This window comes from Streptomyces sp. NPDC056835 (genome assembly GCF_042789485.1).
GTDB lineage: Bacteria > Actinomycetota > Actinomycetes > Streptomycetales > Streptomycetaceae > Streptomyces.
Genome location: NZ_JBHUBB010000030.1, coordinates 23,522 through 79,996, shown reverse-complemented (window position 1 = coordinate 79,996; position 56,475 = coordinate 23,522). Strand labels below are relative to the sequence as shown.

Sequence of the window (56,475 nt, the reverse complement as noted above, 5' to 3'; positions counted from 1 at the left end):
GGAGCTGACCGCCGTCACCGTGACATCCGCGCCGCGGTTCCAACGGGACACCAGCAGCGTCCAGCCGGCGCCCTCGGCGAGCGTCGCGCTGCGGTCGTCGTCGCGGGCGGAGCGCAGCACGATCGCGTCCGGTGGCAGCAGGGTCACACCCGTTCTGACCCGGTCGATCGTGGAGCTGTGGGAGTACGGCTGCTCGCCCGTGGCGAAGCGGCCGAGGAACAGCGCGTCGACCACATCCGAGGGCGAGTCGCTGTCGTCGACGTTGAGCCGGATCGGCAGGGCGTCCTGAGGCTTGGCAGACATGTCGCCCATGATCCGGCACAGGAGCGGCCGATGCACGGTGTTTTGCCCTGTGGCGGCTGCTTGTGGCCGAAGGTTCCGGGGCCGGTCCCCACGGGCCCCGGCCCCGCCCCTACCCGTACCTGTGGCTGTATCCGTCACCTGAGGCCGGCCGCGAGCCCGCGGCTCACCTCCCGCGCGATCGGCCCCGCCCGCCGGGCGCGGCGCACCACGGCGTACCCCTTGGTCAGCACCCGGTCCCCGGCGAACGAGCGGCCGACCGACCTCCCCTCCACCAGCCGCCCGAACTCCTCGATGCCCGTGGCGCGGCGCACCGTCACCCGCGTCAGGGCGTACGGGCCCTGGCCGCGGCGGGCGAGCGCGTTTCCCACGGCGAGCGACTGCGTGAACCCCGCCGCGCGGACCGTACGCCGTACGCGCCGGCTGGAGTAGCCGTACGGATAGGCGAAGGAGTCGGGCGGGGCGCCCAGCTCCGTCGCGATGATCTCCCGGCAGCGCCGGGTCTCGAACCCGAGCCGCCGGTCATCGAGCTGGTCCAGCTGCGGATGGGTGTGGCTGTGGCCGCCGATCTCCGTACCGGCGGCGGCCAGTTCGCGCACCTGGTCCCAGTCGAGCATGGTGTCCGGGGCGCCGCCCTCGTCGTACGGCCCGCGCAGCCACCCCGTCGAGACGAACAGCGTGGCGGGGAAGGCGTACCGGGCGAGAGCGGGGAGCGCGTGCCGGTGCACGCCCTCGTACCCGTCGTCGAAGGTGATCAGTACGGGCCGCTCCGGCAGCGGCGCGCCCGTGCGCCAGGCACCGGCGAGCCGCGCCGTGGTGACGGGCGTGAACCCGCGCGTGTGGAGCAACTCCATCTGTTCCGCGAACGCCTCGGGCGAGACGGACAGCGCGTACGTGGCGGCCGGGGGCCGGTGCCCGACGGCGTGGTACATGAGGATCGGTACGGCGGTGCCCGTCTCGCCCCCGCTCACGCGACCGCCCCCCGGGGGCCGGTGCGCGGCACCGCGGCCCTCTCCACCGGACCCGGCTCCACCCGACCCGGCTCCACTCGTCCCGGTTCCACCCGACCCGGCTCCACTCGTCCCGGCTTGACCGGACCGGTCTCGATCGGGCCGGAGGAGAAGGTGACGCCCCCGCCCCGGCTGCGGAACAGGCCCACCAGATAGCCGGCGGTCGTCATCGTCACTCCCGCGACGATCGCGCCGGCGCGGCCGAGACCGCCGGGCCGCCCCCGTAACGCGTCGCGCACGCCGCGCACGACACCCGCCGGAAGCACGCGGGTGGTGTAGCGGCGCTCGGACGCGAGCCCCTTCTCCACCCCCACGCTTCTGGCGACCAGCGCCTTCGACAGCCCCTCGGCGTAGGTACGCGTACGGAAGTAGCCGAGCCGGGTGCGGACCGCCGGCACCTTGTGGTGAATGACCGACCGGTCGTCGATCAGGATCACCGCGCCCGGTACGGCCGTGGTGAGCCGGATGCACAGCTCCGTCTCCTCACAGCCCAGCGGACGTTTGTCGCCGTCGCGTCCGATTCCCGTCGCGAACCCCCCGGCGGAATCGAACGCGGTACGCCGGAAGGAGGCGTTCCCGCCGAGCACATTGCGTACCCGCGCCGTGCCGTGCGGCAGTCCGCGGTACGTACAGCCGACCACCCAGTCGAACTCCTCGGGGAACCACCGCGGCCTGCTCCCCGAGGCCCAGACCGGTATCGTCCGCCCGCCGACCGCCAGCACGCGCGGATTGTCGTACGCCTCGTCGAAGAAGCGCAGCCAGTCCCGCTCGGCGACGGCGTCGTCGTCGAGGAACGCGACCAGTTCACCGCGGGCGGCGGCGATGCCGGTGTTGCGGCCCGCGGAGAGGCCGCGCGGGCCCGCGTTGGCGAGCACCCGTACTTCCCCGCGCGCCGCGTGCTCCCGGTACTCCCGGCCGAGCCGCGCCAGGAGAGCCGTGTTGTGGTCGACCACGAGAAGCGTTTCCAGGGCAGGCAGTGACTGATGCCGTACCGAGTCGACGGCCGCGAGGATGTCGTCCCAGCGGTCCTCGGTATAGACGCAGATCACCACGGAGAACGGGCGCCAATGGCGAGGGCGGGGGCGATCGCGGTGGTGGGGACGATCGCGGTGATGGGGGCGGGTCATAACACCTCACCCCGGGGCATCGTGGGTGCCACGGGGACGACAGGGACGGCCGGGATGGTGAACCGGAGCCCGGCCGGACGGCGGCGGACCGCCCGGACGGACCGGACCGACCGGGGGACGCGTCTCTCGCGCAGTATCACCCGCAGCACCCGCAGTCCGTCGCGAACGGCTCTCAGATTGCTGACGCCATGGATCCGGTCGTACTCATGGCTCGGTATCTCCTGCACCCTCAGCCCGGCCTTCACCACCCGGATGTTCATCAGGGTCTCGACCTCGAACCCGGTGCAGTCCAGCGTTATCTCGTCCAGGCAGTGGCGCCAGAAGGCGTTGTAGCCGTAGCAGAGATCGGTGTACCGGGCGCCGAACTTGGCGTTGACGACGGCGCACAGCACCCTGTTGCCGAGCTTGCGGATCGGCGTCATGTCGTCCGTACCACCGCCGTTGGCGAACCGTGAGCCCTTCGCGAAGTCGGCGCCTGAGACCAGGGCCGACACATAGGAGACGATCTCCTGCCCGTCGGCGGAGCCGTCCGCGTCGACCATCACGATGATGTCGCCGGTGCAGGCGGCGAAGCCGCTGATCAGGGCGTCGCCCTTGCCCTTGCCGCGCTGTTCCACGACCTTCACGTCCGGCCGGAGCGCACGGGCGACCCGGACGGTGTCATCGGTCGAATCGCCGTCGACGAGCACGACTTCATGGATCCAGTCGGGCAGGGACCTGAAGACGTACGGAAGGTTCTCCGCCTCGTTCATCGCGGGTATCACGATGCTCACGGGCGGGGCGATCGCCAGATGAGAGGAGACCGGCCGATAAGGCCGCTCGCTCACCTTGCCCACCGAACTGACGGAACTGACGGAACTGACGGAACTGACGGAACTGACCGAACTCACGATGACTAACGGGTCTTCGCCCGACGATTCCGGGCGCAGAAAAGCGCTCACTTGTCTCTTTCCCTCTCGTCCGGTGGACCGCCCGCCCCCGGGCGGTCCGGCTGTGTTTCCGGTTCGAAAGGGGGGTTCTCACCCCGCCATGACGGCATGGATCGTAGAACTCCCGCTGGACGGGTGAGCGTTGGAACGTGTCGCGCGGCATGCGACTTGGCACCGCACGCGGTCACCGAGTGCGGCCACCCCCCTACCGCGACCCGCCCCGGAACCCAACGCGGCGCTTGAGCCCTCCCCTTGAGCCACGCGTGCGATGGGCCGATGCGGGTGGATGTAAGACGGTATTGATGGTTGGGACCTTATGGCAAGACCTCGAACCTCGGCACGGTTTTCGCTTCTTTGGCCGTACATCGCCGGTCGCATCCGTAACCTCCCTGATCGGATCTATTCGAACAGGGGCGAATCATGTGCTTCTGACGCTCCGGCTGGGAAGCCTCTCGGAATGTTCTTGGCATGGACACTTCCAGGGAAGTGAACTGCCTGGTAACAAAGTTGAGGCAGCAATCCTGCTAGGAGAGGTCTTATGAAACTGTCCCGCATCACAGCGTTCTCGTCCTCGCTCCTTCTTGGCGCCGTGCTCGCTCTCACCGGAGCCGCCACGGCCCAGGCCGCGGACTCGGCGGCAGCCGTCGACTATGTGGCGCTCGGCGACTCGTACTCGTCGGGCGTCGGATCCGGCAGCTACGACAGCGCGAGCGGCAGCTGCAAACGCACCCCCAAGGCGTTCCCCGCGCTCTGGGCGGCCGCGAACGCACCCGCCTCGTTCGCGTTCACCGCTTGTTCCGGTGCCCGTACGGGTGATGTGACCGCCAATCAGCTGGGCCCGCTCAACTCGGGAACGGATCTCGTCAGCATCAGCATCGGCGGGAACGACGCCGGCTTCGCCGATGTGATGACCACCTGCGTGCTCCAGTCGGAGGCGACCTGCCTCAGCCGGGTCGCACAGGCGCGCGCCTTCGTCGACAGCACCCTGCCCGGAAACCTCAACTCGGTGTACACGGCGATCAGATCCAAGGCGCCGTCGGCCCGGGTGGTCGTCCTCGGCTATCCGCGCTTCTACCAGCTCAACGGCACCTGTGCCACGGGGCTGAGCGAGGCGGAGCGGGCCGCGATCAACGGCGCCTCCGACTATCTCAACGCGGCGACCGCCAAGCGGGCGGCCGACTACGGCTTCACCTTCGCCGATGTCGCCGGGGCCTTCACCGGGCATGAGATCTGCTCCGGCTCGGCGTGGCTGCACAGCGTGAACTGGCTCAACATCGGCGAGTCGTACCACCCCACCGCCGCTGGTCAGTCGGGCGGCTATCTGCCGGTGTTCCGCTCGGCGGCGTGACGGGCGCGACAGGCGTGACGGTGTGACGGGCGTGACGGTGTGACGGGCGCGTCGGTCGGTGGCGACCTGATGCCATGACGACCTGATGCCGTGACGATGGCGGGGCCGGTGACCGGGGCCTGGTGAGACCCGGATCCGGCCCCGCCGCACGTATCGGTCCCGGATGCGGCGAAGTGTCCAACTCGCCCTGAAATAAGATGGATCGAGCGGTGGCTGTCGCTACTCGTACGGGTGTGGTCAATCGCAAAGGCGGTATACACGGGTGTCCGGGTGGGGCGATAGGGTTAACCTGCCCGGGCCGGGTGCCCTCGTACGGGTGGGGAGTGAAATGGAACAGATAACGGTGCACAGCAGGGCGCGAGTCCCTGCGATCACGTGCGGGAGCAGCGCGTCCAGTTCGCGCCTCGACCGCCATCTCTCGGTGCTCGGCGGTCCCGCCGTGCCCCAGCGGGAGGCGGCCGAGGCGACGCTGCTGATGCGCGAGCTGACATCGCGTGATGCCTCGGAGACACATGGAAGCAAGGGCGCGCGCGTCTCGCTCTTCGCTCCGCTGCGGCGGCTGCGCCGCTCGCTGTTCGGCAGCCGCCGCTGATCCTCGCGGCTCCACGGCGTCGACGCGCCGCACCGTGAGCGCGTGACCGCCTCACGGAGTTACCGCGTTCCCGACGTGTCCGAGCCTGCCCGAGCATTCCCGAACGTGCTCGGGTGATCACGCCGCCCGGCGCAGCGCTGCACTCCACTCGTCCGTCATCCCCAACGGCCCGCAGCGGTGCGCCGGAGCGTTCGCCCGGCGCGTGACCTCTCCTCAAGCGGCGGCCCCGGCCGGTGAATTCACTCCCCGACACCGGTCCGGGCCGGCCGCCCAGGCACCCTTCTCCCTCTGCTCCCCCCGCTCCCTCAGCGGCGCGTCCGGCGACTCGCCGCCCTTACGCGTCGCTTCCGGCGTACCGCCGGACCGCGAGCGGTACGAACAGGGCGAGCAGCAGCAGCGACCACAGCAGCGATCCGGCCACCGGATGCGCCACCGGCCAGGCGGCGTCCGCGGCCGGCGCGGCATTGCCGCAGAGATCGCGGACGGCCGCGGCGAGCGCGCTGATCGGGTTCCACTCCGCGATCACGCGCAGCCAGCCGGGCAGCCCCTCGGCCGGGATGTACGCGTTGGAGAGCAGTGGCAGGATGAATGTCGCCGCGCCGAGCTGACCGGCCGCTTCCTCATTTCGGATGAGCAGCCCGAGATACGTACCGACCCAGTTGGCCGCGAACCGGAAGAGCAGCAGCAGCCCGAGGGCGCCGAGCGCGCCGGGTACACCGCCGTCGATCCGCCACCCCACCGCGAGCCCCACCAGCAGCAGCGGCACCATCCCCACGGCCGTGGTCAGCAGATCCGCCGCGGTCTGCCCCAGCGGTACGGCGACCCTGCTCATCGGCAGCGTCAGAAACCGGTCCATGACCCCGCGCTGCACGTCCTGCGACGCCTGGAACATCCCGGTCATGATGCCGCCCGCGGCCGTCGCGGCGAGCAGCCCCGGCACGAGATACGCGCGGTACTGCTCACCCGGCATCGCCAGCGCGCTGCCGAAGACATAGCCGAAGAACAGCAGCATGTTGATGGGCATGGCCTGGGTGAGGATCACCACGCCCGGCGCGTGCCTGATCCGCTGGAGGTGCCGTCCGAGGACGGCACCGCTGTCGTACGCGATCGCGTTCACGCGGCGTGCTCCTTGTCGTATCGCCCGTCGTGCCTATGCGGGGCGCCGGGGTCCGTACGGTCGGTCAGTCGCAGGAAGACCTCGTCGAGGGTCGGCGGACGCAGACTCGCGTCGGCCACCGGCACCCCCGCCGTGTCCAGCTCCCGCACCAGCCGGGGCAGGGTCAGCGAAGGGTCCTTCGCCACGGCCCCCGCGGTACGGCGTTCCCGGTCGAGCGCGGGTTCGGCGCCGGTCAGTTGGTCGAGTACGGCCGCCGCCGCGAGGATCGCCATCTCCGCCGCGGCCCGCGTGGGCTGCTCGGCGAGGACGACCTCCGCGTACGAGCCGATGCGTGCCTTGAGTTCGGCCGGGGTGCCGCGGTGGGCGGCCCGGCCCCGGTCGATCAGCACGATGTCGTCGGCCAGCCGGTCGGCCTCCTCCAGATACTGCGTGGTCAGCAGGATCGTGGAGCCCCGCTCGGCGAGTTCGCGTACGGCCCGCCAGATCTGGTCGCGGCTGTGCGGGTCCAGTCCGGTGGTCGGCTCGTCGAGGAACAGCACCTGGGGCCGGGTCAGCAGGCTGGCGGCCAGATCGAGCCGCCGCCGCATTCCGCCGGAGTAGGTCCGTGCGGCCCGGTCCGCCGCGTCCGTCAGCTCGAAGCGTTCCAGGAGCTCATCGGCGCGGGCCCGGCCCGCCGGGCCCCTGATCCGGAGCAGCTTGGCGAAGAGCCGAAGGTTCTCCCGGCCCGTCAGCTCGCCGTCGACGGAGGCGTACTGACCGGCGACCCCGATCGACCGGCGTACCGCGCGCGGATCGGCGAGGACGTCATGCCCGGCGACCAGGGCGGTGCCCGCGTCGGGGGTGGTGAGGGTGGTCAGGATCCGTACGGCGGTGGTCTTGCCCGCGCCGTTCGGCCCGAGCACCCCGCAGACCGTGCCCTCCGCGACGGCCAGGTCCAGGCCGCGAAGGGCGTGCACATCGGCGCCGTAGCGCTTCTCCAGACCTTCACTAAGTACAGCGTACGTAGTTGTCATGGGTCCACCGTAGCGCACTACGTACGTTGTACGTAACTAAGATGGTGGACGAGGTGATGATCGATGGCGGGGCGGCCTGCTGAACCCGAAGTGATCTGGGCACGTCCGGAGCGGTCAGGACGCGGTCCCAAACCGGCGTTCCGCCGCGCCGATATCGCGGCGGCGGCCTGCCGTATCGCCGACGAGGGCGGCCTCGACGCCGTGACCATGCGCCATGTCGCCGCCGAACTGGGCTGCGGCACGATGTCGCTGTACAACTACGTGCCGCGCAAGGAGGATCTGTACGAGCTGATGGTCGACCGGGTCTCCGGCGAGTACGACCTGCCCGAGAAGCCGAGCGGGGACTGGCGGGCCGATCTGACCAGCCTCGCGCACCGGGCCCGCGCGATCATGCACGTACATCCGTGGATGGCGCGGCTGATGTCGGCCGTCTACGGATTCAGCCCGAACACGATGCGGTACCTCGAATACAGCCTGAGCTGTCTGGACGCCATCGACGCGCCCTACGGCGAGAAGATGGAGCTGGTGGCGATGGTCAACGGCGTCGTGACCACGTATGTCGCCAATGAGCTCCAGACGGCGGAGCGCACCAAGTCCCTGCCCTGGTCGGCGGAGCAGGAGCACACCGTACGTATGGCCTACCTGGGGCGGGAGATCGCGTCCGGCCGCTATCCACGGCTGGCGGCGGCGTTCGCGGAGGATTCGGGGCCGATCGACATGGAGGCCGTCTTCGACCGGGCGCTCGCACGGGTCCTGGACGCCTTCGACACCCGGCGGCCGGGGCCCTCCTGAAGCCGGCCGCACTCGGTCAGATCAGCGCGAACTGGCCTTCCGGTCCCTCCTCGTGATGGTCCAGTACGGAGGCAGGCCGCCGGGCCGCCGCCGGGACCGGCAGAACGCCCGCGGCGCGCAGCTCCGCCGTACTGATCCCCGGACCGTCGCCGGGCAACTCCGCCTGGAGCGGCCGGAGTTCCGCCAGCAGCGCCAGGACCGTGATCAGCTCAAGCAGCTCCGAGGTCCACTCCCGCGGCCACTCCGACGGGCGGATCGCCGCCAGTGTGCCCGGCTCGGGGCGGGCCGTACGGCGCTCGAACCACAGCTCCAGCGTCCGCACGCCGCCCACCGTGAACTCCCAGGCACCGGCCGGTACGGGGGAGATACGGCCCGAGCCGAGCCGAAGCACCTCGTCCCCCGGGTCGTAGTCGATCGCCTCCGGCCGGGCCGGAACGGCGGCCCGTACATAGGGACGGCGGCCACCGGGCAGCCGGGGCCGCTCACCGCCGTGCGCCCCGCGCAGCTGGATCCGGATCATCCGCCGCCCCAGCTCGACGCCGGAGGCCCAGACGGCGGGGTCGGCGGTCAGCGGCACCGCGCAGCCGGCCGGGGTGCCCACGGCGACCGCCACGGCCCAGGCGAGCAGTTCCCCGGCGGTGACCTCATGGCCGTACCGCGCGGCCAGCAGGGCGGTCAGCCCGGGGGTCAGATTGGGCTCCACGCCGCCGGGGCGGCGGTAGAGCGGCCGGATCCCGCCCGGCCGCCCGGCCGGGGAACGGCCGTCCGGGAGCACCGCGCCGACCAGTAGCGCGGGCCCGGCGGCCCCCGGTACGAAGCCCTGCTCCACGGCGAAGATCTGATGGTCGTCGGCGACCCGCCACAGCTCGGGGCGGGCCGCGTCGATCAGCCGGTGGTCCGGGATCAGCCACTGCTCGTCGAACGGCCCGTGCAGCACCCGTACCGGCTCGGGGCAGCGCCCCGACTCCCGCGCGAACCGCCCGGTGCCGGTGGCCCGGCCCGGCAGAGCGGCGACCGCGCTGTACGGCGTACGCGCCCGGGTTGGCCCGAACAGCGCCTCGCGCTCGGCGCCCTCGGCCCGTACGAGCCGGTCCCAGCGGGCGGTGAGGGAGGGCCGGTCGGGCGCGAGGATCCACTCCCTGCCGAACCGCAGCGGGGGCGTCGACCACGGCATGAGATCGCTGAGCAGCGGACTCTCGCCCGCCGCCCCGGACCGCGTCGCCATCATGCGGACCGTCCCTCCCGTCGGTCTCTGCGCCCTCGGCGGCATGCTATCGGCCACCGCGCACGGGCCGCCGGGGCGGTTTGTCCTCCGAAGACAGTTCCTGACCCGGGCAGACAGTCCCTAACCCATGAGGTCCGCCTCCACCGTGACCGAGAAGGAGAACCGGTCCCCCCGGTAGTGGATCCGCGCCACATCCGCGACCCGGCCGCTCTCGTCGTACGTCACCCCCGTGTAGTGCAGGATCGGGCTCAGCAGCGGCACCCGCAGCAACTCGGCCGTGACCGGGTCCGCGAGCCGGGCCTCCACCGTGTCCGTGATCCGGCTGATCCGGATCCCGACGATGTCGCGCAGCACCTTCGTCATCGGCCAGCGCTCCAGATCGGTCACCTCGATGCCGGCCGCGACATCCGGACGGACCGCGTTCTCCGCCCAGTTGACGGGCTCGCCGCTCTCGCCGTCGCAGCGCAGCCGGCGGTAGGTGACCACCTCGTCCGCCCCGGGGAAGTACTCCGCGAGTTCGCCGGGCACCGGGGCCGGGCCATGGCCGAGGAGCGTGGTCAGCTCACCGGACTGCTGGGCCACGATCGCGTCGATCGAGCCGAGCAGCCGGCGCGGGGCGCCGCGCCGGGCGCCCGGTTCGATGAAGGTGCCGCGCCGCCGGTGCCGGCTGATCAGGCCCTCCGTCTCCAGCTCCTTGAGCGCCTGACGCATCGTCAGCACACTGACGCCGTAGTGCGAGGCAAGCCGCTCCTCGGTCGGCAGCCGAAGCGGATCGTGCGGCCGGCGCCCCAGTATCGAGGCGCGCAGCGACTGGGAGACCTGATACCAGAGCGGAAGCTTGCGGTTCAGGATCAGAGAGTCCGGGGCGAAGGAGGTCACCGGCGACTCCCCGGCTGTGGCGACTCCAAAACCGACTCCAAAACGGTGGCACCTCCACGACTGTGTGTCCGACTGTGTGTCCGACTGAGTGTCCGAAACTCCGGGTCATGGCCTGAAGTGGCGCTCCAGACCCTGCCATACGTTGTCGTAGCCGCGCTGAAGATGGCCGGCACCCGCCGCCTGCGCGGTCGCCGTCACCGGCCAGCGGGTCTCGAACATGAAGGCCAGGCCGTCGTCGATCTTCTGCGGCTTGAGCTCGGCGGCGCTCGCCCGGTCGAAGGTCTCCCGGTCGGGGCCGTGCGCGGACATCATGTTGTGCAGCGAGCCGCCGCCGGGGACGAAGCCTCCCTTGCCCGCCGTCTTGGCGTCGTACGCGCCCTCGATCAGGCCCATGTACTCGCTCATCACATTGCGGTGGAAGTACGGCGGCCGGAACGTGTCCTCGCCGACCAGCCAGCGCGGCGCGAAGACGACGAAGTCGACTCCGGCGAGGCCCGGGGTCTCGGACGGGGAGGTCAGCACCGTGAAGATCGACGGATCGGGGTGGTCGTAGCTGATGGTCCCGATGACATTGAAGCGGCGCAGATCGTAGACGTACGGCACATGATTGCCGTGCCAGGCCACGACATCGAGCGGGGAGTGGTCATAGGTGGCGGCCCAGAGATTGCCGCAGAACTTGTTGACCACCTGGGTCGGCCGCTCGATGTCCTCGTACGCGGCGACCGGCGCGCGGAAGTCACGCGCGTTGGCCAGACCGTTGGCGCCGATCGGCCCGAGGTCGGGCAGGACGAACGGCCGGCCGTGGTTCTCGCACACATAGCCGCGTGCCGTCTCGTCCAGCGGCTCGACCCGGAAGCGCGTCCCGCGCGGGATCAGCGCCACCTCGCCCGGCTGGGCCGCGAGCAGGCCCAGCTCCGTACGGATCAGCAGACCGCCCTGTTCGGGAACGATCAGCAGCTCGCCGTCCGCGTCGCTGAACACCCGGTCCGTCATGGGGGAGTTGGCGTAGTAGAGATGAATCGACATCCCTGTGCGCTGCGCCGCGTCTCCATTGCCGCCCAGCGTCCACAGACCGGCCAGGAAATCCGTGCCGGGGGCGGGCTCGGGCAGCGGGTCCCAGCGCAGCCGGTTGGGGTCGGGCACGGTCTCGGTGAACGGGGCGCCACGCACCGAGCCGTTGTCGATACGTACGAACGGCGGATGCGCGGCCGACGGCCGGATCCGGTACAGCCAGGACCGCCGGTTGTGCGCGCGGGGCTCGGTGAACGCGCTGCCGCTCAGCTGCTCCGCGTAGAGACCGAGCGGCGCGCGCTGGGGCGCGTTGCGGCCGATCGGCAGCGCCCCCGGCACGGCCTCGGAGCTGTGTTCATTGCCGAAGCCGAAGGAGTGGTCCAGATCCCCGGCCGTCTTCCGCGCCCGCTCGATGTCGTTCGTCATCGGTATCCGCTCCTCGATCAAGGAATCCCGGAAGGCTAATCCTATGGACAACCGTAGGATTAGTGGTGCGCCACGTCAACGGGGCCGAGCGGCATCATGGATCCCGTGTCACGCGACCGTACGCATACGAAGCCCGATGCCGAGCCCCGCGCCGGCGCCGAACCCGAGCCCGAGCCCGACTCCGCCCCCGACGCCGATATCGGGGCGGACCCGGAGGCCGACGAAGAATCCGAGGTCGGAGGGCTCCGCACCGTGCCTGTGCAGCAGCGCAGCACGGAGCGGCTGGCCCGGATCCTCGACGCCTGCGGGGCGCTCCTCGACGAGACCGGGTACGAGCAGCTGTCCACCCGGGCCGTCGCCGCCCGCGCGGGCGTTCCCATCGGCTCGGTCTACCGCTTCTTCGTCAACAAACGGGCCATGGCGGACGCACTCGGAAGGCGCAATCTGGACGGCTATACCGAGGGCATCGCGGACCGGCTCGCGACACTCGACCCGAACGACTGGCGGGGTGCCATCGACGCCGTACTGGACGAGTACCTCTCCATGAAGCGCACCGTGCCCGGCTTCTCGCTCGTGGACTTCGGCGCCCAACTCCCGCTGGGCACCCGGCCCCAGCCCCTCGACCGTATCCCCGTCGACCCGGCGACCGACCCCAACCACCGGGTCGCCAGACGCCTCGCCGGGCTGCTCTCCAGCCATCTCGGCCGGGCGCCCGACCCGGCTCTGCACCGCACGGTCCTGGTCGCCGTCGAGGCCGCCGACGCGCTGCTCCAGCTGGCGTTCCGTACGGATCCGGCCGGTGATCCCTGGATCGTGGGGGAGACGAGGAAGCTGCTGCGCGCCTATCTCGCCAGGACATTCGACTGACGCACGCCGACCGACGCACGCCGACCGGCGCGTGTGGTCCGGCGCGTGTGGTCCGGCCGCCCGTCAGGTCGAAGGCGTGGGCGAACTCAGTCGAAGGCGCGGACGAACTCAATGGATTCGCCGTCGAGCCGTCGCCGGCCACCCCGCTCCGCCGGCTCGCCCCTACCATCCCCGCCGTGACCTGGGCTTTTGCTCGTATTGCTCGCATGTCAACATCTTGTTAACGGCTGGAGGCCGGCTCTAACGTCATCCGGACCGCCGCCCCCGGCGGGAGTTCAAGGGTGAACGTGAGGGGCCTCCACATGCTGACCATCCTCGGCTTCGTCATGATCGCCACCTTCCTGGTGCTGATCATGATGAAGAAGATGTCGCCGATCGCGGCGCTGGTGCTCATTCCAGCACTCTTCTGTGTCCTCGTAGGGCAGGGCGGACAGCTGGGTGACTACGTCATCAAGGGCGTCGGCGACCTCGCGCCCACCGCCGCCATGCTGATGTTCGCCATCGTCTACTTCGGCGTGATGATCGACGTCGGGCTCTTCGATCCGATCGTCCGGGGCATCCTGCGCTTCTGCAAGGCCGATCCGATGCGGATCGTCGTCGGTACGGCCGTGCTCGCCGCGATCGTCTCGCTGGACGGCGACGGCTCCACCACCTTCATGATCACCGTCTCCGCGATGTATCCGCTCTACAAGCGGCTCGGGATGAGCCGGATCGTGATGACCGGTGTCGCCGCCACCGCGAACGGCGTGATGAACACCCTGCCCTGGGGCGGTCCGACGGCCCGTGCGGCGACCGCGCTCAAGGTCGACGCCGGCGATGTGTTCGTCCCGATGATCCCGGCGCTCGGCGTCGGACTGCTCGCCGTGTTCTTCCTCGCCTATGTGCTGGGCCTCCGGGAGCGCAAGCGACTGGGCGTCCTCACCCTCGACGAGGCGCTGGAGAACGGGACCACGAGCGAGACCGTACTGATCAAGGCCGGAGGCGGTACGAGCACGACGGCCGTCGGCGGCGGCTCCGGACAGGGCGGCTCCGGCAAGGGCGGCGGTACTACCGGTACGAGCCATGCCACCGGCGGCAGCGGCACCGACGCCACCGACAACGACGAGACGTCCGACGACGACGGCTTCCAGGGGCTCGACCCCCACCGCGCGACCCTGCGCCCCCGCCTCTACTGGTTCAACGCCGGGCTGACGGTCGCCCTCCTCACCGCGATGATCATGGAACTGATGCCGATCCCGGTCCTCTTCCTCCTCGGCGCGGCCCTCGCCCTCACCGTCAACTACCCCAACATGGCCGAGCAGAAGGCCCGGATCGCGGCCCACGCCGACAACGTTCTGAACGTCTCGGGTATGGTCTTCGCCGCCGCCGTCTTCACCGGCGTCCTCACCGGCACCGGTATGGTCAAGCACATGGCCGACTGGCTCGTCGGCGCCATTCCGGACGGCATGGGTCCGCACATGGCCATCGTCACCGGCGTGCTGAGCCTGCCGCTCACCTACTTCATGTCCAATGACGGTTTCTACTTCGGAGTCCTGCCCGTGCTCGCAGAGGCCGGCGCCGCCCATGGCGTCTCCCCGCTGGAGATAGCCCGCGCCTCCCTCGTCGGCCAGCCGCTGCACATGTCGAGCCCGCTCGTGCCCGCCGTCTATGTCCTCGTCGGCATGGCCAAGGTCGAGTTCGGCGACCACACCAAGTTCACGGTCAAGTGGGCCGCGCTCACCTCGCTGGTGGTGCTCGCCGCCGGGATCCTCTTCGGAATCATCTGATGGTCCGCGCTCCGGCCCCGGTCGGGGCGCCCGGTGGGAGAGGCTGGCTCCTCCGTCTGGTCATCGCCTTCGGCTTCGCGCAGGGCGCGGTGTCGATGGCGCGGCCCGCGGTCTCCTACCGGGCGCTCTCCGTGGGCGCGGACGAGCGCGCGATCGGTGTGATCACGGCGGTCTACGCGCTGCTGCCGCTCTTCGTCGCCGTACCGCTCGGCCGCAGGACCGACCACGGACGGTGCGCCCCTCTGCTGGTGGCCGGGGTGGTTCTCATCTCGGCCGGCTGCGCGCTCAGCGGTACGTCGGGCTCCCTGCCCGAACTGGCAGCCTGGAGCGGGGTGATGGGCCTCGGCCATCTCTGCTTCGTCATCGGCGCCCAGTCGATCGTCGCCCGCCGCAGCGCCCCGGACGAACAGGACCGCAACTTCGGCCACTTCACCATCGGCGCCTCCCTCGGGCAGCTGGCGGGACCGGTCGCCGCCGGGCTGCTGGTCTCCGGCCAGGGCGGCGAGATGGCCCGTACGAGCGCACTCGCGCTGCTCGTCTCGGCCGCCGCCGCGGCGGTCTCCTTCACCTCTCTGTGGCGGATAGAGGCGCGTACGGCCCGCGGCGCCACCGCCACTCGGCGCTCCGCCAGGGTCCCCGTCCACCGCATCCTGCGGACCAGGGGCGTACCGGCGGGCATCTTCATCAGCCTGGCCGTGCTCTCCGCGACCGATGTCCTCACCGCCTACCTTCCGGTCATCGGCGAGGAGCGGGGGATCACGCCCACCGTGATCGGTCTGCTGCTCAGCCTGCGCGCCGCGGCCACCATCGCCTGCCGGCTCGTGATGACCCCGATGATCCGGTGGCTCGGCCGTACGGTCCTGCTCACCGTCACCTGTCTGCTCGGCGGCCTGCTGTGCGCGGGCATCGCCCTGCCCGTACCGGTGTGGGGGCTCGCCCTGATGCTCGCGGCACTCGGGTTCTGTCTGGGCGTCGGCCAGCCGCTGTCGATGACGACCGTCGTACGGGCCGCCCCCGACGAGGCCCGCTCCACCGCCCTCGCGCTACGGCTCACCGGCAACCGGCTCGGACAGGTCGCCGCCCCGGCCACCGCCGGTCTGATCGCGGGGGTCGCGGGCACGGCCGCGCCGTTCGTGATGCTCGGCGCGCTGCTGGTGGGCGCGGCCGGACTCGGCCTGCGCAAGTCGGGCGGGACGCCCCCCGCCGTCCCACCGCCCGGTACCGGTAACAGCACCGGTACCGGCGCGGGCGCCGAGGTGGGGCGCCGCCCATCGGCACGCGACGCCGCCCCACCTGTCCGCGCGGCCTCCAAGTCCCCCAAGGTCACTGAACCTTCGCACGAGTCATTCCCTGACAGCGCGTAGTCGGCTAACTTCAGGCGTCCCAACCGCTCCACCTTTCTTCTTCCCGGGCGGAACAATTCATGACTCGCGCCATCTCTCTGCACAGCGTCAGCAAGGTGTACGGACGCTCCACCCGCGCCGTCGACCGCTTCTCGATCGATATCGCACCGGGCGAGTTCGTGGTGCTCCTCGGCCCCTCGGGGTGCGGTAAATCGACCGTGCTGCGCATGATCGCCGGTCTTGAGCACATCACCGACGGCGAACTGCTCCTGGACGGCGAGCTGTCCAACGAAGCGCCGCCGCGCGAACGCGACATGGCGATGGTGTTCCAGAACTTCGCGCTCTACCCGAACATGACCAACCGCGACAACATCGGCTTCCCCCTCATGCTGGAGAATCCGCGCGGGGACCGCGGCCAACGGGTCGAGGCCACCGCCCGGATGCTCGGTATCGAGAGCGTGCTCGACCGCTATCCGAGCCAGCTCTCCGGCGGCGAACGCCAGCGGGTCGCGATGGGCCGGGCCATCTCCCGGCGGCCCTCCACCTTTCTGATGGACGAACCGCTCTCCAATCTCGACGCGAAGATGCGCGGCCATCTGCGCGCCGAGATAGCCCAGCTCACCGCCGAACTGGGCGTCACCACCGTCTATGTGACACATGATCAGGCGGAGGCGATGTCACTCGGCGACCGGGTCGCGGTGATGCGCGGCGGAGTGCTCCAGCAGGTGAGCGCGCCGCGCGAGGTGTACGCGCTGCCGGAGAACGTGTTCGTGGCCGCGTTCATCGGCACCCCCCGGATCAATCTGCTCCAGGCCGTGGTGTTCGCGCCGCTGGACGGACGGATGTCCATCGACCTCGGCAAGCAGCGCCTCCCGCTGCCCGAACCCCTCAGCTCCGACCACCAGTTGCTCCGTATCCAGCAGGGCAGGCAGATCATCGTCGGGCTGCGCTCCGAGGCGGCCCGTATCGCCGCGCCGAGCCAGGCACGCCCCGGTGAGGTGGCGCTGAGCGGCATCGTCGAGCACATGGAGTACCAGGGCCATGAGGCGCTGGTGCATCTCGACATCGGCTCCCGGCCCGCGGTGGTGGCCGATCTCGAATCCCCCCGGCCCAAGTCGCCCACCCGGCGGCGCGGCAGGAGCGGCCCCGGGATGCTGGAGCGGCTCAAGGAGCGCACGATGGGCCGGGTCAGCGGTCCGGTCGTGGCGCTCGACGACCCGGAACCGCCCCGCCCGGCCACGTACAGCCCGGAGCGTGCCGCCATCTCGGCCAGCGATCTGGTCGTCCGTACCGGCCCCGACATGCGGCTGCGGACGGGCGCGCAGGTGCCGCTCCTCGTCGATCTCGCGCACCTCTATGTCTTCGACGACTACGGCCGCCGGATCTGCCCCGCGCCGAGGGACATGCCGGGACTCGTGGACATGTGACCCTCCCCGCGCGCTCGGCAGTACGTCGCGGCCCGCAGCCTGCGGCCCGCATCCCGCAGCCTGCATCCCGCATCCCGCATCCCGCATCCCGCATCCCCCAGCCTGCGGCCCGCGGCCCGCAGTTCCCAGCCCGCATCCCGCGGCCCGCGGTTCTCGGCCTTCAGTCGACCCGGGCCGCCGTGTCCGTCGTCGTGCTGTCCCCGGCGGCAGTGCCGCCGTCGTGCCGCGCGACCACGGCGCCGCGGCGCGGACGCGAGCGTGACACCGCCACCCCCGCCAGACACAGGGCGCCGCCCGCCAGCGTGAACAGGCCCGGGATCTCGTCCAGGAACAGCCAGGACATCAGGACGACCAGCGCCGGGACCGCGTACGTCGTCGCACCCATCCGGCCCGCCGTCGTACGGGCCAGCGCGTAGGCCCAGGTCGTGAACGCCAGCGCGGTCGGGAACACGCCCAGATAGACCATGTTGAGCGTGGCCGACAGCGGGGCGCTCGCGGCCTCGTGGAGCAGTTGTCCGGCGAACGGCAGACAGGCGACCGCGCCGACCAGACAGCCGAAGGTGGTCACCTGGAGCGCGCTCGCCTTCGCCAGCGCGGGCTTCTGCGCCACCACCCCGCCCGCGTAGGCCACCGCCGCCAGCAGACACAGCAACACGCCCAGCACCGAGGCATGGCCCTCGCCGGACATCGACAGCCCCACGGCCACCGCACCCGCGAACGACACCGCCATGCCCGCCACCAGCCGGGGCGGAAGCGTCTCGCCCAGCAGCCGGGCGCCGAGCAGGGCGATGAGGATCGGGCCTATGTTCACGACCATCGCGGCGGTGCCCGCGTCGACCTCCTGCTCGCCCCAGTTGAGCACCACCATGTAGACGCCGAACCAGAGCAGCCCCGACACCGCGATCCCGGGCCAGGCGGCGCGCGGCGGAAGACCCTCACGCCGTACGAGCCAGACCGCGCCGAGGACGAGCGCGCCCGCGAGCAGCCGGCCGAGGGCCAGCGCCCCCGGCGAGTAGGCGGCGCCGGCGCTGCGGATCGAGACGAAGGCCGAGGCCCAGAGCACGACCGTCACACCCGCCGCGGCCACGGGCAGCCAGGTCGGAGGGGCGGGGCGGACGGAGATTGTCGAGTGCGTCATACGGTGAAGGTACGCGGACAACAGTTCGGCTCTCACCGCAATATCGCGGGCTCGATGCCCAGCCTCTCGTACAGCTCCCGCTCCCCGTCCTCGGTCACCTTCACCGCACGCTCGGAGCCGATCCGTACGCACCATCCGGCGCCCAGCGCGTGGCGGCACAGCGCCGCGCCCGCCACCCCGGCCAGACGCGGCTTGAGCTCCTGGTGCGTGCCATCTCTCCGGGATGCGTCAGGGACGGTTCGGCGGGGGCCGAAGCGTGGTGCCCGGGGGAGCGGAAGCCGACGCCTCCCCGTATCGCTCGTACTGGAGCGCGAGGCCGTCGAGCAGTGCCCGCAGCCCGGTCTCGAAGGCACCCTCGTCCACCTGCTGCCGCCGTTCGGCCAGCAGATGGGCCTGGCCGAGGTGCGGATAGTCGGCCGGGTCGTACGCCGTCGCGTCGTCGACGAAGCCGCGTGCGAACGAGCCGAGCGCCGAGCCGGTGATGAAGTACCGCATCAGCGCGCCGATATGGGTGGCCTGCGCGGGCGGCCAGCCGGCCCGGACCATCGCGCCGAACACGGCGTCGGCGACCCGGAGCCCGGCCGGTCTGCGGCCGGGGCCGACGGCGAGGACCGGGACGAGGTGCGGGTGGTCGGCGAGCGCCGCGCGGTAGGAGACGGCCCAGTCGTGCAGCGCGGTACGCCAGTCGCGGCCGTCGCTCTCCTCGAACATCGACAGATCGACCTGCGCGCTGACCGCGTCGGCGACGGCTTCGAGGATCTCGTCCTTGGTGCGGAAGTGGTTGTAGAGGGAGGGCCCGCTCACCCCCAGCTCGGCCGCGAGCCGCCGGGTGGAGACCGCCTCCAGGCCCTCCGCGTCCACCAGCGCGCCCGCCGTCTCGACGATGCGTTCTCTGCTGAGCAGGGGCTTGCGCGGTCTGGCCATGGCGCACATAGTAGGGCCTGCCGACCATAAACTAGCAGTGCTAATTAACCGGCGGGTCCATAACTGATCAACGGCCGTTCGCTGACAGGAGTGCCGGCCCTCTGAGTACCGGCTGAGTACGGATACGGATGTGGCGCCCGCCACAGCCCCCGATGCTGACCGTTATGACTGAGACTCCCGTCAAGCAGCAGAACACCGCGGCCTTCTACGGTCAGGCCGTCCTCTCCTTCGGCCTCGCGCTGGCGGCCGTGACCATCGGCATCATCAAGCTCGAAGCCAGCGCGTGGGTGCGTGGCTTTCTCGGTATCGCCGTCCTCTATCTGACGACCTCGGCGTTCACGCTGGCCAAGGTGGTCAGGGACCGGCAGGAGGCCGGGCAGATCGTCAGCCGGGTCGACCAGGCCAGACTGGAGAAGATCCTCGCGGAACACGACCCCTTCCAGAAGCTCTGAGCCGCCCGGAGGCTCCGGGCGGCGGGCGTTCGGAAGAGCGGAGGGCCCGAGCGGCGGCGCCGCCGCCGGACAGCGCGTCGGGGACGGGAACAGGATGTTGTCGGTGGCCGCCACTACGGTGCGAGGCGGCGCGCTGTCCGAAAGCGCGGAGCGATCAGGCCCATCGACAGTTCTCGGATGCCCGTGTCGTGGGCTCATGTCCGGTGGTCTCTGTCTGTGCGCGGGTGGCCCTGAGTCGATCTAAGCGCTTGCTCACCCTCGGGGTATGGTGTTCGTCCCGCCCGGTGGGCCGGGCGGGACGGGTGAGCCGGATGGAACGGGCAGAGGTGAGCGATGCGCGCGGCGGAGCGGACAGCGGACGGCGAGAACGCGCCGTGGGGTGAGGTCACCCCGGAGGCGGCCAGAAAACTGCTGGTCGCCGCGGTCGAGGCGTTCGCCGAGCGTGGCTACCACGCCACCACCACCCGCGATATCGCCGGGCGCGCCGGGATGAGTCCGGCGGCGCTCTACATCCATTACAAGACCAAGGAAGAGCTGCTTCACCGGATCAGCCGGATCGGCCACGACAAGGCCCTGGCGCTGCTGACGGCCGCGGCCGACGGCGAGGGCACGGCGGCGCAGCGGCTCGCCGAGGCCGTCCACTCCTTCGTACGCTGGCACGCCGAGGGGCACACCACGGCGCGGGTCGTGCAGTACGAGCTGGACGCGCTCGGCCCCGAGCACCGCGCCGAGATCGTCGAACTGCGGCGGCGCAGCACGGCGGCGGTGCGGCGCATCCTGGTCGACGGGGTGCGGGACGGGGAGTTCGACGTTCCCGACGTACCCGGCACCACGCTCGCGGTGCTGTCGCTCTGTATCGATGTGGCGCGCTGGTTCAACGCGGCGGGGGCCCGGACCCCCGACGAGGTCGGCGAGCTCTACGCCGACCTCGTCCTGCGCATGGTCGCCGCGCAGAAGCAGAACGCGCGGAAGTAGCACGATCAGAACGCGGTCAGAAGTAGTACCGGGAGACCGACTCCGCCACACAGGCCGGCTTCTCGCCGCCCTCGCGCTCGACCGTGACGAGCGTGGTGATCTGCACCCCGCCGCCCGCCTCCGTGACGTCCGTCAGGACGGCCGACGCGCGCAGCCGCGAGCCGACCGGCACGGGGGAGGGGAAACGGACCTTGTTGGTCCCGTAGTTGATGCCCATCTTCACGTTCTCGACCCGCAGGATCTGCGGCACGAACGCGGGCAGCAGCGAGAGCGTCAGATAGCCGTGCGCGATCGTGGTCCCGAACGGCCCCGCCGCGGCCCGCTCCGGGTCCACATGGATCCACTGGTGATCACCGGTGGCCTCGGCGAAGAGGTCGATCCGCTTCTGGTCGATCTCCAGCCACTCGCTGTGCCCCAACTGCTCGCCGACCCCGGCGCGCAGCTCCTCGGCGGAGGTGAAGATCCTCGGCTCGGCCATGTCCCTGTTCCCTGCCTCTCAAGCCCATGAAGCCCGTCAAGAACGTCAAGAACGTCAAGAACGTCAAGAACGTCAAGAACGTCAAGTGCGTCAAGCGAATCCGTCTAAGCGCTTGCTCAGCATGTTGGGCGCACGTGCTCCTGTCAACGCGGACACAGGGTGCACGGCATAGGGTTGGCGGAGTGCCACAGATTCCCGAGAAGATCCACGAGCTGACCGTCGGCCAGCTGTCGGCGCGCAGCGGTGCCGCCGTGTCGGCCCTGCACTTCTACGAGTCCAAAGGGCTCATCAGCAGCCGCAGGACAAGCGGCAATCAGCGCCGTTACGGGCGCGACGCACTGCGCCGCGTGGCCTTCGTCCGCGCCGCCCAGCGCGTCGGTATCCCGCTCGCCACGATCAGGGACGCGCTGGCCGAACTCCCCGAGGAGCGCACCCCCAACCGGGACGACTGGGCCCGGCTCTCGGAGGCATGGCGCGCGGAGCTGGACGAGCGCATCACGCAACTCGGGCGGCTCCGTGATCACTTGACCGACTGCATCGGCTGCGGCTGTCTGTCCCTGGAAACCTGTGTGCTGTCCAACCCGGACGACATCTTCGGTGAGCGCATGACGGGCTCGCGCCTGCTCCCGGAGCGTCGGGCTCCGAAGAGCCCCGAGTGCTCCTGAACACCCGCGCGCGGCCGTCACCCGCGCGCGGCCGTCACCCGACGCGCAGCCGTCACCCAAGCACGACCGTCACCCGCGCCGTGCACAGGACTGAACCGGTCACCGTCACACAGGGCATCAATACCGCGGGGGCGCCATCTCCGGAGACCGCCCCCGCAGACCTCAGGCCACCGACGCCAGATCCTTGAACCGCACCCGCTTCGCCCGGTCCAGTGCCTCGGACGTGAGGACGGGCAACGGTACGACGATGCCGCAGCCCATACAGACCGGTCCCGACCAGGGTTCGCCCGCCAGGTCGGGACGCCAGACGATGTCATGGTCCGCGCAGACGGGGCAGGTCGCCCCCGGGCCCCTCTCCAGCCCGGAGATCAGCCGGCGCAGCACCTCGGCCAGTGACTCGGGCGGATGGACGGCCGGATCGTCGCACCGGGCGACGCCGTTACCGCCCCAGGTCCGCCGGTGCCAGTCGTCGAAGCTCTTGGGGCGCCTCAGTCCGTCGTGCTTCTCGCGCCTGCGTCGTTCCGCGAACTCCCTCTCGTACGCGAGCCAGACGGCCCGCGCCTCCTCCAACTCGTCCAGTGCGGCCATCAGCCGCACCGGATCGGGCGCCCTGTCCTCGGGCTCGATACTGTGCCTCGCGCACAGATGATCCCAGGTCGCCCGGTGCCCATAAGGGGCAAATCGCTCCAGGCACTTGCGCAGTGAGTACCGTCGCAAGGCCAGATCGCATCGCGGGTCGCGCACCTGTCTCGCAAGACTCCGGAATCCGGCCATCGCATGCCACCTCCGTCGCTTCATCGGCGTTGAGGAATGGACGTACGTCTGCCCCATTCGGCTCCATCAAAAATCCGATGGCACCCATGGATTCCGACATTCCGGTTGTTATCGAGCCGAATTCGATGGTGATTCACAGGAACCGGCATGTGGCGGTTCGGAAAAGGTGACTGATGTTCATCTTACCGAGCGGTTATACCGCCGGTAACCTCCGGCGCACCGGCCTCCCCGAGGAGCACCCATGCGACGACGCACCGGAAGACTCGCCAGCGCCACCGCCGCGGCGGTGTTCGCGCTGGGCGCGGCTCTGCTGACCCCACTGCCACAGGCTGCCGCCGAACCCGCGCGGGCACCCGCCCCCGCCGCGGACGCCGCCGCGGCAGGCGCCCCCGCCGCGGTGGCCGACCCCGTCACCGATCACTGCCAGGGCCAGTGCGCCGACATCCTGCCGCCCGGCCAGAACGGCAACGCCACCCTCGCCGATATCCTCGGCAACCGTCTGTTCGGCACCTTCCCCGCCCATGCCTCCGACCAACTCGGCCGGTACGACGCGCTGGTGGCCGGTCATGGCGGACTCACCGACGCGAAGCTCTCCGACTTCTTCAACGACGCCTCCTTCGGGGTGCCCGCGGACCAGGTCGAGTCCGTCACCTCCCCGCGCGACGACGTCACGATCACCCGCGACAAGAAGACCGGCGTCCCGCACATCAAGGGCACCACCCGCTACGGCACCGAGTTCGGCGCCGGTTACGCGGCGGCGCAGGACCGGCTGTGGATGATGGACCTCTTCCGTCATATCGGCCGCGGTGAGCTGACTTCCTTCGCGGGCGGCGCGCTCGCCAACCAGGGCCTTGAGCAGCAGTTCTGGCCCTCGGCCCCGTACACGGAAGCGGAGTACGAGGCCCAGATCGAGCGGATCAGGACCACCGAGGGCGAGCGCGGCGAGCTGGCCATGGCGGACGCGCAGGCGTATGTCGACGGCATCAACGCCTACCGCCAGAAGTCCAAGGACGGCCGCTACTTCCCCGGCGAGTACGTACTCACCGGCAAGATCGACTCGATCACCAACGTCGGCGAGATCCAGCCCTTCAAGCTCACCGACCTGATCTCCATAGCGTCCGTCGTCGGCGGCCAGTTCGGCGGCGGAGGCGGCGGCGAGGTCCAGGCGGCGCTCTCGCTCCTCGCCGCCCAGCAGAAGTACGGCGTCGTCAAGGGCACCGAGGTCTGGGAGGCGTTCCGCCAGCGCGACGACCCCGAGGCCGTGCTCACCGTCCACGACGGCACCCGCTTCCCGTACGCGCGCAAGCCCGCCCAGCCACGCGGCACGGCCCTGCCCGACGCCGGCTCGGTCCAGGCCGAACAGTTGGTGTACGACAGGACCGGCTCGGCCGGTACGAACGCCAAGGCCCCGGTCACAGCCCCGGAGAAACTCAAGCCGCTCCAGGGCCTCTTCGACGACGGAGTCGTCCCGCCGGGCTCGCTCTCCGCCAAGCGCGGGATGTCCAACGCGCTGCTCGTCTCGGGGCAGCACACCGCGAGCGGAAATCCCGTGGCCGTCTTCGGCCCGCAGACCGGCTACTTCGCGCCACAGCTCATGATGCTCCAGGAACTCCAGGGCCCCGGCATCAGCGCCCGCGGCGTCGCCTTCGCCGGAGTCGGCATGTACGTCCAGATGGGCCGCGGCCAGGACTACGCCTGGAGCGCCACCTCGGCGGGCCAGGACATCACCGACACGTACGCCGTCGAGCTGTGCGAACCCAACGGCTCGCCCGCCACCAAGGCGTCCACGCACTACCTCTACCGCTCCGTCTGCACCCCGATGGAGAAGATGGAGCGCAGCAACTCCTGGAAGCCGACCGTCGCCGACTCCACCGCCGCCGGCTCCTACCGGCTCCAGGTCTGGCGTACCAAGTACGGCATGGTCACCCACCGCGCGACCATCGGCGGCAAACCCGTCGCCTACACCTCACTGCGCACCACCTACCGGCACGAAGCCGAGTCGATCATCGGCTTCCAGATGCTCAACGACCCCGCGTACACCAAGGACGCGGCCTCCTTCCAGCAGGCCGCGCACCGCATCGGCTACGCCTTCAACTGGTTCTACGCGGACTCGCGCACGGCCGCCTTCTTCAACAGCGGCTCGAACCCGGTGCGCGCGGCGGGCGTCGATCCGGCGCTGCCCGTCAAGGCCGAGCAGGCGTACGAGTGGCAGGGCTACGACCCGGTGCACAACACCGCCGCGTACACGCCGTTCGCCCAGCATCCGCAGTCGGTCGGACAGGACTACTACATCTCCTGGAACAACCGGCAGGCGAAGGAGTACGACACGGCGGGCTTCGGCTTCGGAGCCGTGCACCGGGGCGATCTGCTGGACGGCCGCGTCAAGAAACTGGTCGCGGACGGCGGGGTCACCCGCGCCTCCCTCACCCGGGCGATGGCCGAGGCGGCCGTGACCGATCTGCGCGGTGAGCAGGTACTGCCCGAACTGCTGAAAGTGCTGCGCTCGGCGCCCGTCACCGATCCGCAGCTCAGCACCGCCGTACAGCAGCTGGAGGCCTGGCGCGCGGCGGGCTCCCCGCGCAAGGAGACGGCGCAGGGCTCGCACACGTACGGGAACGCCGACGCCGTACGGATCATGGACGCGTGGTGGCCCAGGCTGGTGGAGGCCGCGTTCAAGCCGGGCCTCGGCGACGGCCTCTACCAGGCGCTCACCGCGTCGCTCCCGACCGACGAGTCCCCGGCCTCCAGCCATGGCCCGACGGGCGCGCACAGCGGCTCCGCGTTCCAGTACGGCTGGTGGGGATATGTGGACAAGGACCTCCGGCAGGTCCTGGGCGACCCGGTCCAGGCCCCGACACCGGACACGTACTGCGGGGGCGGCTCCCTGAGCGCCTGCCGTGACGTGCTGCTCACCACCCTGAAGGCAGCGGCGGCGGTGCCCGCCAGTGCGGTCTATCCGGGCGACGACAGCTGCGCGGCCGGGGACCAGTGGTGCACGGACACGATCATCCACCGGGCGCTGGGCGGCATCAGCCACCCGAAGGTCAACTGGCAGAACAGGCCGACGTACCAGCAGGTGGTGGAGTTCCCGAGCCACCGTTAGCGGCCGGGTGCTCGCGCGGCGTCCCCCGCGTACGAAGGCGGGGACGCCGCCGTACGCAAGCGGGGGACGCCTCGGCTTCGTACGTCAGCCCAGTTCGCGCTCCCGCGTCTCCGGCAGCGCCCGCACACACAGCAGGGAGACCACGGCCATCCCGCAGACGTACCAGCCCACCGACGTCGAGCCGAAGCCGGACTGGAGGCGCGGCACGACCAGGGGGGAGACCGCGCCGCCCAGAACACCGCCCAGGTTGTACGCGAGCGACGCGCCCGAGTAGCGGACGCGGGCGGGGAACAGCTCCGGCAGATACGCGCCCATCGGACCGGACGTCACACCCAGACAGAACAGCGCGCCCCCGAGGGCCAGCGCCATCAGCACCGGCCGCTCGGTGTCGAGCAGCGGGAACAGCAGCAGGCTCCAGACCGCGGCCAGTCCGCAGCCCGACAGGACCAGTCTCCGTCGGCCGTCCTTGTCGGAGCGGGTGGCGGAGAACCAGATGCCCGCCGCGAGGAAGAGGCAGGCGACCAGGGACAGCGCCAGCATCGTATTGCGCGGAATGCCCAGTGATGTCGTGGCGTACGACAGGCCGTAGGTCATCGATGTGTAGAAGAGCGCGTACACGACCGCCATCGCGCCCGCGCCGAGCAGCAGTTCACGTGTGTGACACCGCAGGAGCTCCATCAGGGGTGCCCTGCTGGTGGCCCGTTCCGCCACGGACCGCGCGAAGACCGGGGTCTCGCTGATCTTCAGCCGTACGACCAGCCCGACGGCGACCAGCAGGAAGGACAGCAGGAACGGAATGCGCCAGCCCCAACTGGCGAAGGCCGCCTCGTCGAGGGACGCGGACACCAGCCAGAAGACACCGGTGGCGGCGGAGAAGCCGACGGGCGGGCCGAGTTGGGGGAACGCCGCGTACAGCCCGCGCCGCCCGCGCGGTGCGTGCTCCACGGCCAGGAGCACCGCGCCGCCCCACTCGCCGCCGATCCCGATGCCCTGGAGGAAGCGGAGCATGACGAGCAGCAGCGGCGCCCAACTGCCCAGGGTGGCGTAGCCGGGCAGCAGTCCCACCAGCGCCGTGGACAGACCCATCAGCAGCAGCGAGATGACCAGGACGGATTTACGGCCGACGCGGTCACCGAAATGGCCGAAGACGATTGAGCCGATCGGGCGAGCCAGAAAGGCCACCGCGTACGTGGAGAAGGACGCGAGCGTGGCGTTGAGGGGGGAGAGGTTGGGGAAGAAGACGTCGTCGAGGACCAGCGCCGCCGCCATGCCGTAGATGAAGAAGTCGTAGAGCTCGATGGTGTTGCCGATGAAGCTCGCCACGGCCACCCGGCGCGGACTCTCCCGGCGTTCCGGAGTGTCCGCGGCGGGCGCCGTGGGAGTGGGGGACAGAGTTTCGTCGATCACGACAGGCACTTTCACGGCCGGTGAACGGCACGGTCAACGGCGCCTGTTGAACACTCTCGGATATCGCTTCGCTACCGATTGTTATCGGCCGCGCGCTCGCCGACGGAACCACGCGGTTACCGGTGGAGCGGTTACCGGTAGAGCAGATACTCCCGCCGTACGTCCCGGAACGCGGCCAGTTGGCTCTGCCACGCGCCGGTCACCTCGTCCGTGTCCGCGCCCGCGTCGATCAGCGCCCGGACCTTCGCCGACCCGGTCAGCTTGTCGATCCAGTTGTCGGAGCGCCAGGCGAACCCGCTCCACGACCGCTTCGCCGTCACCAGCAGCGCGATACCGGTGCGTACCGGATCGAACGACTGCCGGTCGTGGACATGGAGTTGGACCCCGCCGACCGTCCGGCCCTGGAACTTGGAGAAGGTCGGCGCGAAGTACGCCTCGCGGAAGCGCACCCCCGGCAGTTCCAGCGCGTTGACCGCCGCCGCCCACTCGCGGCCGATGCCCTCCGCGCCCAGCAGCTCGAACGGCCGTGTCGTGCCGCGTCCCTCCGACAGATTCGTCCCCTCGAAGAGACAGGTCCCCGCGTACACCAAAGCGGTCTCGGGCGTCGGCATGTTGGGGCTCGGCGGCACCCATGGCAGGCCCGTCGCGTCGAAGAAGTCGCCGCGCCGCCAGCCCGTCATCGTGACGACGTCCAGTTCCACCGGCTTCGACGTCAGGAACTCGCCGTTGAACAGCCGCGCCAGCTCGGTGACGGTCATGCCGTGCGCCTGCGAGATCGGCTGACGCCCCACGAAGGTCGCGAACTCCCGGTGGAGTACCGGCCCGAGAGCCGCCCGCCCGGTCACCGGATTGGGCCGGTCGAGCACCACGAAGCGCTTCCCCGCGAGCGCCGCCGCCTCCATGCAGTCGTACAGCGTCCAGATGTACGTGTAGAAGCGGGCGCCCGCGTCCTGGATGTCGAAGACGACGGTGTCGACCCCGGACGCGGTGAAGATGTCCGCGAGAGGCTGCCCGCTCTTCAGATACGTGTCGTAGACGGGCAGCCCGGTGGCCGGATCGTCGTATCGGCCCTCGGAGCCGCCGGCCTGCGCCGTGCCGCGGAAGCCGTGTTCCGGGCCGAAGACGGCGACCAGCCTCACCCGCGCGTCGGCGTGCATGACATCCACGATGTGGCGTACGTCGGAGGTGATTCCGGTCGGGTTGGTGACCACGCCGACCTTCTCCCCGGCGAGCGGACGGTAGCCGTCGGCGGCCAGCCGGTCGAAGCCGGTACGGACCCGCGTCCCGCCCCCGGGGTGCGCGGCCCCGGTCCCGTCGCCCGGGCGCGCGGCGGCCGGGGCCGGGGCCGCGACCGTCGCGCCTGTCGCACCCGCCGTACCTGTCGCACCCGCCGTACCCGTCGCGCCCACGACACCCATCGCGCCACCCGCGGCCAGCAATCCCCGTCTGGACAGGCTCATTCCGCTACCTCCGCGCATCGGCTCGTCATCTGTCATGGCCACGCACGCTAGCGCGGCGGCCGACCGCGCGGAACGAGGCCGACCGCACGCCGCGCCGCCGCCCCCGTCCGGACGGGGCCCGGTCCTCTTCCCCCATCACATACCGACCGGTTAGTCTGCCGGAGCCGACGGGGTCGTCGGCGAGGAAGGCAAGGAACCGGAACGCCGGAAAGGCAGGTCCCGATGAGTTCGGTGCACGGTGCGGGGGTTGTGGTCACAGGAGCCGGCGGTGGCATCGGGGCCGCGCTGGCCCGCAGATTCGCCGCCGAAGGCGCCCGGGTGGTGGTCAACGACCTCGACGCGCGGAAGGCCGAGGCCGTCGCCGCGGAGATCGACGCCGTCGCGGTCCCGGGCGACGCCTCCCTGATCGTGGACGACGCCCGTGAGGCGCTGGGCGGCACCGTCGACATCTACTGCGCCAACGCCGGGCTCGGCTCGGCCGGTGACGCGCTCTCCGGCGAGGACGTCTGGTCGGCCGCCTGGGACGTCAATGTCATGGCGCACGTACGGGCCAGCAGGGCGCTGCTGCCCGGCTGGCTGGAGCGCGGGAGCGGCAGGTTCGTCTCCACCGTCTCCGCCGCCGGACTGCTCACCATGATCGGCGCGGCCCCGTACAGCGTCACCAAGCACGGCGCGCTGGCCTACGCGGAATGGCTCTCGCTGACCTACCGTCACCGCGGTCTCAAGGTGCACGCCATCTGTCCGCAGGGTGTGCGTACGGACATGCTCGCCGCGACCGGAACCGCCGGCGACCTCGTGCTCACCCCCACCGCCATCGAGCCGCCCGCCGTGGCCGACGCGCTGTTCACGGCGATGGCGGAGGACCGCTTCCTCGTGCTGCCGCATCCCGAGGTGGCGGGCTTCTACCAGGCGCGCGCCGGTGACCCCGACCGCTGGCTCGCCACGATGAACCGCGTCCAGCAGAAGTGGGAGGCGGTCGGAGGCGGCGAGGGCGCGCGGGAATGACCGGACAGGTCCGCGCGCAAGCGGCCCCCGCGCGGCATCGATCCTGCCCGAGCCGCCCGGGACGGCGGGTGGGAAGATCCTCGGGCGGGAACGGCGTTTCCCGGAGTGAAAGGCAGGTGACGGCAGATGGCCAGAACGACGGACGGGGACGGTACCCCCGTTCCCCAGCGACTGCTGGCCGCCGCCACCCGGCTCTTCGCCGAGCGCGGCTACGACCGCACCTCGGTCCAGGAGATCGTCGAGGCGGCGGGCGTCACCAAGGGAGCGCTCTACCACTACTTCGGCTCCAAGGAGGACCTGCTCCAGGAGGTCTACGCCCGCGTCCTGCGCCTCCAGCAGGAACGTCTCGACGCCTACGCGGACGCGGACGAACCGGTGGAGCGACGACTGCGGGCCGCCGCCGCCGACGTCGTCGTGACGACCATCGACAACCTGGACGACGCCGCGATCTTCTTCCGCTCCATGCACCATCTGAGCCCGGAGAAGAACAAGCGGGTACGGGCGGAGCGCCGCCGCTACCACGAGCGGTTCCGCGCGCTGATCGAGGAGGGCCAGCGGAGCGGGGTCTTCTCCACCGCGACGCCGGCGGATCTGGTGGTGGACTACCACTTCGGCTCGGTCCACCATCTCTCGACCTGGTACCGCCCGGACGGTCCGCTCACGCCGCAGCAGGTCGCGGACCATCTCGCGGATCTGCTGCTGCGGGCGCTGCGCCCGTAGGCCGACGGGCCAACGCCCCCCGCACCGGCGGTGGTTGCTCGCCCATACGTACTTGTACGCATTGCGGGGAATCCGCGCCATGGTCACTATGAGTGTCGTTCGGTCTACGGAACGTGAAGTGTTCCGCGTGCCTGACCATTCGTAGCTGACTTAGGGGGATCAATGAACAAGATCCGCGCGTTCATGCTGAGGGCCACGGTCGGTGTCTTCGCCGCCGGCGCGCTCGCGGCCGGAGTGATGACGGCCCCGACCGCCGGGGCGCAGAGTCCTCAGGACGGCGGGCGCCAGGCGTTCGCCGCACAGACGCCGTTCGCCGCGCAGACGCAACGGGCCGGGCTGACACCCGCCCAGGCGGGCGAGCTCCAGGACCGGGTCGACGGCTATCTGGCCGAAGAGCCGGGCAGCAGGCAGGTCTCCGCCAACAGGATCGCGACCGAAGGCGGCGACCTCGTCGTCGCCGCTCCCGGCCAGCGGTACGCCCGCGACCTGGCCGGGGCGGGAGCGAGCGGCCGGGCGCCCGCCGCCTGCGCGTACGGACACCTCTGTCTCTACAGGCCCGGCGACTCACGCGACTACTACCGGTGCGGGACGTACAGCCTGCCCTGGGTCGGGGACGGCACGTTCAACAACAACCAGACCCGCGGCACCACCGCGAGGTTCCTGAACTCCGACCGCAGCGTCCGCTGGACCTCCAGGGCGCCCCAGACCGGCACGGCCACCTGGACGGGGGTCTACTACGTCGTGCCCTGCTGACGGCCTGACGGCCGGTGGCTCCCGTGGCGTGAAGGCCGGACGGAGCGACGGCCCGAAGGCGTGACGGGCCGGAGGGCGCCGCTGAAGTTGCCGTGGCCGCGGCATCTCCACCGGCGGGCACCCCCCTCGGCCCAGGGCTCCCGGGGCGGCGGCTGTGCGCGAGTCCCCGGGAGCCCCCTGATGTGATGCCGATCCACCCTCGACCGATCTACCCATCGAGCGACGGATGCGGCAGTATGAACACGGAGAGTATCGGTATCGGTGCGTACGGCCATCACCGGCCGTCGGGGGTGCGGGGGTGTCGATGGGGTCTGTCCTGTGGCGTGACTACGCCCATATGCTCGGTCTGGCCGTCGCGGTCCTGGAACACCCGGACCCGGAGCCCGCCTGGTCCTCGGTCCTCGCCGAACTGGCCCGGGGCATGCACGCGTCGGCAGTCTCGCTCTCCCAGGCCAGCTACGCGAAGCGGACCGGCCGTGTGGTGGCGTGGAAGTCCGCGCACGCGTTCTCGCAGGACTATCTGGACACGCTGACCGCCCGGCAACTCCGCGCGGACAACCCCCTCGTGGCCCACTACACCTCTGCCCGGGACCACACCCCGCTCTCGGCGAGCCAGATCATGGGCGAGCGCTCCTGGCTGCGCAGCCGCAGCCACCGCCTGGCCCGGGGGACCCTCGGTGCCCATATGCTCGGGATTCCGCTGCCCGCCCCGGCCGGCGTCGCCAGGGGCTTCGTACTGCACCACCCGCAGGACGACTTCACGGCGGAGGAGCTGGCGTACGCCCGCCGCGTTCAGCCGCTGCTGGTCAGCATCGACTCCCACTACAGCGCCCTCGCGCGATGGCGCGCCGCCGCCAGCCGCGCGGGCGCCCCCTCCTGTCCCGCCCCGTCCCGCGTCGCGTCCGTCACGGACCCGGTCGAGCGAGCGGCGGAGGCGGGGCTCACACCGCGTCAGCTCACGGTCCTCACGCTGCTCGCGCAGGCCATGCCCGCCAACGCGATCGCCCGCCGGCTGCATATCTCCCCCCGCACCGTGCACAAACACATCGAGGGCATCTACCGCAGACTGGGCACCTGCGACCGGCTCTCCGCGGTCATGCGCGCCCAGTCGCTCGGCCTGCTCCCACCACCGTCGCCGGACCCCTGAGAGTCCTGAGACCGCGGGCCCGCGGCCGGACTCACTCGTCCAGGTCCTGTCCCGGGCGCCTGGGCGGGCTCAGAGGTACTTCTTCAGTTCCCGCCGCGCCAGTGACCGCTGATGCACCTCGTCGGGACCGTCCGCGAGCCGCAAGGTCCGTGCCGCGGCCCACAGTTCGGCCAGCGGGAAGTCCTGGCTGACCCCGCCCGCGCCATGCAGCTGGACGGCCGAGTCGATGATGCCGACGACCGCGCGCGGGGTGGCGATCTTGATGGCCTGGATCTCCGTGTGGGCGCCCTTGTTGCCGACCGTATCCATCAGCCAGGCCGTCTTCAGTACGAGCAGCCGCAGCTGTTCGACCGTCACCCGGGCGTCCGCGATCCAGTTCTGGACGACGCCCTGCTGGGCGATCGGCTTTCCGAACGCCGTGCGCGACACGGCCCTGCGGCACATCAGCTCGATCGCCCGCTCGGCCATCCCGATCAGCCGCATGCAGTGGTGGATCCGGCCGGGACCGAGCCGTGCCTGCGCGATCGCGAAACCGCCGCCCTCCTCGCCGACGAGATACGAGGCGGGCACCCGGACGTTGTCGAACACCACCTCGGCATGGCCGCCGTGGGAGTGGTCCTCGTAGCCGTACACCCGCATGGCGCGGCGGACTTCGAGCCCCGGCGCGTCGCGCGGGACCAGGATCATCGACTGCTGGCGGCGGATGTCCTCGCCGTCCGGGTCGGTCTTGCCCATCACGATGAAGATCGCGCAGTCCGGGTTCATCGCCCCGGAGATGTACCACTTGCGGCCGTTGATGACGTAGTCGTCGCCGTCCCGCCGGATCCACGTCTGGATGTTCGTCGCGTCCGAGGACGCCACGTCGGGTTCGGTCATGGCGAACGCGGACCGGATCTCGCCCGCGAGCAGCGGCTCCAGCCACCGCTTCTTCTGCCCGGCGGCGCCGAACTGGGCGAGCACTTCCATGTTCCCGGTGTCGGGCGCGGCGCAGTTCAGCGCGGTGGGGGCCAGTTGCGGGGAGCGTCCGGTGATCTCGGCGAGCGGCGCGTACTGGAGATTGGTCAGCCCGGCGCCGTACTCCGTATCGGGCAGGAACAGGTTCCACAGGCCCTGGGCGCGCGCCTCGGCCTTGAGCTCTTCGACGACCGCCGGGGTGCCCCAGGGATCGGCCAGCAGGGCCCGCTGTTCGTGCGCCACCGTCTCGGCCGGCAGGACGTACGCGTCCATGAAGGCGAGCAGCCTGGCCCGCAGCTCTTCCGTGCGGGCGTCGAATGCGAAGTCCATGAGGGGTACTCAGCCTTCCTGGAGGGTGGTGAGGCCGTGCTGGATGAAGACGGGCACGAGAGCGCCGATCCGGTCGAAGCCGGGCCCCACGGTCCGGCCCAGGGTGTAGCGGTAGTGGATGCCCTCCAGGATCACGGCGAGCTTGAACCAGGCGAACGCCGTGTACCAGGAGATCGCCGAGGTGTCCCGGCCCGAGCCCGCGGCGTACCGCTCGATCAGCTCGCCGGGCGCGGGGTGGCCCGCGGCCCCGGCCGTCGTACTGATCGGGGACCCCGTCAGCTCCAGGCGCGCGCTGTACATCACCAGTAGCCCCAGGTCGGTGAGCGGATCGCCGAGCGTGGACATCTCCCAGTCCAGTACGGCCTTGATCCGGTCGTCCTCACCGATCAGGACATTGTCGAGCCGGTAGTCGCCGTGGATCACGGTGGGCGCGGGGGAGCCGGGCAGCGACCGGCCGAGGGCCGCGTGCAGTTCGTCGATACCGGGCAGCTCGCGGTCGCGGGAGGCGTCGAGCTGCTTGCCCCAGCGGCGCAGCTGCCGGCCGAGGAACCCGTCGGGGCGGCCGAAGTCACCGAGTCCGACCGCCGCGGGATCGACGGCATGCAGCTCGACGAGTGTGTCGACCAGCGCCAGGACGGCGGCGCGGGTGCGCTCGGGGCCGAGCGGGGCGAGCTGTTCGGCCGTACGGTACGGCGTGCCCGCCACGTACTCCATGACGTAGAAGGGCGCGCCGAGCACGGACTCGCCCTCGCAGAGCAGCAGCGGCTCGGGCACCGGCACGGCCGTCGGATGCAGCGCCTCGATCACCCGGTACTCGCGCCTCATGTCGTGCGCGGTGGCCAGCACATGGCCGAGCGGGGGTCTGCGGACCACCCAGCGGTGGGCGGGATCGGCGGAATCGGTGACGGTGTACGTCAGATTCGACCGGCCGCCCTCGATCAGCCGTGCGTCGAGCGGTCCGCTCACCAGGCCGGGAAGCGCGCGGTCGAGATGGCCGCGCAGCTGCTCGGGATCGAGTCCTGGCGGGGGGACTGGGCTCATCGTGCGTACCTCCGTGGGCGGTCGTGACCGATACTGATGACTCATGATGCCGACCAGTCGGTATGTCGTCCAGTGCGGCGGGGTCCTGGACCGGCCGGAGCCGGGGCCCCGGACAGGCTGGGCGTGACAGCCCGGACCGGTCAGGCTCGGCAGGCCCGGACCGGTCAGGCGTGGCAGGCCGGGATCGCGCCGCCGTTCATCGCGGCCATGTCGGTGACCACGGTGACCATGTCCAGCGGCGAGCCCTCGGGCAGCCCGTCCAGCTCGGCGTACGCCCGGTGCAGATTGGCCACCAGCCGCTCGCTCTCCCGCAGCGCGGCGAACGTCCCGAGATCGGCCGTGCGCGCCGTCTCCAGCGGGGTGAGGCCCTTGGCGTGGCCCTCCAGGGCCAGCTCGGACACGTACCGCAGATACTCCTCCGTCGCGTCGAACACCGACGGGTCGGTGACCGGACCGTGCCCCGGTACGACGACGCCCGCGTCGAGCGAGCGCAGCAGATCCAGCGCCCGCAGGGATCCGCGCAGCGAGCCCGCCAGGATGAACGGTGTACCGCCCTGGAAGACCAGATCGCCGGTGAAGACGATGCCGTGCTCCGGCAGGTGCACGATCGAGTCGCCCCGGGTGTGCGCCACGCCCGGGTGGATCACCCGCGCCTCGGTCCCGCCCACGTGGAGGGTCAGCCGGTCGTGGTACGTCACGGCCGGGAGAGTGATCGGGATGTCGCCGAAGTCCGTCTCCGGCCAGATCAGCCGGAGTTCATGGCCGGCGGCCGACTGCTCGTCGCGACAGGTGTCATGGCCGACGACGGTGGCCTCGGGCACGAACTGAGCGTTGCCGTAGGTGTGATCGCCGTGGAAGTGCGTATTGACGAGGGTTCGGGGAAGCGGGGCGCCGGTCGTCCGGATCGCTTCCCGCAGCAGCAGCGCGCGGTGCTCGGTGGCGGCGGTGTCGATGAGAAGCGTCGTCTCGCCGTCGCTGACGAACCCGGCGTTGTTGAGGCACCAGCCGCCGTCCGGCTGGACGTAGGCATGCACCTCGGGTGCCAGTCGGACGAGATACGGATCGGTGGCAGGCATCGGACCCCTTGGTTCACGGGTGAACGGACGGGGCGATCTTGCCAGTTGACGACATCCCCGGGAGCGCCGCCGTAGCGTTGTGCCCGTTTGATGCCTCCCGGCACTGCCGTCAGGCCAGCATCGCCACCGCGAACAGGGCCAGCAGGATCGTGCAGCCCGTCGTGGCGATGGCCGCGCGCACCGGCAGCGGACCCGGCGCGACCGCGTCCAGCGCCAGCGTGCGGCGGTGCGCCACGCCCAGAAAGGCCAGCCAGACCAGGGCGCTGAGCGCGGCGCCGGCCAGTCCGGCCGCCGTGGCGCCGCCATGGATCGCCTGCCGGGCCGCGAGCACGGCGACCACCGTGCAGGAGAGCGTCGTACGCCGCCAGGCCAGCCGGGTCCGCTCGGGCTGGAGCCCCGGATCCCTGACCGGGGCCCCGTCTCCGCTTCTGCTTCCGCTTCCGCTTCCGTCTCCGTCTCCGTCTCCGTCTGCGCCCCCGTCCCTCCTGCCCGCGTCCCCGGGCGGCGCGGCCATCAGCCGGCCCGTCCCAGTACCACGATGACCAGCATCGCGACGGCGACCAGCCCCACCGCCAGACTCAGCAGCGTCGGAAACGCGGAGACGGGCAGATCCTCCTTGCGCCGCATCGCACGCTCGCACCGCACCCAGTGATTGACCGCGCGCAGCGCGCACAGCGCGCCCGCCGCGAGCAGCGCCACCGCGAGCCCGACCCGCACGCCCCAGCGCAGGTCCGGCAGGAACTGATCGACCGCGAACCCGCCGCCCACCAGCGCGAGCGCCGTACGGATCCAGGCGAGGAAGGTGCGTTCGTTGGCGAGCGAGAAACGGTAGTCGGGGGTTTCGCCCTCCTCGGCGACACGCCTGGGCGTGAACCACAGCCGCAGGCCGCGCAGAAAGTCGTTCACGTGCCGCACCCTACGCGCGGAGCGCGCGGAGCCGCTCGTACGCCGCGAGGCCGTCCGGTGCCCACTCCCAGCCGTCCGGACCGCGACCGACCCGGCGCTCCAGCTCCGGCTCCGGGAGGAAGTCGTACCAGGCGACCTCCTCCGCCTGTGGCCGCACGGGCAGCGTGCAGCGCACCTCGTACACCCGCGACCACCAGCTCCCGGCCCCGGCCCCGTCAGCGGACTCGTGCAGGAACGTGAACAGCGGTACGGGCCGGGGCAGCCCCGACACCCCCAGCTCCTCCTCGGCCTCCCGCAGCGCCGCGTCGTCGTAGCTCTCGCCCGCGCCGACGACACCGCCCACGAACATGTCGTACAGCGAGGGGAAGACCAGCTTCACCGGGGTTCTGCGATGGACGAAGACCCGGTCCTCCGCGTCCCGCGCGAGCACGAAGACCGCGCGATGGCGCAGTCCCCGCGCGTAGACCTCCCCGCGCGGTGCCCGCCCGACGACACGGTCGTCCTCGTCGACGATGTCCAGGATCTCGTCAGCAGCGCTCATGAACACCATCCAACCAGTTGACGCGTTACTCGCGCGTACGGAAGATCGGACCACCCGGGCCTCACCGATCCCGCACGCGAAGGATGGCAGTCATGGCGTACGACGCTGATGTGATCGTGATCGGGGCGGGCCTCGCGGGCCTGGTCGCCACCGCCGAACTGGTCGACGCGGGCCGCTCCGTCATCGTTCTCGACCAGGAGCCCGAACGGTCGATCGGCGGACAGGCGCACTGGTCCTTCGGCGGTCTGTTCTTCGTGGACTCGCCCGAGCAGCGCCGGCTGCGGATCAAGGACAGCCGGGAGCTGGCCCTTCAGGACTGGCTCGGTACGGCGGGCTTCGACCGCCCCGAGGACGACCACTGGCCGCGCGAATGGGCCGAGGCGTACGTCGATTTCGCGGCCGGCGAGAAGCGGGCCTGGCTGCACGGGCAGGGCATGCGGTTCTTCCCGGTGGTGGGCTGGGCGGAGCGCGGCGGGTACGACGCGACCGGACACGGCAATTCCGTGCCGCGCTTCCACATCACCTGGGGGACCGGGCCCGGGGTGGTCGAGCCGTTCGAACGGCGGGTGCGCGCGGGTGTCGCGAAGGGACTCGTGACGTTCCGCTTCCGGCACCGCGTGACCGCTCTCGCCACCACCGCGGGCGTGGTGGACACCGTGAGCGGCGAGATCCTGGAGCCGAGCGAGGCCGCGCGCGGCACTGCGAGCAGCCGTACGGCCACCGGCGCCTTCGCGTTCAAGGCGCAGGCGGTGATCGTCACTTCGGGCGGCATCGGGGGCAATCACGAGCTGGTACGAGCCCAGTGGCCCGAACGTCTCGGCACCCCGCCGCGGAAGATGCTCTCCGGCGTCCCCGCGCATGTCGACGGACTGATGCTCGGCATCACGGAGGCGGTGGGCGCCCGGCACATCAACCGGGACCGGATGTGGCACTACACCGAGGGCATCGAGAACTGGAACCCGATCTGGGCCAGGCACGGCATCCGTATCCTGCCCGGCCCGTCCTCGCTCTGGCTGGACGCGCGCGGCCGGCGGCTGCCCGTACCGCTCTTCCCCGGCTTCGACACGCTGGGCACGCTGGAGCACATCATGCGCTCCGGCCACGAGTACACCTGGTTCGTCCTCGACCAGCGCATCATCGGCAAGGAGTTCGCGCTCTCCGGGTCCGAGCAGAACCCCGATCTGACCGGGAAGTCGGTCCGCGGGGTGATCGGGCGGGCGCGCGCCGATGTCCCGGGACCGGTGAAGGCGTTCATGGACAACGGCGCCGACTTCGTCGTGGAGAAGGACCTGAGCGCGCTGGTGCGCGGAATGAACGCCCTCACCGGGGACGGGCTGATCGACGAGGACGGGTTGCGCCGCGAGATCACCGCGCGCGACCGTGAGATCGCCAACCCCTTCACCAAGGATCTCCAGGTCATGGCCGTCCGGGGCGCCCGGAAGTATCTGGGCGACAAGCTGATCCGTACGGCCGCCCCGCACCGCCTGCTCGACCCCAAGGCGGGCCCGCTGATCGCCGTACGGCTGAACATCCTGACCCGTAAGTCGCTCGGCGGACTGGAGACCGATCTGTCCTCCCGTGTCCTCACCGCGACCGGCGCGCCGCTGCCCGGCGTCTACGCGGCGGGCGAGGCGGCCGGCTTCGGCGGCGGCGGCGTGCACGGCTACCGGTCCCTGGAGGGCACGTTCCTCGGCGGCTGTATCTTCTCGGGCCGTACGGCGGGCCGGGCGGCGGCGAAGGCCGTCCGGTAGCGGCGCACAGCCGACGGGCCGGGGCGGCCGGTGGGGCGGCCGATACCCGTCCGAGCTGGGCTTCTGCGGCTGAAACCGGGTCACACATGAAGGCGGGCACCAGTCGGGCACCGCTCGGGCCCGGTCGGGCCCGGTCGGGCACGAGCGTCGCACGGGCGCCGCACGGGCCGCAAAAGGGGACCAACGGCGCGGGGCGTCAGGACAGTTGGACCACTTTGCACCAAGACAGCCCTTGACGGAAAGCGTTGCCTACCGGTTGGCTGTGCGCGATCATCGCCCGTTTATGTGCGCTGAGAGGATTCCCGCGGATGTCCCCGCCTCCGCCACCACCCCTGGGCCGTCCACGAAGACGGGGCTCGCGCTCCGGCCAGTTCTTCGATCCGGCCCTCGATGACGCCCGACTCGGCGCCGTACGAGACCAGTTGGCCCAGGGCCGCTGGTCGGAGGCGCGCACTCTGCTCGCCGAGACCGGCGACGACTGGGACCGGCGAGGCCATCGCGTCGTCGTCCTCGCACGGGCCTCCGGCGCCGCCGCCTGGACCCGGGAGTGGCTGCTCGCCGAACCCGAGAGCGCCGACGCGGCCACCCTGCTCGCCTGCGCCACCGTCGTCGGCGTACTGCGCGGAAAAGAGTCCGAGCAGCGCGCGCGGGACGCCTGCCGCGACGCGATCCGGCGGGCCTCGGCCGATCCCACGCCCTGGCTCGCACTGCTGCTGCTCGCCCGTACGCATGGCACGGACAAAGAGACCTCACAGCTCTTCGACGAGGTCAGGACCCGGCATCCGGACCACCACCACGCCCATCATCTGATGGCGGCGCGGCTCGCGGAGCGCCATCCCGGCGCCGGCCAGGACCCGTTGCACGAGGTGTACGACTTCGCGGCCTGGGCCGCGGAACAGGCCCCCGCCGACTCACCGCTCGCGATCCTGCCCGTGGTTGCCCACGCCGAGCGCTACCGCGTCCTCGCCGCCGCCGGACACGAGCCCGGCGATCCCGCCGCGTCGGCCCACTGGACCGGACGCCGCGCCCGACAGGTACTCAAGACCGCCTTCGACTGGTGGCTGGAGTGGGAGGCGGAGGAGCATCCGCGCGGCCGGGTCGACCTCAACTTCCTCGCCCACGCCCAGTTCCACGACGGGCGGTTCGCCGAGGCCGCCGCGCTGTTCCAGCGGATCGGCCCGCACAACACCTCAGCTCCCTGGTCGTATCCCGACCGGGACCCCCGCACAGCGTTCCTCGCCGCGCGCAACGCCGCGCTCGGCTCCGCCTGAACCACCACTGAATTCCGAAAGGACCCCCCTGTCATGTCGACGGGCAGACCCGGCACGAGCGAACTCAACGAGATCAATACGTACAAGGGGCAGGAACGGGCGCTGCGCGCCGGCCGGCTCGGCACGGTGGGCCTGCTGCTCTCCGTGCTCGCCGCGAGCGCGCCGATGCTCGTCGTCGCGGGCGTCATGCCCACGGTCTTCGGTGTCATGGGCATCGTCGGACAGCCCCTGCTCTACGTGATCCTCGGCGTCGTCCTGGTGCTGTTCAGCTTCGGGTACGCGGAGATGAGCAGGCACGTCCACAACGCCGGGGCGTTCTACGCGTATATCGCCCGCGGTCTCGGCCCGACCGCCGGCGCCGGTGCCTCGCTCGTCGCCCTCGTCGCGTACAACGCCATGCAGGTCGGGATCTACGGCATCCTCGGCTTCGAGGTCTCCGGGCTCTTCGCCACCTATCTCGATCTGACCGTGGCCTGGTGGATCCCGGCGCTCGTCGCCGCCGCGATCGTCGGTCTGCTGGGCTGGCTGAAGATAGATCTCAACGCCAAGGTCCTCGGCGTCCTGCTGATCATCGAGTGCGCGCTGGTCGTGATCTTCGACCTCGCCTCCCTCGCCGATCCGGGCAAGGAGGGACTGTCCATGGCCGCGTTCAACCCCGACACGCTCACCGGCGCGGGGCTCGGGACCGCGCTCTGCTTCTGCATCGCCGCCTTCGTCGGCTTCGAACAGGCCCCGGTCTACGCCGAGGAGACGAGCCGGCCGAATGTCGTCGTCTCGCGCGTCATGTTCCTGGCCGTCGGTTACGCCGCGCTGTTCCTGGCCCTGAGCGCCTGGGCGATGACCGTCGCGGCGGGACCCGGCTCGATCGTCAAGGCCGCCGGGGAGCAGGGGCCCGGACTGCTCTTCGGACTGACCGAGAGCCGGCTGGGCGCCACCTTCACCGACGTCCTGCACGTCCTGTTCGTGACCGGAATGTTCGCCGCGCTGCTCAGCTTCCACAATGTCGTCGCGCGGTACGCCTTCGCGATGGGCCGCGAGGGCCTGCTGCCCGCCGCCTTCGGGCGCACCAACAAGTCCAGCGGCGCGCCCGCCTCGGGCTCCGTGCTCCAGTCCGTGGTCTCGATCGCCGTCATCCTGGCCTTCGCCCTCACCGACGACAAGCCGGTCGGTGACCCGACGGCCCCGGTGCTCCATCTCTTCACCTGGATGGGCAACATCGGCGCGCTCGGGGTCATCGTGCTGATGGCCGCGGCCTCCCTCGCCGTCATCGTCTTCTTCGTACGGCGGGGAGCGGCGCGCCATCAGGCCGCGCGGCTGGTGGCCTCCGGGCTGGCGGGCATCGCGCTGGTGACCATCGCCGTCTACACCGTCAAGGACTTCGACATCCTCGTCGGGTCCGGCCCCGGCTCCGCGCTCAGCTGGGTGCTGCCCGGGATCATCGCTCTCGCGCTGATCGGCGGGCTGGTGTACGGACTGGTGCTGCGCTCCGTCAAGCCCGAGGTGCACGCCCGTATCGGGCTCGGCAACGAGGCGTTCCAGCTGGAGAAGGCGGCCGAGTCGGAGACGACCGCCGCGGTGTGACGGTCCCGCCGTGACGCACCCGTCGTGAGGCCGACACCAGAACGCTCCTGACGAGAGCATGACGAACACCTGCGGTCCCCGGCTTCACGGGGCCGCGGGTCTTCTCGGCGCGGGACGCGTACCGGGTCGGTGGACCGCGCGTGGGCGGAGCGGGAGCACCCCCGGTGGAAGGAGGAGTGACCCGCCCCGCCCGGACGCGGCAGAGTGAGGTGGCGCGGTTACAACACCAGTGAGAGCAGCAGGACGCAGCCGAGGCCGACCACGGAGATGATGGTCTCCATCACCGACCACGTCTTCAGCGTCTGGCCGACGCTCATCCCGAAGTACTCCTTCACCAGCCAGAACCCGGCGTCGTTCACATGGCTGAAGAAGAGCGAGCCCGCGCCGATCGCCAGCACGAGCAGCGCCGTGTGCGTCGTCGACATGTCCGCCGCGAGCGGTGCCACCAGACCGGCGGCCGAGATGGTCGCCACGGTCGCCGAGCCGGTCGCCAGCCGGATCGCCACCGCGATCAGCCAGGCGAGCAGCAGCGCGGGGATCGACCAGTCCTTGGAGATGTCCAGGACCATCTGGCCCACGCCCGAGTCGATCAGCGTCTGCTTGAAGCCACCGCCCGCGCCGACGATCATCAGCACGCCCGCGATCGGGGCGAGCGACTTCTCGACGGTCGAGGAGATCCGGTCCTTGGTGAACCCGGCCGCGCGGCCCAGGGTGAAGATGCCGACGAGTACGGCGGCGAGCAGCGCGATCAGCGGGGAACCGACGACATCCGCCACGCGCTGGACGCTGTTCTCCGGATCGTCCACGACGATGTCCACGAGCGCCTTGCCCAGCATCAGCACGACCGGCAGCAGCACGGTGGAGACGGTCGCGACGAAGCTCGGCCGGGTCTTCAGATCGTCGGAGGTGCGCTGCGGCACCATCGTTTCGGGGGCCGGGATATCCACCCAGCGCGCGGCGTACCGGGAGAACAGCGGGCCCGCGATGATCACGGTCGGGATGGCGACGACCACCCCGAGCGCCAGCGTGACACCGAGGTTGGCGCCGACGGCGTCGATCGCGACCAGCGGCCCGGGGTGCGGCGGGATCAGACCGTGCATCACGGAGAGCCCGGCCAGCGCCGGGACACCGATCCGCATCAGGGAGTAGTTGCCGCGCTTGGCGACCAGCAGGACGACCGGGATCAGCAGCACGATGCCGACCTCGAAGAAGAGCGGCAGCCCGATCACCGAGGCGATCAGGACCATCGCCCACGGCATGGCGCGCCCGCTCGCCCTGGCGAGGATCGTATCGACGATCTGGTCGGCGCCGCCGGAGTCGGCGAGCAGCTTGCCGAGGATCGCGCCGAGCGCGATCAGTACGCCCACCCCCGCGACCGTGGAGCCGAGGCCGGCGGTGAAGCTGGTGATGACCTTGTCCAGCGGGGCGCCCGCGAAGGCGCCGAGCGCCAGCGAACCGAGGGTCAGGGCCAGAAAGGCATGGAGTTTGAAGACGGTGATGAGCAGGACGATGACGGCTATACCGGCGAGAACCGCTATACCCAGCTGAGCGTTGCCCGCCGAGGTGATCGGTTCGGCTGCGTCCGCTGCCAGCGTCTCGACACTGAGACTGGTCACGGGAGTCACGGAAACTTCCTTCAGCTTTCGAGCCGGCGCAGCGCGGCGACGGCCCGGTCGGTGATTTCTTCGGGGGTACCGGACACATCGACGGCCACACCCGCCTCGTCCGCGCCCAGGTTCTCCAGGGCTGCGTACTGCGAGTCCAGCAGCGCGGTGGGCATGAAGTGCCCCTTGCGCTCAGACATCCGGTGTTCGATCAACGGCCGGTCGCCGGTGAGGTGGAGGAACACGGCGCCCGGCGCGGCCGACCGCAGCCGGTCCCGGTAGGCGCGCTTGAGCGCGGAACTGCTCACCACACCGCCGAGCCCGGCCCTGTCGTGCGCCCAGGCCCCGATGGCGTCCAGCCAGGGCCACCGGTCCGCGTCGTCCAGCGGGGTGCCGGCGGACATCTTCGCGATGTTCTCCGGCGGATGGAAATCGTCGCCCTCGGCGTACGGGACGCCCAGTGCGGCGGCGAGCAGGGGCCCGACCGTGGTCTTGCCGGTTCCTGCCACGCCCATCACCACGACGACGTGGGGGGTGCTCATCGCATGCCTCGCTGTCTTCCTCGACATCGGCTTCAGTCCGTCCCGGGCATCGGGCCGTCGCGCTACTGAAACCTATTAGGTACGACTTATTCAAGAGGCTGTGATGTAAACGTCGTACTTAATCTTGGCGGGGGGTGCCCCGTAGGGTTGTCCCATGACCACTGAAGGCCGGGGCTTGCATACCCGTGTGCTGGACACTCTCGGCCTCGCCATCACCGCGGGCGAGTACCCGCAGGGCAGTGTGGTGCGCACGGACGAGGTGGCCCAGCGCTTCGATGTCTCGCGCACCGTCGTCCGCGAGGTGGTCCGCGTCCTCGAATCCATGCACCTGGTGGAGTCCCGGCGCCGGGTGGGCGTGACCGTACGCCCCACCGAGGAGTGGAACGTCTACGATCCGCGCGTCATCCGCTGGCGCCTCGCCGGCTCCGACCGGCCCCGCCAGCTGCGCTCGCTGACCGTGCTGCGCTCCGCGGTCGAACCGGTCGCGGCGGGGCTCGCCGCCCGGCACGCCACGCCCGAGCAGTGCGCCGCTCTCACCGAGCAGGCGCTCGGCATGGTCGCCACCTCCCGGGGCCGCCGGCTGGAGGATTACCTCGTCCATGACATCGCCTTCCACCGGGTGGTGCTGAACGCGTCGGGCAACGAGATGTTCGCCCGGCTCGGCGATGTGGTCGCCGAGGTCCTTACCGGCCGTACGCACCACCAGGTGATGTTCGACGACCCGGACCCGGCCGCCGTGACCCTGCATGTCCAGGTCGCCGAGGCGGTACGGGAGGGCGACGCCGCCCGCGCCGAGGAGCTGACCCGGGAGATCGCCGTCGGCGCCCTGGAGGAGCTGGACGTACTGGCCCCCTGACACGCGTCCGCCTGCCACCGCGCGCGCTTCGGTACGGGAGGGCGCTTCGGCACGGGATAGTGGGGGATGACGGAACGTTCGGTGTGTGAGCGTCCGAGCGTGTGACGGTGTGAGGAAAGGCAGGTCCTGGCAATGGCGCAGCGAGTGCGGGGGGTCGTCGCCCCCGGCAAGAACGAGCCGGTGCGGGTCGAGACGATCGTCGTACCGGACCCCGGTCCCGGCGAGGCCGTGGTGAAGGTGCAGGCGTGCGGTGTCTGCCACACGGATCTGCACTACAAGCAGGGCGGTATCAACGACGACTTCCCCTTCCTCCTCGGCCATGAGGCCGCGGGCGTCGTCGAGTCGGTCGGCGACGGTGTCACCGACGTCGCGCCCGGCGACTTCGTGATCCTCAACTGGCGTGCCGTGTGCGGGAACTGCCGGGCCTGTCTGCGCGGACGGCCGCAGTACTGCTTCAACACCCACAACGCCGCACAGAAGATGACGCTCACCGACGGAACGGAACTCTCCGCGGCGCTCGGCATCGGCGCCTTCGCCGAGAAGACCCTCGTCGCGGCGGGCCAGTGCACCAAGGTCGACCCCAGCGTCTCACCGGCCGTCGCCGGTCTGCTCGGCTGCGGCGTGATGGCGGGCATCGGCGCCGCCATCAACACCGGCCAGGTCGGCCGGGGCGACTCGGTCGCGGTCATCGGCTGCGGCGGTGTCGGGGACGCGGCGGTCGTCGGCGCGCGCCTCGCGGGCGCGGCCCGGATCATCGCCGTCGACATCGACGACCGCAAGCTGGAGACGGCGAAGTCGATGGGCGCCACCCACACCGTCAACTCCCGCTCCACCGACCCCGTCGAGGCGATCCGCGAGCTGACCGGCGGGTTCGGCGCGGATGTCGTCATCGACGCGGTCGGCCGCCCGGAGACGTACAAGCAGGCCTTCTACGCCCGTGATCTGGCCGGGACGGTCGTCCTGGTCGGCGTCCCCACCCCCGAGATGACGCTCGAACTGCCGCTGCTCGATGTCTTCGGCCGCGGTGGCTCCCTCAAGTCCTCCTGGTACGGCGACTGTCTGCCGTCCCGCGACTTCCCCATGCTCATCGACCTGCACCAGCAGGGCCGGATCGACCTCGGCGCGTTCGTCACCGAGACCATCGGACTCGACGATGTCGAGAAGGCGTTCGCCCGGATGCACGAAGGCGATGTCCTGCGTTCCGTGGTGGTGTTCTGATGACCGTCCGTATCGACCATCTCGTCACCTCGGGCACCTTCTCGCTCGACGGCGGCACCTGGGACGTCGACAACAACGTCTGGATCGTCGGCGACGACTCCGAGGCGATCGTCATCGACGCCGCCCATGACGCCGCCGCCATCGAGGACGCGCTCGGCGGCCGGACACTGCGCGCCATCGTCTGCACCCACGCGCACAACGACCACATCGACGCCGCGCCGGCCCTCGCCGCCGCCACCGGCGCGCCCGTACTGCTGCATCCCGACGATCTGCCGCTGTGGAAGCAGACCTACCCCGAGCAGATCCCGGACGGCGAGCTGACCGACGGCGCCACGCTCACCGTCGCGGGCACCACCCTGACCGTGCTCCATACCCCCGGGCACGCCCCGGGCGCGGTCTGTCTGTACGCCCCCGAGCTGTCGTCCGTCTTCACCGGCGACACGCTCTTCCAGGGCGGCCCCGGCGCCACCGGCCGGTCGTTCTCGCACTTCCCGACGATCATCGACTCGATCCGCGACCGGCTGCTCGGTCTGCCGCCCGAGACGGTGGTCCGTACGGGGCACGGCGATACGACCACCATCGGCGCCGAGGCGCCCCAGCTGGCGGAGTGGATTCAGCGCGGCCACTGAGGCGGCCACCGGGACAGGGTGAGCCGGCTCTCGAAGCGGTACGGCTCGCCCGTCACCGGATCGGTGAACTCCAGTACCTTCGCCAGGAGTTGCAACGGTGACGCGTACTCGTCGGGGCCTTCAGCCCGGACAACGGGATACACCGGATCGTTCAGGATCGGCAGTCCCAGACGGTTCATATGGACCCGCAGCTGATGGGTTCGGCCGGTGGCCGGCACCAGCCGGTACCGGCCGAGCCCGCCCCGCCGCTCCACCATGTCGATCCAGCTCTCGGAATTCGGCTCGCCGGGCACCTCCCGCGCCGCCAGCACCCCGCGCTCCTTCTCGATCCGGCCGCGCACCGTGACCGGCAGCGCCACGGCGGGGTCGTACGGCGCGACCGCCTCGTACTCCTTGCGCACCAGCCGGTCCCGGAACAGCGTCTGGTACGCGCCACGGTCCCCGGCCCGTACGACGAAGAGCGCGAGCCCGGCCGTGAGCCGGTCGAGCCGGTGCGCGGGCTGCAACTCCGGCAGCCCGAGATCCCGGCGGAGCCGGGCCAGCGCGGTCTCGGTGATATGCCGTCCGCGCGGCGTGGTGGCCAGGAAGTGCGGCTTGTCGGCGACCACGATCCGCTCGTCGCGGTACACGATCCCGATCCCGAACGGCACCCGCTCCTCAGCGGAGAAGTCCCGGTGGAACCAGACGTACCGCCCGGCGGCATACGGCTCCGCCGCCCCCACCGGCCCGTCCACGCCGACGAACCGTCCCTCCCGGAACATCGCGTCGACCCGCCCGGCCCCGATGGCGTCACCGAACCGCGCGACCAGATGGTCCCGCACGGTCGCCCACTCGCCCTTCTTGTCCGCGGGCAGCCGGAGCCGTACCGGATCGATCCCGTCCCGCTGGGGGAGGGGCGAGGGGGGAGGGGTGCGATGTCTGCGTGCCACGGGTCCCCGTGTCTTCCTCGGTGTGGTCCCGGCGCCGTCTTCCGGTCGCCTCCGGCGCACGGAGCGTCAGCGCCACGAGTCTATCGACGGCGGACCACACCGGCGTCCCTCGTTCGGCCCCCGCCCGGACCGCGCGCGCCGGGATGAGAGCTGTTCCGGAACACGTCAGCCGCATGATGGTCCGATGATCAGTGTCCTGTTCGCCGTACTGACCGCGATCAGCAACGGCTCCGCCTCGGTGCTCCAGCGCCGCGCCGCGTCCACCGTGCCCGACGCCGAGGCGATGCGGATCTCGCTGATCAAGCACCTGCTGCGGAAGAAGGTGTGGCTGGCGGGGATCGGGCTGGTGCTCGTGGCCGCCGTGTGCCAGGCGGTGGCGCTCGCCACGGGACCGATCGCGGTGGTCCAGCCGATCTTCGTCATCGAATTGCCCGCCACCCTGCTGATCGCGAGTGTTGTCTTCCGCCGCCCGCTGGCCCGGTCCGCCTGGCTGGGAGTGGCGGCGGTGACCTGCGGTCTCGCCCTGGGCATGGCCGCCGCCGCGCCGGGCGGGGGCAGCGAGAGCGTCCCCGGGCACGTCTGGGTCCCGGCCCTGATCATCACCGGGTGCTTCGAGGCCGTACTGATCATCTGGTCACGGCGGCTGCGCGGCAACGCCCGTGCCGCGCTGCTGGGTCTCGCCACCGCCTGCGGATACGCGCTGACCGCCGCGCTGATGAAGGACGCCATGTCCCGGCTCGAAAGCGGCGGCGTCCTCGCGTTGGTGACCGCCTGGCAGCTCTACGGCACGGCGGTCGCGGGGGTGGGGGCGCTGTTCCTGCTCCAGAACGCCCTCCAGGCCGGCTGGCTGGTCGCGTCCCAGCCGATGATCACGCTCGGCGACGCGCTGATCAGCATCACGTACGGGGTGACCCTCTTCGGCGAGAGCCTGCGTACAGGCTGGTGGCTGCTGCCCGAACTCATCGGGGTCGCCATGATCGCGGCGGGCTGTGTGGAACTGGCCCGTTCCCCCCTCGCCGCCGGCTCCAAGCCCCCGCCGCCCCGCGTTCGCTGACACAGCCCTCAGGCTTCTTCGGCGGCCGCGTCGAGATCCGACCAGGTGGCGTCGGTCAGGTCCTGGCCGGCCCAGCGGGCGGCGGACCTGACCTCGTGGGCGGAACGGAAGCCCGCGACCACCCCGGCCACCACGGGATCGCGCAGCGGAAAGCGCACAGCGGCGTGCGGGAGTACGGTGCCGTGCCGGGCACAGACGTCGGCGAGCCGCCGGGCGCGGCGCAGCAACGCCTCGGAGGCGGGACCGTAGTCGAAGGAGGCGTCGTCGGGCGGCCGGGGGCGGCTGAGCAGACCGGAGTTGAACGGCGCCGCGGCGACCACCGAGACACCCCGCCGCGCGCACGCCTCCAGCAGTGGGCGGGCGGTGCGGTCGATCAGGGTCCACCGGCCGGCCACCATCACGGTGTCCACATCCGCTTCGGCCACGATCCGCAGCAGCGGGGCGACGGTATTCATGCCGACACCGACAGCGCCGATGACGCCCTGGGCGCGCAGCTCCGCCAGGGCGGGCAGCGCGTGGTCGAGGGCGGCGTCCAGATGATCGTCGGGGTCGTGTACGTAGACGATGTCCACCCGGTCCAGGCCCAGCCGGTCCAGGCTGCCCTCCAGACTCCGCAGCACACCGTCACGCGAGTAGTCGGGGCGGCGGATCCAGGTGTCCGGTACGGCGAAGCCCCCCGCGGCCAGATCGGATCCGGTGGGCGCGGGGTGGGGCTCCAGCAGCCGGCCGACCTTGGTGGAGACGGTGAACTCCGCCCGCGGCCGGTGGGCGAGTACCGACCCGAGGCGCCGCTCGGACAGTCCGAGTCCGTAGTGCGGAGCGGTGTCGTAGTAGCGCACCCCGACATCCCAGGCGGCCTCGACCGCGGCGCGCGCCTGATCGTCGTCGATCGGGGCGTAGAGATTACCGATGGGGGCGGCGCCGAAGCCCAGGGAACCGACGCGGACGCCCGTACGGCCGAGCCGACGGGCCGTCACGCGGCGATCCCGTACCAGCGCGCGGCCGTCGTGCCGAAGACCGCCGCGCGTTCGTCCGCGCCGAGCTGGTCGGTGAGCGTCTGCGCGAGGGACAGGACGTCGTCGTAGCCGGCCCTGGCCGCGAGCAGACAGACCGGCCAGTCCGAGCCGTACATCAGGCGGTGCGGGCCCACCGTCGCGAGCAGTGTGTCCGCGTAGGGGCGCAGCGCTCGGGCGGGGGCCGGTCCGACCCTGGTGACCAGGCCGGACAGTTTCACGGTGACGTTGGGGCAGCCGGCCAGTTCTGTCAGCAGTGAGGCCCAGGGCTCCAGGCCGTCCGGGCCGATGACCGGATTGCCGGCGTGGTCCAGGACGAAGCGGACATCCGGCAGTTCGCGCACCGTCCTTACCGCGGCGGGCAGTTGGTCGGGCCGGACGACCAGGTCGTAGACGAGACCCGCGGCGCCGACCGCCGCGATGCCCCGGCGGACCTCGGGGCGCGCCGTCCAGTCCGGATCGGGCTCGTCCTGGACACCGTGCCGGATACCGACGAGCGCGGAGCCCCCGGGGGCTTCGCGCAGTTCCGCGAGACGGTCGGCGACACCGGGGTCGGTGAGACGTGTCCAGCCGACGACCGCCCGGACATGCGGGTCGCCGGACGCCAGGGCGAGCAGTTCCGGTGTCTCCTCCGGTACGGCGATGGTCTGTACGAGGACGGTCGCGTCGATGGCGTTCCGGTCGAGCGCGGGCCGCAGTTCGGCGGCGGTGAAGGTCCGGCGCAGGGCGGGGATGTCGCGGGTCCAGGGCTGGTCGCGTACCGCGAGGTCCCACAGATGGTGATGGGCGTCGATGCGCACCGTTCGGTCCTTCGGGTCGGTGGACGGGGTTACGGACGGGAGCACACGGGCGGCGGCGCGGGCTCAGTCGAGGTGGAAGATCTCTTCGGCGGAGGCCCACCACTCACCCTCGGCCACGCTGTCCAGCGGCCGTTGGCACGGGTCGGTCAGCGCCCACCACTCGCGGGACACCGGATCGGCGGCGATCGCCGCGGTGTCGGCGGCGTAGTCGCTACCGGTGTACTCCAGGTAGCTGAAGAGCAGGCCGTCCCGCAGGAAGATGGAGTAGTTGCCGATGTGGGCCCGCTTGAGGGCCGCGAGCACGCCCGGCCACGCGGCGGCGTGCAGGGCGAGATACTCCCGCTCCTTCTCGGGCCGCAGCCGGATCACGGCGGCGAAGCGCTTCACTGGGCTCAGCCCCTCTCAAGGATCAGGTTCATGTGACAGGCAGGACCATAAGGATCTGATCCCTTCTCTGCAATAGATCCGGAAGGATTGTCGCTTTTGTTCAGATCGGGGCGAGTTGGAGAGGCGTCTCTATGAAGTTTCGTCCGACCTCTTCTCAACGTGTAACGCTGATGTCATAGTTGCCCACGCCGATGAACCAGATTCATTTGAACTCATCACAGGGGGATTACGCTGTGGCAGATTCTTCACCGCTCTCCGGCGAAGACGATGACGACGCGTCGCGCCCCTACCGGCCGGGGTACGAACTGGTCGCCGAACAACTGCTGAACCACATCGCCGAGCAGAACCTGCGGGCCGGGGACCGGCTGCCCACCGAACAGGGCCTGGCCCAAATCCTCGGCGCCTCCCGCAATGTCACCCGCGAGGCGGTGAAGGTCCTGTCCGCCATCGGCCGGCTGACCGTACGGCGCGGCGCGGGAATCTTCGTCGCCGAGTCGAACGCCGGGCTGGTCGACGACCAGCTCTCGCACTTCCGTCCGACGAGCATGGAAGACGTCCTGATGCTCCTGGACTACCGGACGGTCATCGAGTCGGAGACCGCGCGCCGCGCCGCCTCCCTCGCCACGCCGATCGAGGTCAGGACCATCCGGGAGTGCGCCGAGACCTCGCTGGTGGCGGCCCGCGCCGCCGACGGGTACGGCTTCGCCAAGGCCGACACGGCGTTCCACGACGCGGTGGGCGCCGCCGCGCACAACGTGTTCCTGAGGTCGAGCGTCGCCGCCGTGCGACGGTTGGCGTCACAGTCCGATGTGCTGCTCTTCCACGGCGACGCGCCGGGATCGCTGGAAGTGGCCGCACGACAGCACCTCGCCATCGCCGAGGCGGTCGCCGCGGGGGAGGCCGATCTCGCGGGTCGGCTGATGGTGGAGCACATCGCCACCACACAGGGCCAGTTCGAACGAAAGATCCGTGACCGGCTGTTCAACCTCGATTCCCGTGGTGGCACCGGTACGCCCGCGCGCCCGCCGAAGAGCGCGGGCGCCGAGGACGACCCGCTCTCCCCGGAGTCATCCGCCTCGTAAGCCATCGGGACAAGGCGTCGACGTAGGCCGTCGACGTCAGCCGGCACCACGCGGGTCCCACGGACGCGCGGACCGAGCCGACCAACGCCGAAGGAACCCGGAGGACGACCGGGTTCCCGGACACCACTTCATTCAGGCGATTGGATTTCCGTGTCTGTACCGTCATTTCGCCTAGGCATGGGCAAACCGCTAGGCATAGCCAAACCGCTCCGGAGAGTGCTGACAGCGGCCCTCTCCCTGGCCGTCGTATCGGCGCCGCTGGCCGCCGTACCGGCCCAGGCGGCCCCCCGCGCCCCGGGCCTGGCCGTCTACGTCTCGCCGACCGGCCGGGACGCCGGCTCCGGCACCGCCGCGCATCCGTTCAAGACCCTGGAACACGCCCGGGACTATGTGCGTGAGGCCAAGAAGAAGGTACGCGGCGACGTCCACGTACGGCTGATGTCCGGTACGCACCAACTGACCCGTACCTTCAGCCTCACCGCCCAGGACTCCGGCGGCGACGGACGGCGGATCGTCTACGAGGCCGCCCCCGGCGCGCACCCGGTGATCAGCGGGGGCAAGCGGATCACCGGCTGGACCGTGGCCGATCCGGCGAAGGGGATCTACAAGGCCCAGGTGGGCGACCTCGACACCCGTCAGCTCTATGTGAACGGGGAGCTCGCGACCCGGGCGCGCGGTGCGAAGAACCCGCCCGGGTTCACCAAGACATCCACCGGCTACACCTTCACCGACAGCGGCCTCAGCGACTACCGGCGCCCCCAGGACCTGGAGGTCGTCAGCAGCTGGGGCTGGAAGCTCATGCGCTGCCCCGTGGAGTCGATCTCCGGCAACGCGATGACGATGCGGCAGCCCTGCTGGGACAACGCCCACCTCCAGTCGGGCCAGGAGATCCAGAACCCGACCTGGCTGGAGAACGCCCGCGAGCTGCTTGACACCCCCGGTGAGTGGTACGTCGACAAGGGCCGGGGCGAGGTGTACTACCTGCCCAAGGCCGGCCAGAACCTGTCCAAGGCCGGCCAGAACCTGTCCACCGCGACCGTGACGGCGCCGGTCGTGCAGGACCTGGTCGATCTGAACGGCACCACCGCCGAGCCCGTCACCGATGTGTCCTTCGAGGGCATCACCTTCTCCTACTCCACTTGGCTCGCGCCCAGTTCGGCCGACGGTCTCATCGAGGGCCAGGCGGGCTTCCGGATGGTCGGCGAGGACAACCCCGACTTCGACCACACCCGGCTGAACTGGCAGAAGACACCCGGCGCGGTCAATGTGAGCCACGGCCAGGGCATCCGCTTCACGGGCAACACCTTCACCCACCTCGGCGCCGTCGGCCTGAACCTGAACACCGGGACCCAGAACACCGCCATCACGGGCAACGTCTTCCGCCAGATCGCCGCCACCGGCATCCAGATCGGCGGCGTCGAGGCGGGCGACGCCCACCCCGGCGACCCCCGGGACATCACCAAGAACACCACGGTCGCCAACAACGTCGTCACCCAGGTCGCCGACCAGTACAACGGCTCGGTGGGCATTCTGGCCGGCTACACCGACCATTCGGTGATCACCCACAACAAGGTCTACGACCTGCCCTACAGCGGCATATCCGTGGGCTGGGGATGGGGTCTGACCGACCAGGGCGGCAACCACGCCTACCCGAACAACGGCGGCGTACCCATCTGGGACACCCCCACCATCAGCCGGAACAACGTCGTCACCGACAACGAGATCGGCGACATCATGAAGTCGCAGGCGGACGGTGGCGGTGTCTACACCCTCAGCACCAACCCCGGCGGCGAGGTGTCCGGCAACTACATCCACGGCGTCCCGGCACCCGCGTACGGCGCGATCTACCACGACGAGGGCAGTCGCCACTGGAAGAACACGGGCAACGCCCTGTGCGATGTGTCCTTCCAGTGGATGCTGATGAACCACGGCGAAGAGAACACCGTCACCGGCAACTACACCAGCAACCCGGCCTTCAGCGTCCAGGGAGGCAGCGAGAACAACAACGTGGGCGGCAACACGACCGTCGGCTCCTGCGACCAGCTCCCCGCCTCGATCGTGAACAACGCCGGTCTCCAGCCCGAGTACGAGCACCTCGACCCGGGCCCCGCCGTCACCGACCGTACGCCGCCCACCGCCCCCGGCGCCCCGACAGCGGTCACCGACTTCCCGAGCGTCGCTGACCTCAGCTGGCCGGCGTCCACCGACGACACGGGCGTGACGGGCTACTCCGTCTACCGTGACGGCAAGCTGGTCAGTGCCTCGGGAAAGACCTCGGCGCGCATCCCCGACATGACGGGGGGCAAGACCTACAGCTTCCGGATCACCGCCCGTGACGCGGCCGGCAACGAGTCCGAGCGGAGCGGGGAGCTGAAGGTCACCATGCCCTCCGGCTCCGACCTGGCGCTGAAGAAGCCGGTCACCTACTCGTCGTACTCCGACGACAACACCCCCGAGAAGCTGGTGGACGGCGACCTGTCCACCCGCTGGGCCCAGGGCCGCGGCCTGCCCGACCCGTCCTGGATCCAGGTGGATCTCGGCGCCCGGTACGAGGTGAACGGCGCGATCAGCACCTTCGAGAAGAGCAGCGGATACAAGTACCGCATCGAGGTGTCGTCGGACGAGATCAGCTGGCAGACCCTGGAGGATCACACCTCCGCGAACACCACGGCGATGACCAACCTCTTCCACACCGCCGATCCGGTCACCGGCCGCTTCGTACGGCTGACGGTCACCGGATCCAGCGGTAACGGCGGCAGCCTCTACGACCTCCAGGTCTACGGCACCCCCGCCGCACCCAGCCCGGACCGTACGGCTCCCACGGCCCCCGGGCAGCCCACCGTCGCGCCGCTGCTGCCCAGCCTGGTGGACCTCAGTTGGCCGGCCGCGACTGATGACACCGCTGTGACCGGCTATGCCGTCTACCAGGACGGCAAGCGGATCGCCGTCACCGACGCAACGACCCTGCGCGTCTCCGGCCTGACCCCGGAAACGGACTACTCCTTCACCGTCGAGGCCCGCGACGCGGTGCTCAACACCTCCGAGCCCAGCGAAGCGGCCGTCATCACCACCCCCGCCGACCACGACCTGGCGCTGAGGAAGCCGGTCACCGCCTCGTCGTACTCCGAGGACAACACCCCCGAGAAGCTGGTGGACGGCGACCTGTCCACCCGCTGGGCCCAGGGCCTGGGCCTGCCCGATCCGTCCTGGATCCAGGTGGACCTGGGCAAGGACACCCGTGTCTCCGGCGTGGTGACCACGTTCGAGAAGTCCAGCGGCTACACGTACCGCCTGGAGTACTCCACCGACGGGACGACGTGGTCCACGCTCGACGACCACACCTCCGAGAACACCGTTTCGGCGGCCAACTACTCATTCGCCGACCAGCCCGTCACCGCCCGCCACCTGCGGCTGACCGTCACCGGATCCAGCGGTAACGGCGGCAGCCTCTACGGGCTCCAGGTGTACGGCGAGTTCTGAACCGTATGTCCCCGGGCCGGCCCGCTCACACAGAAACGAAAGCCAGGATGAAGATCACCCATGTCGAAGTACACCGGATCGACGTTCCGGCGGCCAGCCCGCCCTTCCGCTGGAGGGACGGGCTGAGCGGAAGCGCTCCGGTGGGCGACGGCGCGGTCCTGCGTATCGGCACCGACGAGGGAGCCGAGGGGGTCGCCCTGTTCGCCAGACCGGGCGCCTTCACCACCCTGCGGGACCTGGTGGACCGGGTCTTCCGTGACGAACTGGTCGGAGCCGACCCGTTCCAGCGGGAATGGCTGTGGCACCGGGTGTGGGAGCTGGACCGTATCCACGAACTCCCGCTCCCCACCCTGGGCCTCATCGACACCGCCCTGTGGGACCTGGCCGGCCGGTACCACGGCCAGCCGGTCTGGCGCCTGCTCGGCGGCTTCCGCGAGGCGATCCCCGCCTACGCCTCCACCTCGACGTTCTCCACCATCGCGGAGTTCCTCGATGTGGCGGACCAGTGCCTGGAACTGGGCTACCGGGGAATCAAGCTGCACGCCTGGGGCGACGCCCGCCGGGACGCCGAGCTGTGCCTGGCGCTGCGCGACCACGTCGGCCCCTCGGTCCCCCTCATGTACGACGGGTCGGCCGGCTTCGACCTGCCCGACGCGATCCGGCTGGGGCGGGCGCTCTCGGAGGCCGACTACCTCTGGTACGAGGAGCCGATGCGCGAGTTCAGCGTCTCCGCGTACCAGCGACTGGCGACGGCCGTGGACGTACCGCTGCTGGTCGCCGAGACCTCCGACGGAGCCCATATGAACTCCGCGGACTTCATCAGGGCCGGCGCCGCCACCTTCGGCGTACGGGCGGGCACCACCCTCCGCGGCGGGATCACCGGCGCCATGCGCACCGCGCACCTCGCCGACGCCTACCGGCTCCGTGCGGAGGTGCACGGCTCGGACATCCCGAACCACCACCTGTGCATGGCCATCTCCAACACCACCTACTACGAGTCCCTGGTGACCGCGGCGAAGGTCGTCCGCGAGCGCCATGTGGACGCACAGGGTCTGGTGCACGCCCCCACGGGGCCTGGCATAGCCCTCCCGCTCGACCTCGGCTACGGCAGCGAACTCCAGAGCTACGTCGAGCAGCCGCGCTGACCGGCCGGGCGGTGGGGGGGGGCGGCCGTGCTGTAACGGGTGTTTGCCCCTGGGGGGGCCCGGGTGCCCCCCCCACGGGCGCCGGACCGGTCAGGTGGGGATGGGTTTGGTC

The 56,475-nt window shown here is 70.7% G+C and carries 52 protein-coding genes and 1 pseudogene (1 of these 53 running past the window's edge); 25 read left to right on the top strand and 28 right to left on the bottom strand.

Translation table 11 applies throughout. The annotated features are described in order from the left end of the window. The 4 genes from ACFRMN_RS29380 to ACFRMN_RS29365 form a co-directional block, all read right to left on the bottom strand. Nucleotides 1-303: the 5' end (the start) of a DUF5925 domain-containing protein gene (locus tag ACFRMN_RS29380; RefSeq protein WP_383024880.1), read on the bottom strand. Its footprint begins 807 nt before the window's first position; the window shows 303 of its 1,110 coding nt (coding positions 1-303); it begins with the start codon at nt 301-303; its stop codon lies beyond the left edge, outside the window. A gap of 134 nt (nt 304-437) precedes the next feature. Next, a complete protein-coding gene (locus ACFRMN_RS29375; protein WP_383024981.1) occupies nt 438-1,232 on the bottom strand; it encodes a polysaccharide deacetylase family protein in 795 nt (264 codons plus the stop codon). A 35-nt stretch (nt 1,233-1,267) separates the two neighbouring features. Beyond that, entirely contained in the window at nt 1,268-2,359 is a 1,092-nt protein-coding gene (locus tag ACFRMN_RS29370; protein ID WP_383024878.1) for a glycosyltransferase family 2 protein, read from the bottom strand. A gap of 74 nt (nt 2,360-2,433) precedes the next feature. Then, the gene (locus tag ACFRMN_RS29365) at nt 2,434-3,273 is read right to left on the bottom strand and encodes a glycosyltransferase family 2 protein (protein WP_383024876.1); all 840 of its coding nucleotides are present in this window, start codon (nt 3,271-3,273) and stop codon (nt 2,434-2,436) included. Nucleotides 3,274-3,904: 631 nt separating this feature from the next. Between ACFRMN_RS29365 and ACFRMN_RS29360 the strand changes: the two genes are divergently transcribed. Together ACFRMN_RS29360 and ACFRMN_RS29355 are read left to right on the top strand one after the other, a co-directional pair. Beyond that, nucleotides 3,905-4,714: an SGNH/GDSL hydrolase family protein gene (locus tag ACFRMN_RS29360; RefSeq protein WP_383024874.1), complete on the top strand. Its 810-nt coding sequence runs from the start codon at nt 3,905-3,907 to the stop codon at nt 4,712-4,714. Nucleotides 4,715-5,042: 328 nt separating this feature from the next. Beyond that, nucleotides 5,043-5,306, top strand: coding sequence for a hypothetical protein (locus tag ACFRMN_RS29355; RefSeq protein WP_383024872.1), 264 nt, complete (start codon nt 5,043-5,045; stop codon nt 5,304-5,306). Between the two features lie 334 nt (nt 5,307-5,640). On the opposite strand, the gene ACFRMN_RS29350 is transcribed toward ACFRMN_RS29355, so the two are convergent. Both ACFRMN_RS29350 and ACFRMN_RS29345 read right to left on the bottom strand, forming a co-directional pair. Beyond that, nucleotides 5,641-6,423, bottom strand: coding sequence for an ABC transporter permease (locus ACFRMN_RS29350; protein ID WP_383024870.1), 783 nt, complete (start codon nt 6,421-6,423; stop codon nt 5,641-5,643). Next, nucleotides 6,420-7,436 carry an ATP-binding cassette domain-containing protein gene (locus ACFRMN_RS29345; RefSeq protein WP_383024868.1) on the bottom strand — a complete coding sequence of 339 codons (1,017 nt, stop codon included), beginning with the start codon at nt 7,434-7,436 and terminating at the stop codon, nt 6,420-6,422. The genes ACFRMN_RS29350 and ACFRMN_RS29345 overlap by 4 nt, the downstream gene beginning before the upstream one ends. Nucleotides 7,437-7,499: 63 nt before the next feature. On the opposite strand from ACFRMN_RS29345, the gene ACFRMN_RS29340 reads away from it, so the two are divergent. After that, nucleotides 7,500-8,228, top strand: coding sequence for a TetR/AcrR family transcriptional regulator (locus tag ACFRMN_RS29340; protein WP_383024866.1), 729 nt, complete (start codon nt 7,500-7,502; stop codon nt 8,226-8,228). A 16-nt stretch (nt 8,229-8,244) separates the two neighbouring features. Here the strand turns inward: ACFRMN_RS29340 and ACFRMN_RS29335 are convergent, their stop codons facing one another. From ACFRMN_RS29335 to hmgA, 3 genes are all read right to left on the bottom strand, one after another. Beyond that, nucleotides 8,245-9,456, bottom strand: a complete 1,212-nt coding sequence (locus tag ACFRMN_RS29335; protein WP_383024864.1) for a type ISP restriction/modification enzyme — start codon at nt 9,454-9,456, stop codon at nt 8,245-8,247. Between the two features lie 117 nt (nt 9,457-9,573). Next, a complete protein-coding gene (locus tag ACFRMN_RS29330; protein WP_383024862.1) occupies nt 9,574-10,332 on the bottom strand; it encodes a GntR family transcriptional regulator in 759 nt (252 codons plus the stop codon). A 105-nt stretch (nt 10,333-10,437) separates the two neighbouring features. Beyond that, nucleotides 10,438-11,769 carry a homogentisate 1,2-dioxygenase gene (gene hmgA / locus ACFRMN_RS29325; protein ID WP_383024860.1) on the bottom strand — a complete coding sequence of 444 codons (1,332 nt, stop codon included), beginning with the start codon at nt 11,767-11,769 and terminating at the stop codon, nt 10,438-10,440. Nucleotides 11,770-11,967: 198 nt separating this feature from the next. Between hmgA and ACFRMN_RS29320 the strand changes: the two genes are divergently transcribed. The 4 genes from ACFRMN_RS29320 to ACFRMN_RS29305 all read left to right on the top strand — a co-directional run bounded on the left by ACFRMN_RS29320 (nt 11,968) and on the right by ACFRMN_RS29305 (nt 17,172). Continuing rightward, nucleotides 11,968-12,636, top strand: a complete 669-nt coding sequence (locus ACFRMN_RS29320) for a TetR/AcrR family transcriptional regulator (protein ID WP_383024978.1) — start codon at nt 11,968-11,970, stop codon at nt 12,634-12,636. Between the two features lie 302 nt (nt 12,637-12,938). After that, a complete protein-coding gene (locus ACFRMN_RS29315) occupies nt 12,939-14,402 on the top strand; it encodes a CitMHS family transporter (protein ID WP_383024858.1) in 1,464 nt (487 codons plus the stop codon). Beyond that, entirely contained in the window at nt 14,402-15,766 is a 1,365-nt protein-coding gene (locus ACFRMN_RS29310) for an MFS transporter (RefSeq protein WP_383024856.1), read from the top strand. The genes ACFRMN_RS29315 and ACFRMN_RS29310 overlap by 1 nt, the downstream gene beginning before the upstream one ends. 59 nt (nt 15,767-15,825) lie before the next feature. Then, on the top strand, nt 15,826-17,172 hold the full coding sequence (locus ACFRMN_RS29305) for an ABC transporter ATP-binding protein (RefSeq protein ID WP_383024854.1): 1,347 nt from the start codon (nt 15,826-15,828) through the stop codon (nt 17,170-17,172). Nucleotides 17,173-17,332: 160 nt separating this feature from the next. On the opposite strand, the gene ACFRMN_RS29300 is transcribed toward ACFRMN_RS29305, so the two are convergent. From ACFRMN_RS29300 to ACFRMN_RS29290, 3 genes and pseudogenes are all read right to left on the bottom strand, one after another. Beyond that, a complete protein-coding gene (locus ACFRMN_RS29300) occupies nt 17,333-18,310 on the bottom strand; it encodes a DMT family transporter (RefSeq protein ID WP_383024852.1) in 978 nt (325 codons plus the stop codon). A gap of 32 nt (nt 18,311-18,342) precedes the next feature. Continuing rightward, nucleotides 18,343-18,510 (bottom strand): annotated as a pseudogene (locus ACFRMN_RS29295) (transcriptional regulator); the annotation flags it as partial. Nucleotides 18,511-18,538: 28 nt separating this feature from the next. After that, entirely contained in the window at nt 18,539-19,234 is a 696-nt protein-coding gene (locus ACFRMN_RS29290) for a TetR/AcrR family transcriptional regulator (RefSeq protein ID WP_383024850.1), read from the bottom strand. Nucleotides 19,235-19,398: 164 nt separating this feature from the next. On the opposite strand from ACFRMN_RS29290, the gene ACFRMN_RS29285 reads away from it, so the two are divergent. Beyond that, the gene (locus ACFRMN_RS29285) at nt 19,399-19,686 is read left to right on the top strand and encodes a YiaA/YiaB family inner membrane protein (protein WP_356518388.1); all 288 of its coding nucleotides are present in this window, start codon (nt 19,399-19,401) and stop codon (nt 19,684-19,686) included. Nucleotides 19,687-20,019: 333 nt separating this feature from the next. Then, entirely contained in the window at nt 20,020-20,661 is a 642-nt protein-coding gene (locus ACFRMN_RS29280; protein ID WP_383024848.1) for a TetR/AcrR family transcriptional regulator, read from the top strand. 16 nt (nt 20,662-20,677) lie between these two features. On the opposite strand, the gene ACFRMN_RS29275 is transcribed toward ACFRMN_RS29280, so the two are convergent. Beyond that, nucleotides 20,678-21,139: a MaoC family dehydratase gene (locus ACFRMN_RS29275; protein WP_383024846.1), complete on the bottom strand. Its 462-nt coding sequence runs from the start codon at nt 21,137-21,139 to the stop codon at nt 20,678-20,680. A gap of 182 nt (nt 21,140-21,321) precedes the next feature. On the opposite strand from ACFRMN_RS29275, the gene soxR reads away from it, so the two are divergent. Then, a complete protein-coding gene (soxR, locus tag ACFRMN_RS29270) occupies nt 21,322-21,804 on the top strand; it encodes a redox-sensitive transcriptional activator SoxR (RefSeq protein WP_383024844.1) in 483 nt (160 codons plus the stop codon). A 162-nt stretch (nt 21,805-21,966) separates the two neighbouring features. Here soxR and ACFRMN_RS29265 read toward each other — a convergent pair whose 3' ends face one another. Next, nucleotides 21,967-22,578 (bottom strand): hypothetical protein, encoded by a 612-nt coding sequence (locus ACFRMN_RS29265; RefSeq protein WP_383024842.1) that lies wholly within the window; start codon nt 22,576-22,578, stop codon nt 21,967-21,969. Between the two features lie 241 nt (nt 22,579-22,819). On the opposite strand from ACFRMN_RS29265, the gene ACFRMN_RS29260 reads away from it, so the two are divergent. Then, nucleotides 22,820-25,681, top strand: coding sequence for a penicillin acylase family protein (locus ACFRMN_RS29260; RefSeq protein ID WP_383024840.1), 2,862 nt, complete (start codon nt 22,820-22,822; stop codon nt 25,679-25,681). 84 nt (nt 25,682-25,765) lie between these two features. On the opposite strand, the gene ACFRMN_RS29255 is transcribed toward ACFRMN_RS29260, so the two are convergent. Then, nucleotides 25,766-27,085: an MFS transporter gene (locus ACFRMN_RS29255; RefSeq protein ID WP_383024975.1), complete on the bottom strand. Its 1,320-nt coding sequence runs from the start codon at nt 27,083-27,085 to the stop codon at nt 25,766-25,768. A 134-nt stretch (nt 27,086-27,219) separates the two neighbouring features. After that, nucleotides 27,220-28,548 (bottom strand): exo-beta-N-acetylmuramidase NamZ domain-containing protein, encoded by a 1,329-nt coding sequence (locus tag ACFRMN_RS29250; protein ID WP_383024838.1) that lies wholly within the window; start codon nt 28,546-28,548, stop codon nt 27,220-27,222. A 222-nt stretch (nt 28,549-28,770) separates the two neighbouring features. Between ACFRMN_RS29250 and ACFRMN_RS29245 the strand changes: the two genes are divergently transcribed. From ACFRMN_RS29245 to ACFRMN_RS29230, 4 genes are all read left to right on the top strand, one after another. After that, nucleotides 28,771-29,553, top strand: coding sequence for an SDR family oxidoreductase (locus tag ACFRMN_RS29245; protein WP_383024836.1), 783 nt, complete (start codon nt 28,771-28,773; stop codon nt 29,551-29,553). A 126-nt stretch (nt 29,554-29,679) separates the two neighbouring features. Next, the gene (locus ACFRMN_RS29240; RefSeq protein WP_383024835.1) at nt 29,680-30,273 is read left to right on the top strand and encodes a TetR/AcrR family transcriptional regulator; all 594 of its coding nucleotides are present in this window, start codon (nt 29,680-29,682) and stop codon (nt 30,271-30,273) included. A gap of 162 nt (nt 30,274-30,435) precedes the next feature. Next, nucleotides 30,436-31,026: a hypothetical protein gene (locus ACFRMN_RS29235; RefSeq protein WP_383024833.1), complete on the top strand. Its 591-nt coding sequence runs from the start codon at nt 30,436-30,438 to the stop codon at nt 31,024-31,026. A gap of 304 nt (nt 31,027-31,330) precedes the next feature. After that, complete coding sequence (locus ACFRMN_RS29230) at nt 31,331-32,173, top strand: response regulator transcription factor (protein WP_383024831.1); 843 nt, start codon at nt 31,331-31,333, stop codon at nt 32,171-32,173. A gap of 69 nt (nt 32,174-32,242) precedes the next feature. Here ACFRMN_RS29230 and ACFRMN_RS29225 read toward each other — a convergent pair whose 3' ends face one another. From ACFRMN_RS29225 to ACFRMN_RS29200, 6 genes are all read right to left on the bottom strand, one after another. Further along, a complete protein-coding gene (locus ACFRMN_RS29225; RefSeq protein ID WP_383024829.1) occupies nt 32,243-33,457 on the bottom strand; it encodes an acyl-CoA dehydrogenase family protein in 1,215 nt (404 codons plus the stop codon). Between the two features lie 9 nt (nt 33,458-33,466). After that, nucleotides 33,467-34,498: a phosphotransferase family protein gene (locus ACFRMN_RS29220; protein ID WP_383024827.1), complete on the bottom strand. Its 1,032-nt coding sequence runs from the start codon at nt 34,496-34,498 to the stop codon at nt 33,467-33,469. 164 nt (nt 34,499-34,662) lie between these two features. Then, entirely contained in the window at nt 34,663-35,574 is a 912-nt protein-coding gene (locus ACFRMN_RS29215) for an MBL fold metallo-hydrolase (RefSeq protein ID WP_383024825.1), read from the bottom strand. A gap of 109 nt (nt 35,575-35,683) precedes the next feature. After that, entirely contained in the window at nt 35,684-36,088 is a 405-nt protein-coding gene (locus ACFRMN_RS29210) for a DUF202 domain-containing protein (RefSeq protein ID WP_383024823.1), read from the bottom strand. Beyond that, complete coding sequence (locus ACFRMN_RS29205; protein ID WP_383024821.1) at nt 36,088-36,480, bottom strand: YidH family protein; 393 nt, start codon at nt 36,478-36,480, stop codon at nt 36,088-36,090. Before ACFRMN_RS29205 ends, ACFRMN_RS29210 begins: the two co-directional genes overlap by 1 nt. Nucleotides 36,481-36,490: 10 nt before the next feature. Continuing rightward, nucleotides 36,491-37,021 (bottom strand): NUDIX hydrolase, encoded by a 531-nt coding sequence (locus ACFRMN_RS29200; RefSeq protein WP_383024819.1) that lies wholly within the window; start codon nt 37,019-37,021, stop codon nt 36,491-36,493. Between the two features lie 92 nt (nt 37,022-37,113). On the opposite strand from ACFRMN_RS29200, the gene ACFRMN_RS29195 reads away from it, so the two are divergent. The 3 genes from ACFRMN_RS29195 (at nt 37,114) to ACFRMN_RS29185 (ending at nt 41,624) form a co-directional block, all read left to right on the top strand. Then, entirely contained in the window at nt 37,114-38,772 is a 1,659-nt protein-coding gene (locus ACFRMN_RS29195; RefSeq protein ID WP_383024817.1) for an FAD-binding dehydrogenase, read from the top strand. Between the two features lie 308 nt (nt 38,773-39,080). Continuing rightward, nucleotides 39,081-40,043, top strand: coding sequence for a hypothetical protein (locus ACFRMN_RS29190; RefSeq protein ID WP_383024814.1), 963 nt, complete (start codon nt 39,081-39,083; stop codon nt 40,041-40,043). 33 nt (nt 40,044-40,076) lie between these two features. Continuing rightward, nucleotides 40,077-41,624, top strand: coding sequence for an APC family permease (locus ACFRMN_RS29185; protein ID WP_383024811.1), 1,548 nt, complete (start codon nt 40,077-40,079; stop codon nt 41,622-41,624). A 218-nt stretch (nt 41,625-41,842) separates the two neighbouring features. Here ACFRMN_RS29185 and ACFRMN_RS29180 read toward each other — a convergent pair whose 3' ends face one another. Continuing rightward, nucleotides 41,843-43,240, bottom strand: a complete 1,398-nt coding sequence (locus tag ACFRMN_RS29180) for a gluconate:H+ symporter (protein WP_383024808.1) — start codon at nt 43,238-43,240, stop codon at nt 41,843-41,845. Nucleotides 43,241-43,260: 20 nt separating this feature from the next. Continuing rightward, nucleotides 43,261-43,770, bottom strand: coding sequence for a gluconokinase (locus ACFRMN_RS29175; RefSeq protein WP_383024805.1), 510 nt, complete (start codon nt 43,768-43,770; stop codon nt 43,261-43,263). A 154-nt stretch (nt 43,771-43,924) separates the two neighbouring features. On the opposite strand from ACFRMN_RS29175, the gene ACFRMN_RS29170 reads away from it, so the two are divergent. The 3 genes from ACFRMN_RS29170 to ACFRMN_RS29160 all read left to right on the top strand — a co-directional run bounded on the left by ACFRMN_RS29170 (nt 43,925) and on the right by ACFRMN_RS29160 (nt 46,473). Beyond that, nucleotides 43,925-44,626 (top strand): FadR/GntR family transcriptional regulator, encoded by a 702-nt coding sequence (locus tag ACFRMN_RS29170; RefSeq protein WP_383024802.1) that lies wholly within the window; start codon nt 43,925-43,927, stop codon nt 44,624-44,626. Between the two features lie 132 nt (nt 44,627-44,758). Next, the gene (locus ACFRMN_RS29165; protein WP_383024799.1) at nt 44,759-45,844 is read left to right on the top strand and encodes an S-(hydroxymethyl)mycothiol dehydrogenase; all 1,086 of its coding nucleotides are present in this window, start codon (nt 44,759-44,761) and stop codon (nt 45,842-45,844) included. Next, nucleotides 45,844-46,473, top strand: coding sequence for an MBL fold metallo-hydrolase (locus ACFRMN_RS29160; protein ID WP_383024797.1), 630 nt, complete (start codon nt 45,844-45,846; stop codon nt 46,471-46,473). Before ACFRMN_RS29165 ends, ACFRMN_RS29160 begins: the two co-directional genes overlap by 1 nt. Here the strand turns inward: ACFRMN_RS29160 and ACFRMN_RS29155 are convergent. Continuing rightward, a complete protein-coding gene (locus tag ACFRMN_RS29155; RefSeq protein WP_383024794.1) occupies nt 46,458-47,402 on the bottom strand; it encodes a pseudouridine synthase in 945 nt (314 codons plus the stop codon). The genes ACFRMN_RS29160 and ACFRMN_RS29155 overlap by 16 nt on opposite strands. A gap of 184 nt (nt 47,403-47,586) precedes the next feature. Between ACFRMN_RS29155 and ACFRMN_RS29150 the strand changes: the two genes are divergently transcribed. Next, nucleotides 47,587-48,456 (top strand): DMT family transporter, encoded by an 870-nt coding sequence (locus ACFRMN_RS29150; protein ID WP_383024792.1) that lies wholly within the window; start codon nt 47,587-47,589, stop codon nt 48,454-48,456. Between the two features lie 8 nt (nt 48,457-48,464). Here the strand turns inward: ACFRMN_RS29150 and ACFRMN_RS29145 are convergent, their stop codons facing one another. The 3 genes from ACFRMN_RS29145 to ACFRMN_RS29135 form a co-directional block, all read right to left on the bottom strand. After that, on the bottom strand, nt 48,465-49,433 hold the full coding sequence (locus ACFRMN_RS29145; RefSeq protein WP_383024789.1) for an aldo/keto reductase: 969 nt from the start codon (nt 49,431-49,433) through the stop codon (nt 48,465-48,467). After that, a complete protein-coding gene (locus tag ACFRMN_RS29140) occupies nt 49,430-50,269 on the bottom strand; it encodes an amidohydrolase family protein (protein ID WP_383024787.1) in 840 nt (279 codons plus the stop codon). The genes ACFRMN_RS29145 and ACFRMN_RS29140 overlap by 4 nt, the downstream gene beginning before the upstream one ends. A 63-nt stretch (nt 50,270-50,332) precedes the next feature. Further along, nucleotides 50,333-50,656: an L-rhamnose mutarotase gene (locus tag ACFRMN_RS29135; RefSeq protein WP_383024784.1), complete on the bottom strand. Its 324-nt coding sequence runs from the start codon at nt 50,654-50,656 to the stop codon at nt 50,333-50,335. A 233-nt stretch (nt 50,657-50,889) separates the two neighbouring features. On the opposite strand from ACFRMN_RS29135, the gene ACFRMN_RS29130 reads away from it, so the two are divergent. The 3 genes from ACFRMN_RS29130 to ACFRMN_RS29120 all read left to right on the top strand — a co-directional run bounded on the left by ACFRMN_RS29130 (nt 50,890) and on the right by ACFRMN_RS29120 (nt 56,363). Then, nucleotides 50,890-51,738, top strand: a complete 849-nt coding sequence (locus tag ACFRMN_RS29130; RefSeq protein WP_383024781.1) for a FadR/GntR family transcriptional regulator — start codon at nt 50,890-50,892, stop codon at nt 51,736-51,738. Between the two features lie 177 nt (nt 51,739-51,915). Further along, complete coding sequence (locus ACFRMN_RS29125) at nt 51,916-55,218, top strand: discoidin domain-containing protein (RefSeq protein WP_383024778.1); 3,303 nt, start codon at nt 51,916-51,918, stop codon at nt 55,216-55,218. A gap of 47 nt (nt 55,219-55,265) precedes the next feature. Continuing rightward, on the top strand, nt 55,266-56,363 hold the full coding sequence (locus ACFRMN_RS29120; protein ID WP_383024775.1) for an enolase C-terminal domain-like protein: 1,098 nt from the start codon (nt 55,266-55,268) through the stop codon (nt 56,361-56,363). Nucleotides 56,364-56,475 lie beyond the last annotated feature (112 nt).

What these genes read in the sequence shown, in the direction of transcription:
- ACFRMN_RS29230 (WP_383024831.1), top strand. Translation starts at nt 31,331, where the DNA reads ATGGGGTCTGTCCTGTGGCGTGACTACGCCCATATGCTCGGTCTGGCC.
- ACFRMN_RS29240 (WP_383024835.1), top strand. Translation starts at nt 29,680, where the DNA reads ATGGCCAGAACGACGGACGGGGACGGTACCCCCGTTCCCCAGCGACTG.
- ACFRMN_RS29265 (WP_383024842.1), bottom strand. Translation starts at nt 22,578, where the DNA reads ATGGCCGGATTCCGGAGTCTTGCGAGACAGGTGCGCGACCCGCGATGC.
- ACFRMN_RS29280 (WP_383024848.1), top strand. Translation starts at nt 20,020, where the DNA reads ATGCGCGCGGCGGAGCGGACAGCGGACGGCGAGAACGCGCCGTGGGGT.
- ACFRMN_RS29235 (WP_383024833.1), top strand. Translation starts at nt 30,436, where the DNA reads ATGAACAAGATCCGCGCGTTCATGCTGAGGGCCACGGTCGGTGTCTTC.
- ACFRMN_RS29300 (WP_383024852.1), bottom strand. Translation starts at nt 18,310, where the DNA reads ATGACGCACTCGACAATCTCCGTCCGCCCCGCCCCTCCGACCTGGCTG.
- ACFRMN_RS29185 (WP_383024811.1), top strand. Translation starts at nt 40,077, where the DNA reads ATGTCGACGGGCAGACCCGGCACGAGCGAACTCAACGAGATCAATACG.
- ACFRMN_RS29170 (WP_383024802.1), top strand. Translation starts at nt 43,925, where the DNA reads ATGACCACTGAAGGCCGGGGCTTGCATACCCGTGTGCTGGACACTCTC.
- ACFRMN_RS29215 (WP_383024825.1), bottom strand. Translation starts at nt 35,574, where the DNA reads ATGCCTGCCACCGATCCGTATCTCGTCCGACTGGCACCCGAGGTGCAT.
- ACFRMN_RS29260 (WP_383024840.1), top strand. Translation starts at nt 22,820, where the DNA reads ATGCGACGACGCACCGGAAGACTCGCCAGCGCCACCGCCGCGGCGGTG.
- ACFRMN_RS29160 (WP_383024797.1), top strand. Translation starts at nt 45,844, where the DNA reads ATGACCGTCCGTATCGACCATCTCGTCACCTCGGGCACCTTCTCGCTC.
- ACFRMN_RS29355 (WP_383024872.1), top strand. Translation starts at nt 5,043, where the DNA reads ATGGAACAGATAACGGTGCACAGCAGGGCGCGAGTCCCTGCGATCACG.
- ACFRMN_RS29165 (WP_383024799.1), top strand. Translation starts at nt 44,759, where the DNA reads ATGGCGCAGCGAGTGCGGGGGGTCGTCGCCCCCGGCAAGAACGAGCCG.
- ACFRMN_RS29190 (WP_383024814.1), top strand. Translation starts at nt 39,081, where the DNA reads ATGTCCCCGCCTCCGCCACCACCCCTGGGCCGTCCACGAAGACGGGGC.
- ACFRMN_RS29335 (WP_383024864.1), bottom strand. Translation starts at nt 9,456, where the DNA reads ATGATGGCGACGCGGTCCGGGGCGGCGGGCGAGAGTCCGCTGCTCAGC.
- ACFRMN_RS29210 (WP_383024823.1), bottom strand. Translation starts at nt 36,088, where the DNA reads ATGGCCGCGCCGCCCGGGGACGCGGGCAGGAGGGACGGGGGCGCAGAC.
- ACFRMN_RS29310 (WP_383024856.1), top strand. Translation starts at nt 14,402, where the DNA reads ATGGTCCGCGCTCCGGCCCCGGTCGGGGCGCCCGGTGGGAGAGGCTGG.
- ACFRMN_RS29345 (WP_383024868.1), bottom strand. Translation starts at nt 7,436, where the DNA reads ATGACAACTACGTACGCTGTACTTAGTGAAGGTCTGGAGAAGCGCTAC.
- ACFRMN_RS29375 (WP_383024981.1), bottom strand. Translation starts at nt 1,232, where the DNA reads ATGTACCACGCCGTCGGGCACCGGCCCCCGGCCGCCACGTACGCGCTG.
- ACFRMN_RS29220 (WP_383024827.1), bottom strand. Translation starts at nt 34,498, where the DNA reads ATGAGCCCAGTCCCCCCGCCAGGACTCGATCCCGAGCAGCTGCGCGGC.
- ACFRMN_RS29245 (WP_383024836.1), top strand. Translation starts at nt 28,771, where the DNA reads ATGAGTTCGGTGCACGGTGCGGGGGTTGTGGTCACAGGAGCCGGCGGT.
- ACFRMN_RS29200 (WP_383024819.1), bottom strand. Translation starts at nt 37,021, where the DNA reads ATGAGCGCTGCTGACGAGATCCTGGACATCGTCGACGAGGACGACCGT.
- ACFRMN_RS29290 (WP_383024850.1), bottom strand. Translation starts at nt 19,234, where the DNA reads ATGGCCAGACCGCGCAAGCCCCTGCTCAGCAGAGAACGCATCGTCGAG.
- ACFRMN_RS29125 (WP_383024778.1), top strand. Translation starts at nt 51,916, where the DNA reads ATGGGCAAACCGCTAGGCATAGCCAAACCGCTCCGGAGAGTGCTGACA.
- ACFRMN_RS29175 (WP_383024805.1), bottom strand. Translation starts at nt 43,770, where the DNA reads ATGAGCACCCCCCACGTCGTCGTGGTGATGGGCGTGGCAGGAACCGGC.
- hmgA (WP_383024860.1), bottom strand. Translation starts at nt 11,769, where the DNA reads ATGACGAACGACATCGAGCGGGCGCGGAAGACGGCCGGGGATCTGGAC.
- ACFRMN_RS29285 (WP_356518388.1), top strand. Translation starts at nt 19,399, where the DNA reads ATGACTGAGACTCCCGTCAAGCAGCAGAACACCGCGGCCTTCTACGGT.
- ACFRMN_RS29225 (WP_383024829.1), bottom strand. Translation starts at nt 33,457, where the DNA reads ATGGACTTCGCATTCGACGCCCGCACGGAAGAGCTGCGGGCCAGGCTG.
- ACFRMN_RS29195 (WP_383024817.1), top strand. Translation starts at nt 37,114, where the DNA reads ATGGCGTACGACGCTGATGTGATCGTGATCGGGGCGGGCCTCGCGGGC.
- ACFRMN_RS29150 (WP_383024792.1), top strand. Translation starts at nt 47,587, where the DNA reads ATGATCAGTGTCCTGTTCGCCGTACTGACCGCGATCAGCAACGGCTCC.
- ACFRMN_RS29360 (WP_383024874.1), top strand. Translation starts at nt 3,905, where the DNA reads ATGAAACTGTCCCGCATCACAGCGTTCTCGTCCTCGCTCCTTCTTGGC.
- ACFRMN_RS29305 (WP_383024854.1), top strand. Translation starts at nt 15,826, where the DNA reads ATGACTCGCGCCATCTCTCTGCACAGCGTCAGCAAGGTGTACGGACGC.
- ACFRMN_RS29315 (WP_383024858.1), top strand. Translation starts at nt 12,939, where the DNA reads ATGCTGACCATCCTCGGCTTCGTCATGATCGCCACCTTCCTGGTGCTG.
- ACFRMN_RS29120 (WP_383024775.1), top strand. Translation starts at nt 55,266, where the DNA reads ATGAAGATCACCCATGTCGAAGTACACCGGATCGACGTTCCGGCGGCC.
- ACFRMN_RS29275 (WP_383024846.1), bottom strand. Translation starts at nt 21,139, where the DNA reads ATGGCCGAGCCGAGGATCTTCACCTCCGCCGAGGAGCTGCGCGCCGGG.
- ACFRMN_RS29250 (WP_383024838.1), bottom strand. Translation starts at nt 28,548, where the DNA reads ATGAGCCTGTCCAGACGGGGATTGCTGGCCGCGGGTGGCGCGATGGGT.
- ACFRMN_RS29340 (WP_383024866.1), top strand. Translation starts at nt 7,500, where the DNA reads ATGGCGGGGCGGCCTGCTGAACCCGAAGTGATCTGGGCACGTCCGGAG.